Origin of the sequence: Vreelandella halophila, from assembly GCF_009856365.1 — a bacterium.
Taxonomy (GTDB): Bacteria; Pseudomonadota; Gammaproteobacteria; order Pseudomonadales; family Oleiphilaceae; genus Halospina; species Halospina utahensis_B.
Genome location: NZ_WMEX01000007.1, coordinates 169,622 through 215,716 on the forward strand (window position 1 = coordinate 169,622; position 46,095 = coordinate 215,716).

The 46,095-nt window shown below is 62.0% G+C and carries 45 protein-coding genes (1 of these 45 running past the window's edge); 34 read left to right on the forward strand and 11 right to left on the reverse strand.

The features are described from left to right. The 8 genes in view from glyA to GLW01_RS13130 are tightly spaced (at most 41 nt apart) and all read left to right on the forward strand, a layout consistent with a single transcriptional unit that may run on beyond the window. On the forward strand, positions 1-94 hold the final stretch of the coding sequence (gene glyA / locus GLW01_RS13095; RefSeq protein WP_151440350.1) for a serine hydroxymethyltransferase. Its footprint begins 1,163 nt before the window's first position; the window shows 94 of its 1,257 coding nt (coding positions 1,164-1,257); its start codon lies off the left edge, out of view; its stop codon occupies positions 92-94. 41 nt (positions 95-135) lie between these two features. Continuing rightward, complete coding sequence (nrdR, locus tag GLW01_RS13100; RefSeq protein ID WP_095618076.1) at positions 136-654, forward strand: transcriptional regulator NrdR; 519 nt, start codon at positions 136-138, stop codon at positions 652-654. An 11-nt stretch (positions 655-665) separates the two neighbouring features. Beyond that, entirely contained in the window at positions 666-1,808 is a 1,143-nt protein-coding gene (gene ribD / locus GLW01_RS13105) for a bifunctional diaminohydroxyphosphoribosylaminopyrimidine deaminase/5-amino-6-(5-phosphoribosylamino)uracil reductase RibD (RefSeq protein ID WP_340162456.1), read from the forward strand. Positions 1,809-1,830: 22 nt separating this feature from the next. After that, positions 1,831-2,967 (forward strand): bifunctional 3,4-dihydroxy-2-butanone-4-phosphate synthase/GTP cyclohydrolase II, encoded by a 1,137-nt coding sequence (gene ribBA, locus GLW01_RS13110; protein ID WP_151440349.1) that lies wholly within the window; start codon positions 1,831-1,833, stop codon positions 2,965-2,967. A 26-nt stretch (positions 2,968-2,993) separates the two neighbouring features. Next, positions 2,994-3,473 (forward strand): 6,7-dimethyl-8-ribityllumazine synthase, encoded by a 480-nt coding sequence (gene ribH / locus GLW01_RS13115; protein ID WP_151440348.1) that lies wholly within the window; start codon positions 2,994-2,996, stop codon positions 3,471-3,473. Next, positions 3,470-3,943: a transcription antitermination factor NusB gene (gene nusB / locus GLW01_RS13120; RefSeq protein ID WP_160899312.1), complete on the forward strand. Its 474-nt coding sequence runs from the start codon at positions 3,470-3,472 to the stop codon at positions 3,941-3,943. Before ribH ends, nusB begins: the two co-directional genes overlap by 4 nt. A 17-nt stretch (positions 3,944-3,960) precedes the next feature. Then, positions 3,961-4,923 (forward strand): thiamine-phosphate kinase, encoded by a 963-nt coding sequence (gene thiL, locus GLW01_RS13125; protein WP_160899313.1) that lies wholly within the window; start codon positions 3,961-3,963, stop codon positions 4,921-4,923. Further along, positions 4,916-5,398: a phosphatidylglycerophosphatase A family protein gene (locus GLW01_RS13130; RefSeq protein WP_160899314.1), complete on the forward strand. Its 483-nt coding sequence runs from the start codon at positions 4,916-4,918 to the stop codon at positions 5,396-5,398. The genes thiL and GLW01_RS13130 overlap by 8 nt, the downstream gene beginning before the upstream one ends. Before the next feature lie 9 nt (positions 5,399-5,407). On the opposite strand, the gene GLW01_RS13135 is transcribed toward GLW01_RS13130, so the two are convergent. The 3 genes from GLW01_RS13135 to GLW01_RS13145 all read right to left on the reverse strand — a co-directional run bounded on the left by GLW01_RS13135 (position 5,408) and on the right by GLW01_RS13145 (position 8,194). Further along, positions 5,408-5,683 (reverse strand): DUF6316 family protein, encoded by a 276-nt coding sequence (locus tag GLW01_RS13135; RefSeq protein ID WP_340162457.1) that lies wholly within the window; start codon positions 5,681-5,683, stop codon positions 5,408-5,410. A 134-nt stretch (positions 5,684-5,817) separates the two neighbouring features. Beyond that, positions 5,818-7,239 (reverse strand): wax ester/triacylglycerol synthase family O-acyltransferase, encoded by a 1,422-nt coding sequence (locus tag GLW01_RS13140; protein WP_160899315.1) that lies wholly within the window; start codon positions 7,237-7,239, stop codon positions 5,818-5,820. 40 nt (positions 7,240-7,279) lie between these two features. After that, positions 7,280-8,194, reverse strand: a complete 915-nt coding sequence (locus GLW01_RS13145) for a LysR substrate-binding domain-containing protein (RefSeq protein ID WP_160899316.1) — start codon at positions 8,192-8,194, stop codon at positions 7,280-7,282. Positions 8,195-8,310: 116 nt separating this feature from the next. On the opposite strand from GLW01_RS13145, the gene GLW01_RS13150 reads away from it, so the two are divergent. Continuing rightward, on the forward strand, positions 8,311-9,327 hold the full coding sequence (locus GLW01_RS13150) for a glutathione S-transferase family protein (protein ID WP_160899317.1): 1,017 nt from the start codon (positions 8,311-8,313) through the stop codon (positions 9,325-9,327). Here GLW01_RS13150 and ispB read toward each other — a convergent pair. Beyond that, on the reverse strand, positions 9,319-10,287 hold the full coding sequence (ispB, locus tag GLW01_RS13155) for an octaprenyl diphosphate synthase (protein ID WP_160899318.1): 969 nt from the start codon (positions 10,285-10,287) through the stop codon (positions 9,319-9,321). The genes GLW01_RS13150 and ispB overlap by 9 nt on opposite strands. A 97-nt stretch (positions 10,288-10,384) precedes the next feature. Continuing rightward, positions 10,385-11,959 carry a Na+/H+ antiporter NhaC family protein gene (locus GLW01_RS13160; RefSeq protein ID WP_202405720.1) on the reverse strand — a complete coding sequence of 525 codons (1,575 nt, stop codon included), beginning with the start codon at positions 11,957-11,959 and terminating at the stop codon, positions 10,385-10,387. 220 nt (positions 11,960-12,179) lie between these two features. On the opposite strand from GLW01_RS13160, the gene rplU reads away from it, so the two are divergent. The 4 genes from rplU (at position 12,180) to proB (ending at position 15,187) form a co-directional block, all read left to right on the forward strand. After that, complete coding sequence (gene rplU, locus GLW01_RS13165; protein ID WP_077529122.1) at positions 12,180-12,491, forward strand: 50S ribosomal protein L21; 312 nt, start codon at positions 12,180-12,182, stop codon at positions 12,489-12,491. A gap of 9 nt (positions 12,492-12,500) precedes the next feature. After that, positions 12,501-12,761, forward strand: a complete 261-nt coding sequence (gene rpmA / locus GLW01_RS13170) for a 50S ribosomal protein L27 (RefSeq protein ID WP_095618065.1) — start codon at positions 12,501-12,503, stop codon at positions 12,759-12,761. A 108-nt stretch (positions 12,762-12,869) separates the two neighbouring features. Next, entirely contained in the window at positions 12,870-14,048 is a 1,179-nt protein-coding gene (gene obgE, locus GLW01_RS13175) for a GTPase ObgE (protein ID WP_160899320.1), read from the forward strand. Between the two features lie 11 nt (positions 14,049-14,059). Next, entirely contained in the window at positions 14,060-15,187 is a 1,128-nt protein-coding gene (gene proB, locus GLW01_RS13180) for a glutamate 5-kinase (protein ID WP_160899321.1), read from the forward strand. Positions 15,188-15,263: 76 nt separating this feature from the next. Here the strand turns inward: proB and rpsT are convergent, their stop codons facing one another. Continuing rightward, the gene (rpsT, locus tag GLW01_RS13185) at positions 15,264-15,533 is read right to left on the reverse strand and encodes a 30S ribosomal protein S20 (RefSeq protein WP_151440337.1); all 270 of its coding nucleotides are present in this window, start codon (positions 15,531-15,533) and stop codon (positions 15,264-15,266) included. A gap of 154 nt (positions 15,534-15,687) precedes the next feature. Between rpsT and murJ the strand changes: the two genes are divergently transcribed. The 13 genes from murJ (at position 15,688) to GLW01_RS13250 (ending at position 30,028) form a co-directional block, all read left to right on the forward strand. Then, positions 15,688-17,283, forward strand: coding sequence for a murein biosynthesis integral membrane protein MurJ (murJ, locus tag GLW01_RS13190; protein ID WP_151440336.1), 1,596 nt, complete (start codon positions 15,688-15,690; stop codon positions 17,281-17,283). 83 nt (positions 17,284-17,366) lie between these two features. Further along, positions 17,367-18,347, forward strand: coding sequence for a bifunctional riboflavin kinase/FAD synthetase (gene ribF / locus GLW01_RS13195; RefSeq protein WP_151440335.1), 981 nt, complete (start codon positions 17,367-17,369; stop codon positions 18,345-18,347). 27 nt (positions 18,348-18,374) lie between these two features. Then, positions 18,375-21,194, forward strand: coding sequence for an isoleucine--tRNA ligase (gene ileS, locus GLW01_RS13200; RefSeq protein ID WP_160899322.1), 2,820 nt, complete (start codon positions 18,375-18,377; stop codon positions 21,192-21,194). Positions 21,195-21,198: 4 nt separating this feature from the next. Continuing rightward, the gene (gene lspA / locus GLW01_RS13205; protein ID WP_202405721.1) at positions 21,199-21,711 is read left to right on the forward strand and encodes a signal peptidase II; all 513 of its coding nucleotides are present in this window, start codon (positions 21,199-21,201) and stop codon (positions 21,709-21,711) included. After that, positions 21,708-22,136 (forward strand): FKBP-type peptidyl-prolyl cis-trans isomerase, encoded by a 429-nt coding sequence (gene fkpB, locus GLW01_RS13210; protein WP_095618057.1) that lies wholly within the window; start codon positions 21,708-21,710, stop codon positions 22,134-22,136. The genes lspA and fkpB overlap by 4 nt, the downstream gene beginning before the upstream one ends. Positions 22,137-22,154: 18 nt before the next feature. After that, complete coding sequence (gene ispH / locus GLW01_RS13215; protein ID WP_160899324.1) at positions 22,155-23,111, forward strand: 4-hydroxy-3-methylbut-2-enyl diphosphate reductase; 957 nt, start codon at positions 22,155-22,157, stop codon at positions 23,109-23,111. 177 nt (positions 23,112-23,288) lie between these two features. Continuing rightward, positions 23,289-23,753: a GspH/FimT family pseudopilin gene (locus tag GLW01_RS13220; protein ID WP_225741713.1), complete on the forward strand. Its 465-nt coding sequence runs from the start codon at positions 23,289-23,291 to the stop codon at positions 23,751-23,753. Further along, complete coding sequence (pilV, locus tag GLW01_RS13225; protein WP_160899326.1) at positions 23,750-24,154, forward strand: type IV pilus modification protein PilV; 405 nt, start codon at positions 23,750-23,752, stop codon at positions 24,152-24,154. The genes GLW01_RS13220 and pilV overlap by 4 nt, the downstream gene beginning before the upstream one ends. Further along, positions 24,147-25,229: a PilW family protein gene (locus GLW01_RS13230; protein ID WP_160899327.1), complete on the forward strand. Its 1,083-nt coding sequence runs from the start codon at positions 24,147-24,149 to the stop codon at positions 25,227-25,229. The genes pilV and GLW01_RS13230 overlap by 8 nt, the downstream gene beginning before the upstream one ends. A gap of 1 nt (position 25,230) precedes the next feature. Further along, entirely contained in the window at positions 25,231-25,770 is a 540-nt protein-coding gene (locus tag GLW01_RS13235) for a pilus assembly PilX family protein (protein WP_160899328.1), read from the forward strand. Positions 25,771-25,791: 21 nt separating this feature from the next. Continuing rightward, positions 25,792-29,268, forward strand: a complete 3,477-nt coding sequence (locus GLW01_RS13240; protein ID WP_160899692.1) for a pilus assembly protein — start codon at positions 25,792-25,794, stop codon at positions 29,266-29,268. Next, on the forward strand, positions 29,265-29,615 hold the full coding sequence (locus tag GLW01_RS13245; RefSeq protein ID WP_160899330.1) for a hypothetical protein: 351 nt from the start codon (positions 29,265-29,267) through the stop codon (positions 29,613-29,615). The genes GLW01_RS13240 and GLW01_RS13245 overlap by 4 nt, the downstream gene beginning before the upstream one ends. Then, positions 29,615-30,028 (forward strand): type IV pilin protein, encoded by a 414-nt coding sequence (locus GLW01_RS13250; protein ID WP_160899331.1) that lies wholly within the window; start codon positions 29,615-29,617, stop codon positions 30,026-30,028. The genes GLW01_RS13245 and GLW01_RS13250 overlap by 1 nt, the downstream gene beginning before the upstream one ends. A 6-nt stretch (positions 30,029-30,034) precedes the next feature. Here GLW01_RS13250 and GLW01_RS13255 read toward each other — a convergent pair whose 3' ends face one another. The 3 genes from GLW01_RS13255 to GLW01_RS13265 all read right to left on the reverse strand — a co-directional run bounded on the left by GLW01_RS13255 (position 30,035) and on the right by GLW01_RS13265 (position 33,706). Next, positions 30,035-30,592 carry a GspH/FimT family pseudopilin gene (locus GLW01_RS13255; protein WP_160899345.1) on the reverse strand — a complete coding sequence of 186 codons (558 nt, stop codon included), beginning with the start codon at positions 30,590-30,592 and terminating at the stop codon, positions 30,035-30,037. Positions 30,593-30,692: 100 nt separating this feature from the next. Continuing rightward, complete coding sequence (locus GLW01_RS13260) at positions 30,693-32,066, reverse strand: sigma-54-dependent transcriptional regulator (protein WP_160899332.1); 1,374 nt, start codon at positions 32,064-32,066, stop codon at positions 30,693-30,695. Beyond that, on the reverse strand, positions 32,063-33,706 hold the full coding sequence (locus GLW01_RS13265) for a sensor histidine kinase (RefSeq protein ID WP_160899333.1): 1,644 nt from the start codon (positions 33,704-33,706) through the stop codon (positions 32,063-32,065). The genes GLW01_RS13260 and GLW01_RS13265 overlap by 4 nt, the downstream gene beginning before the upstream one ends. 85 nt (positions 33,707-33,791) lie before the next feature. On the opposite strand from GLW01_RS13265, the gene GLW01_RS13270 reads away from it, so the two are divergent. Beyond that, entirely contained in the window at positions 33,792-35,414 is a 1,623-nt protein-coding gene (locus GLW01_RS13270) for an NAD+ synthase (protein ID WP_202405722.1), read from the forward strand. 6 nt (positions 35,415-35,420) lie between these two features. On the opposite strand, the gene GLW01_RS13275 is transcribed toward GLW01_RS13270, so the two are convergent. Next, the gene (locus tag GLW01_RS13275; protein ID WP_151440322.1) at positions 35,421-36,302 is read right to left on the reverse strand and encodes an outer membrane protein assembly factor BamD; all 882 of its coding nucleotides are present in this window, start codon (positions 36,300-36,302) and stop codon (positions 35,421-35,423) included. A 102-nt stretch (positions 36,303-36,404) separates the two neighbouring features. On the opposite strand from GLW01_RS13275, the gene rluD reads away from it, so the two are divergent. The 3 genes from rluD to clpB all read left to right on the forward strand — a co-directional run bounded on the left by rluD (position 36,405) and on the right by clpB (position 40,809). Further along, a complete protein-coding gene (gene rluD, locus GLW01_RS13280) occupies positions 36,405-37,379 on the forward strand; it encodes a 23S rRNA pseudouridine(1911/1915/1917) synthase RluD (RefSeq protein WP_160899335.1) in 975 nt (324 codons plus the stop codon). Next, positions 37,376-38,134 (forward strand): peptidoglycan editing factor PgeF, encoded by a 759-nt coding sequence (gene pgeF / locus GLW01_RS13285; protein WP_160899336.1) that lies wholly within the window; start codon positions 37,376-37,378, stop codon positions 38,132-38,134. Before rluD ends, pgeF begins: the two co-directional genes overlap by 4 nt. Positions 38,135-38,232: 98 nt before the next feature. Further along, positions 38,233-40,809, forward strand: coding sequence for an ATP-dependent chaperone ClpB (gene clpB / locus GLW01_RS13290; protein ID WP_151440319.1), 2,577 nt, complete (start codon positions 38,233-38,235; stop codon positions 40,807-40,809). Between the two features lie 11 nt (positions 40,810-40,820). On the opposite strand, the gene GLW01_RS13295 is transcribed toward clpB, so the two are convergent. Further along, on the reverse strand, positions 40,821-41,276 hold the full coding sequence (locus GLW01_RS13295; RefSeq protein WP_151440318.1) for a DUF4124 domain-containing protein: 456 nt from the start codon (positions 41,274-41,276) through the stop codon (positions 40,821-40,823). A 361-nt stretch (positions 41,277-41,637) separates the two neighbouring features. Between GLW01_RS13295 and GLW01_RS13300 the strand changes: the two genes are divergently transcribed. The 4 genes from GLW01_RS13300 to pssA are packed head-to-tail and all read left to right on the forward strand — an operon-like array spanning position 41,638 to position 45,778. Continuing rightward, positions 41,638-43,359 (forward strand): acetolactate synthase 3 large subunit, encoded by a 1,722-nt coding sequence (locus GLW01_RS13300; protein WP_160899337.1) that lies wholly within the window; start codon positions 41,638-41,640, stop codon positions 43,357-43,359. 4 nt (positions 43,360-43,363) lie between these two features. After that, on the forward strand, positions 43,364-43,855 hold the full coding sequence (gene ilvN, locus GLW01_RS13305) for an acetolactate synthase small subunit (RefSeq protein ID WP_077529096.1): 492 nt from the start codon (positions 43,364-43,366) through the stop codon (positions 43,853-43,855). 42 nt (positions 43,856-43,897) lie between these two features. After that, entirely contained in the window at positions 43,898-44,911 is a 1,014-nt protein-coding gene (ilvC, locus tag GLW01_RS13310; RefSeq protein WP_095618040.1) for a ketol-acid reductoisomerase, read from the forward strand. 45 nt (positions 44,912-44,956) lie between these two features. Then, positions 44,957-45,778: a CDP-diacylglycerol--serine O-phosphatidyltransferase gene (gene pssA, locus GLW01_RS13315; RefSeq protein ID WP_151440315.1), complete on the forward strand. Its 822-nt coding sequence runs from the start codon at positions 44,957-44,959 to the stop codon at positions 45,776-45,778. Positions 45,779-46,095: the final 317 nt, after the last annotated feature.

The window sequence follows — 46,095 nt, forward strand, 5'->3', positions numbered from 1 at the left end:
TATCCTTGATGATCTGGAAAATGAAGAGACCATCGAGCGGGTCCGTAAGCAGGTTCTGGAGCTGTGCCGGCGTTTCCCGGTCTACGCTGACTGACCTCCTGCTGATACCCGCTTGCCGTCCGGGAGTGTAACGGGATGCATTGCCCTTTCTGCGGCGAGGCGGATACCAAAGTGATCGACTCGCGCCTGGTTGCCGATGGCGACCAGGTGCGCCGTCGTCGTGAGTGTCTGTCCTGCCGCGAACGCTTCACCACCTTTGAAGGGGCGGAGCTGATTATGCCCCGGGTGGTCAAACAGGACGGCTCGCGGGTTCCCTTCGATGAGGACAGGATGCGCGAGGGCCTGATGAAGGCCCTCGAAAAGCGTCCTGTGGATATTGAGGCCATTGAGGCCGCCATCAATCGGATCAAGTTCCGGCTGCGTTCCACCGGTGAACGGGAAGTGAAATCCCTGATGATCGGTGAGGAGGTCATGTACGAACTGCGCCAGCTCGATAAGGTGGCTTACGTTCGTTTTGCTTCCGTGTACCGCAGCTTCCAGGACATCAATGAATTCAAGGACGAGATCGAGCGGCTGAGCCACTCCGGTGACGTGGGCGATGAATCCCCCGTGACCGTGGCGGCACGGGCGCTGAAGGAATCCGTGGATAAATAGTCCGGAAACGGGTGCCCGCCTTGACCAACGCTTCCGATACCCGATACATGGCCCTGGCGCTGCAGCTTGCCGAACGCGGTCTGTACAGCGCACACCCCAACCCCAGGGTTGGCTGCGTTGTGGTCAGTGAGGGCGACATTGTGGGCTGTGGCTGGCACCGACGGGCCGGCGAGGCTCACGCGGAGGTGAACGCGCTCGCCGAGGCGGGGGCGCGTGCGCGCGGGGCGAGCGTATATGTGACCCTGGAGCCCTGCAGCCATCATGGGCGCACGCCGCCCTGTGCCCAGGCGCTGGTTGATGCCGGTGTTGCGCGGGTGGTGGTGGCCACCGGGGATCCGAATCCGGCGGTAGCCGGCCAGGGGCTGGCGCTGCTGGAAGCGGCGGGCATCGAAACGCTCAGCGGCGTGCTGGAGGAACCGGCGCGGGCGCTGAACGCGGGTTTTCTGCGGCGCATGGCCGGTGGCGCACCCTGGGTCCGGCTCAAGGTGGCCGCCAGCCTTGATGGGCGTACCGCCATGGCCTCCGGTGAAAGCCAGTGGATCACGGGACCTGACGCCCGCTCGGACGTCCAGCGGCTGCGTGCCCGCTCCGGTGCCATCATCACCGGTTCCGGGACGGTTCTGGACGACGACCCGTCGCTGACGGTGCGCCCTGAAGAGCTGGGGGAGCTCGGAGACAAAACGCTGCCGCCGCAGCAGCCTCTGCGTGTGGTGCTTGACCCGCGTCTGCTTACGGCCCCTGACGCCCGTGTGGTGACGGGAGAGGGGCAATGCCTGGTGGTGAGCACTGCGGCGGCTCTGGAGGAAAGCCGGGCCAGGCCCCTGCGTGACGGTGGTGCCGAAGTGGTTACCGTGGACCCCGATGGCAGTGGCCGACCGGCGCTGGCGGCGGTCCTGGGGCTTCTGGCTGCGCGTGGGATCAATGACGTGCTCATTGAGGCGGGTGCCACGCTGGCGGGCGCGGCCCTGGAAGCGGATGTGATTGACGAATTCTGGCTGTACCAGGCACCAACAATGCTGGGCAGTCGGGCGAAACCCATGGCGGAGCTGGCGCTGGATCGGATGGCGCAACAGCACCGGATGGAGGTATGGGACCGGCGGGTGGTCGGCGCGGATCAGCGACTGATCCTGAAACCCGCGGCGTCCGGCCATTAAGAGACAGCGAACAGGGTGCAGAATGGCGCTGAACAGTATTGAGGAAATCCTTCAGGACATCCGCGAGGGTCGGATGGTCATCCTGATGGACGACGAGGACCGGGAGAATGAAGGCGATGTGATCATGGCCGCCGAGTGCGTCCAGCCCGAGCACGTGACCTTCATGGCCACTGAGGCGCGCGGCCTGATCTGCATGCCCATGGCCCGCGAGCGCTGTGAGCGCCTTAACCTGCCGCTGATGGTACAGCGCAACAGTTCCGGGTTCGGCACCAAGTTCACGGTCTCAATTGAGGCGGCCAAGGGAGTGACTACGGGGATTTCCGCCGCTGACCGGGCCCGCACCGTGCAGGTGGCTGCATCTCGGGGTGCCAGGGCGGAGGATATTGTGAGCCCGGGCCACATCTTCCCGCTGATGGCGCAGCCCGGAGGCGTGCTGTCTCGGGCGGGTCACACCGAGGCGGCCTGCGACCTGGCCAGTATGGCCGGATTCGAGTCGGCCGGTGTGATCTGTGAGGTGATGAACGATGACGGCACCATGGCACGCCGCCCCCAGCTGGAGGAGTTCGCGGAACGCCACGGACTGAAGATCGGCACCATCGCGGACCTGATCCACTACCGCACCATGAACGAACGCACTGTTGAGTGCGTTGATCACTACGAGATGGCGACGGAATACGGGGTATTCCGACTGCACACCTATCGCGATTCCATTCAGGGTGAGACCCATCTGGCACTGACCATGGGTGAGGTGGACCCGGAGAAGCCAACGCTGGTCCGGGTCCACATCACGGACACCCTGCGGGATCTTCTGCACGCCAACTATCCGGGATCGCCACGCTGGCCGCTGCACGAGGCCATGCGCAAGGTGGCCGAGGAAGGCTCAGGGGTGATCGTGCTTCTGAACAACGGCCAGGACAGCTATGCACTGGAGGAGCGCATTCGAGGCTTTTTTGAGGCCCACTCGGATGGCAAGCCATCCACGGACTCCTCAGGCAGTTCCGGTGTCTACCTGACCGTGGGTACCGGTTCCCAGATCCTGCGTGAACTCGGGGTGAGCCGGATGCGGCTGATGAGCGCCCCCATCAAGTTCTCGGGGATTTCCGGATTTGATCTGGAGGTTGTGGAATACCTCCCCTACGATGACGGGAACGGCCAGTAAGGTTGAGACCCGCTACGGAGACAGCAATGACAGACATCAAGACCATTGAGGGTGACTTCACCGACTGCCGCGGGGACTACGCGCTGGTGGTGGGTCGCTTCAACGGGTTCGTGGTTGAGAGCCTGGTGGAGGCGGCTACGGACACCCTGATCCGGCATGGCATCAGCCGGGACAGTATCACCATCTACCGCGTACCGGGCGCATACGAGATTCCGGTGGCGGCCCAGAAAGTGGCCCGGAGCGGGCGCCATGATGCGGTGATCGCACTGGGCGCGGTGATCCGGGGTGGCACACCCCATTTTGACTACGTGGCCGGGGAAAGTTCCTCCGGTGTGGGCAGTGTGAGTCTGGACACAGGGCTGCCGGTCATTTTCGGCGTACTGACCCTGGACACCATCGAGCAGGCCATTGAGCGCGCCGGCACCAAGGCCGGTAACAAGGGCGCCGACGCTGCCATGACGGCACTGGAAATGGTCAGCCTGTTCCGGAGGATTGACGCGCAATGAGTGAAGGCGGTCAGCCAGAGAACAACCAGGGCAAGTCACGCCCGGCGGATCGCCGCAAGGCGCGCTCGCTGGCGCTTCAGGCCCTGTATCAGCGCCACTTCTCCGACAGCCCGATCAGCCAGATCGAGGCGGAGTTCGTGACCGACAACGACATGGAGAAGATCGACGGGGCCTACTTCCGGGAGCTGCTGCAGGGCGTGGATCGTTCCCGCAGTGACCTGGACCGTCAGTTCGAGCCCCTGCTGGACCGTCCGGTCAGTGATCTTGACCCCATTGAGCTGGCCATCCTGCGCATCGGCACCTTCGAGCTGATGAACCGCATTGATGTGCCCTACCGTGTGGTGGTCAACGAAGGTATTGAGTTGGCCAAGCGCTTCGGCGGGACCGACGGCCACAAGTACATCAACGGCATACTGGATCGCCTCAGCCCGCGCCTGCGCCCGGCGGAAACACGCTCGCGGCGGGCCTGATCCCGCCCGGTTCCACCATGGACGAATTCAGCCTGATCGACCGGTTCTGGAAGCCCCTGGGTGACGCGGTCACCCACAGTGAGGTGATTGAGGGCATCGGCAATGACGGCGCGGTTGTACGCTGCCCGCCCGGTCAGGATCAGGTGATGACCATGGATACCCTGGTGGAGGGCGTCCACTTTCCCCGTGATATGCCGCCCCATGCCCTGGGCTGGCGTGCTCTGGCCGTGAACCTCAGCGATCTCGCCGCCATGGGTGCCCAGCCTCTGTGCTTTACGCTCTCGGTGACACTGCCGGAAGCCAGTACTTCCTGGCTGGCCGCATTTGCGGACGGCATGAAGGCGCTGGCGGTGCGCGAGAACATCCAGTTGGTGGGCGGGGATACCACACGTGGCCCATTGAGCATCACGGTGCAGGCCCAGGGGCTTCTGCCGGCCGGGTCAGCCGTGCGCCGTGGTAATGCCCAGCCCGGTGACCGGATCTGCGTCAGCGGCAGTCTGGGAGAGGCCGGTGAGGCGCTCAACTGGTTGGACGAATCGGATACTCCGGATCCGGCGGTGGACACCGCGCTCCAGCGCTACCGGTACCCGGAACCCCGCCTGGCTCTCGGGCAGTGGCTGCGTGAGGCCGGCTCTGCAGCCGTGGACGTGAGTGACGGTCTGCTGGCGGATCTCGGGCATCTTCTGGTTGACCGGGGTGCCCGGCTGGACTGGCAGGCCCTGCCGGTTTCCGATGGACTGGTCTCCCTGCGGGGTCTGGAAGGGGCCCGGCGGTTGGCTGCGTCTGCAGGGGACGACTATGAGCTGCTGTTTGTCTGGCCGGGCGGTGGACCTGCACCGTCAGGGCCGAAGGGCAGTGCGTTGCCACTGACCGTGATCGGGACCGTGACAGAAGGCGCTGGCGTGACGCTCAATGGCCCTGAGGGCAGCATCCAGCTGGAGGAGCAGGGTTACACCCATTTCGGAGGGCACCATGACTGATACTGCGGTTAATCCGCGCGCACTGCTGCGGGATCCCGGTCACTGCCTGGCGTTGGGTCTGGGCTCCGGATGCACCCGGAAGGCGCCCGGAACCTGGGGAACCCTGGCGGGTCTGCTGCTCTACTCGCTGATCGTCTGGATGCCCTGGCCGGTCTACCTGGGCGTTCTGGTGTTGACCTTCGTGGCCGGGATCTGCCTGTGCGAGCGTACGGCGAAAGCGCTGGGCGTGCATGACCATCCAGCCATTGTCTGGGACGAGTTCGTGGGCATCTGGCTGGCGCTGGCACTGCAGCCGACCGCGCTGGTCTGGCTGCTGTTCGCGTTTGTGGCCTTCCGCTTCTTCGACATCATCAAGCCCTGGCCCATCGGCTGGCTGGACCGTCGTGCCCCCGGTGGGCTCGGCATCATGGTCGACGACGTGGTGGCCGGCGCCTATGCCCTGGTGCTGATGGCGCTGCTCCAGTGGGGATTCTGAAGTGCTGCTTCAGTGCCGGGTCTCTGACTGCTGTTCCGGCAGCATCCGCACGACGCTCAGGAACCGGCGCAGTCCTACCTCGGCACGCTCACGGGTCGCGTAGGGGCCGCTGTCAAAACCTTCCCGGGTGGTGAAGTACCAGCGGTTGCCGACGCAGAAAAAACGGCTGCTGCGGAACGGGATGGGGGTGCGCTCTTCACCCGCCCTCGGTTTCGGCTCCATGGTTGCCCCCTTAAATACCATGTGGTTGTCGTTGTTTTCGGCCGCGTCTTTCCGGGTACTCACTGATCACCCCTCGCCGTCAGTATAGACAGATTTAAACCCAATTTGACAATCCGTCACGAATCGCCACCCACAGCGGGATACGGTTACATGATGTTACTGGATTGTGATTGGCAGGACTGCCTTAAGTCTACCGTTTATTTGTCCATTCCGGCCATAACATTGGCTTCAATTGCTTCCACGGCGGTCTCGATCAGCTCGGCGAGCTGTTCACCGTCCGGTACCAGGTCCGGGCAGGTGGTGAGATTGACGTGGACGGCGCCCGCGTAGCTCTGCGCCAGAATGGCCAGGCCGGCACCATGGAACAGGGGCGCCGAGTTGATCTGGTGTACCAGTCGGGCGCCCTTCAGGTAGAGGGGCACCTGGGGACCGGGGACATTGGTGATGGGTAAATTGAAGGCAGGCTGGTAGTGCTGGGCCAGATGGAATTCGCTGTAGAGCCGGGTCGACAGGGCCACCAGGGTGGAGGGCAGGCGTTCCGTCAGCCGGTCCGCCGCGATGGCTTCCCGGTAGTTCTCCGAGGTTCGGGTGTTATCGCGGATACGGGCCACCCGGCGTGCCGGGTCGGGTTCATCCGTGGCCAGGCTCACCAGCATGGCGGACATCTGGTTGCCCGTGGGCTGGCGGAGGCTGCGTGAGCGCACGGATACCGGTGTAAGCGCCACCAGGCTCTCCCGGGTGTCGATGCCGTGGCTGACCATGTAGCGGTTCAGGGCTTCCGCACAGATTCCGAGGACCAGGTCATTGAGACTGATATCCGGCCCGATAGCGGCCTTGAGCGTCTTGAGGCGCGCCAGATCAATGGAGGTGTTGTGCAGGCGGCGGCGTTCCGTCAGGTTGCGGTTGAAGGGCGTGCGCGGTGCGCCCAGAACATCCCTGGCGGCGCGGAGCCGGCCAATGGGGTGCTCCAGGAGGTCGCGCAGGGCCGCTGTCATGGTGGACTGTGTCAGGGTCATGAACTGGAAGGGCTTGCGCAGCAGGTTCAGGGAGGCCCGGGTCAGAAGCTGCTCCGCCCGTGGCGCGGGCTCCGGCTGCCACGCCGGCGGTCGTGTCTTGGTCGGGGTGTCGGGGGTGTATTCCAGGAGCTTGCCCATCACCTCTTCGCCACTGAAGGCATCGACAGCGGCATGATGCACCCGGACCACCAGGGCGAAGCCATCCACCGGGAGCAGGGAATCCCGGCCGAATCCATCGATCCAGGTCACCTGCCACAGGGGGCGCGTCCGTGGCAGAAGGGTGGCCAGGCGTTCCCCGGCCAGGTCCATGAGGGCGTCATAGCCGCCGCCCTGGAGATCCACGGATTCCAGGTGCCGGTTGATGTCGAAATCCGGGTCGTCAATCCAGTACGGGCGGTCCAGGTTGAATGGCAGGGTCATCAGCTTCTGGCGGAAGAACCCCGCCAGGTGCAGGCGGTGGTTCAGGTAATCCCGGAAGTCATCGAAGGTCAGGGCCTTTTCCCGTTCCGAGGCATCAAAGATGTAGACGCCCCCAATGTGCATTGGCGTGGTTTCGGATTCGAGAAAGAGAAAGGACGCGTCCAGTTCGTTCAGCTGATGCATCAGGGAAATCCGCTCTGCTCCGTGATGGGTGATGTCCGTTTCAGGCCGGATCGAGCCAGGGGTCGAAGTAGTCCGGTCGGGAGAGGTGCTCCCAGAACCAGTTGATGGCCTTGCCCTGGTCTCCGCGCCGGCGGGCCATGCAAAGTATCACTGGCGGGCGCTTGGTGGCTACGTTTAGAGCCACGAGTTCCCCGGATGCCAGGGCCGATTCCACCTGCGGGCGAGGCAGCCAGCCTACGCCCATACCGGCTTTCTGGGCCTCGATCTTGTGGGCCATGCTGGAGACCTTAAGAGTGCGCTGGCGGGCAAAGATACCCGCGGAACCGGCCGGCAGCTGGCGCGAACTGTCCGCCGCCACGACTGCCGGCCAGGCGCTCAGGATCTCTTCGGAAAGTGGGCCTGTTTCGACCGCCAGGGGGTGATTGTGAGCGACGGCATAGACGAAGGGCACTTGGCCTATATCCCGGTGCTCAAAATCCCCCGGAGGCTGGATTTCGCTGGTGGCCCCGGCAATAAGGTCCGCCCGACCCGTGTGGAGGGCGTCCCAAGGGCCATTGAAGACTTCGTCGAGCAGGTGAATTTCTACCGGAACGCCGAGTTCGTTGAATGCACTGACTGCTGGGAATAGAGCTGACACAGGAAGTAGGGCATTGACCGCAATCGTCACGCTCGCTTCCCAGCCTTCGGCCACGCGTCGGGTGGTGCGCGCCAATGTATTGGCGGCTTCCAGAAGCTGCCGGCCTTCCTCCAGCAGGTAGTGGCCGGCATTGGTCAGGGTTGCCCGGTGGCCGGAGCGGTCAAACAGCAGCACATCCAGGTCTTCCTCCAGCTTGTGCACCGTGTAGCTGATGGCGGAGGGCACCCGGTGCATCTCCTCGGCGGCAGCGGCAAAGCTGCCCTTGCGGGCGATGGCGTCGAGCACGCGCAGGGCGTCTATGGTGATGGGAAATGCCATGGTCAGAAAAACTGAAAGGGTTGGCCAGATTTGGTTGCTTGTTGTGAGCGCCAGTCTAACGCAATCTGACGTCAGGCGTATTCATTCCCTGAACGTTTCTGAAAGAAGGAGGTCCCATGGGGCTGCTGATCAATGGGCAGTGGCATGACCAGTGGTACGACACCGCTAAGAGCGGCGGTGCCTTTGTGCGCGAGAGCGCCCAGTTCCGCAACTGGGTAACACCGGACGGCAGTGCCGGGCCCACGGGTGACGCCGGCTTTGCGGCCGAGCCCGGGCGCTATCACCTCTATGTGGCGCTGGCATGCCCCTGGGCGCACCGCACGCTGGTTTTCCGCAGGCTCAAGGGGCTGGAGGAGATGATCCCGGTGTCCATCGTGCATCCGGACATGCTGGAAAACGGCTGGGCGTTCCGGCCGGATGATCCCTTCCACCGCGACCATGAGAACGGTGCCCGCTTCATGCATGAGATCTACACCCGGGATACGCCGGATTACACCGGTCGGGTAACGATTCCCTGCCTGTGGGATACGCACCGGAAGCGGATCGTGAGCAACGAATCGGCCGACCTGATCCGGATGTTCAACAGTGCCTTTGACGGCCAGGGCGCGCGGGCGCTGGATTTCCATCCGGAGCCGCTGCGGGATGAGATCGACGCCGTGAACGAGCGGGTCTACAACAGCGTCAACAACGGTGTCTACCGGGCCGGCTTCGCCACTGCCCAGGATAAGTACGAGCAGGCGTTCACGGAGGTCTTTGATGCCCTGGACTGGCTCGACGGGCTCCTGGCCGAGCAGCGCTACCTGGTGGGCAACCGCCTGACGGAGGCGGACTGGCGCCTGTTCACGACCCTGGTGCGTTTTGACGCGGTCTACTACAGCCACTTCAAGTGCAACCGCCAGCAGCTGCGCGACTTCCCCAACCTGCAGGGCTACCTGAAGGATCTGTACCAGATCCCGGGCGTTGCGGATACGGTGAACATTGACCAGATCAAGCGCCATTACTACCGCAGCCAGAGGACCATCAACCCGACCCAGATCGTGCCGGCGGGGCCGCGGCTGGAGCTGGAGCGGCCCCATGGGCGGGGGCATCTGGGTCCAGACTTTCCGGAAGCCTGTGCCAGCGCCTCAGTCTGAGCGCTGAACCGCCAGATCCACCAGGTGGTACAGGGCCTGGCGGTGAGGGGAACCGGGCAGGGTTTCAAGGCATTGCCGGGCCTTTTCCGCTTCCTCGGCCGCGCGCCCGCGGCAGTACTCGATGGCGCCGCTGTTGTGGACAGCCGCAAGCACCGGGCCGAGCTGGTCCGGGCCGCCGCTGCGAATGGCCTGGCGCACGGTTGCCGCATCCTCGGGCGTGCCCTTTGCCATGGCGTGGATCAGGGGCAGGGTGGTCTTGCCCTCGGCAAGGTCGTCACCCACATTCTTGCCCATGGTTTCGGTGCTGCCCTCGTAGTCCAGAACGTCGTCCACGATCTGAAAGGCCATGCCCAGGTGCTGGCCGTAATCCCGCAGCGCGGTTTCAGTGGCTCCGTCCGCCTGCGCCAGAACGGCGGCGGAGTGGGAGGCCGCCTGGAACAGCATGGCGGTCTTGCTGTGAATGACGTTGCGGTAGTCCGTTTCGGAAAGATCCGGGTTGCGGACATTGGTCAGCTGCAGCACCTCGCCTTCGGCGATGACGCCGGTGGCCTCGGACAGCAGGTCCATCACCCGCATGTTCTCCAGGCGCACCATCATCTGGAAAGCACGGGCGTAGAGGAAATCGCCGACCAGGACGCTGGGGGCATTGCCCCAGCGGGCGTTGGCCGTTTCCCGACCCCGGCGCAGTTCGGAGGTGTCGACCACGTCGTCGTGCAGCAGGGTGGCGGTATGCAGGAACTCGATCACTGCCGCCAGGGTCGCCTGGCGCTGCCCGCCGTTACCCAGGGCGCCGGCGCTGAGCAGGACCAGAAGGGGGCGCAGGCGCTTGCCACCACTGTCCACAATGTAGTGGCCGATGTGCTCGACCAGTGGCACACGGGAGTTCAGCTGATCGTGGATCTGCGCGTTGACGCGCTCAAAGTCGTCCCGGACGGGGGCGTAGATCGCATCCAGACTCATAGGCATTCGGGCAGTTGTCGGGCGGCGCCCCAGCGGCTGCCGGGACATGCAGGAGCCGTACATTATGGGGCGCGCCCGGGGCTGTCAACTTGAACGGTCAGCTCCCCGCCCCTGTTACCAGCGCCAGCAGGGTATAGCCCACTACGGCAATGCCGCCGGCGAGGACGGTCAGTGGGATCTGGGTGCGCACATGGTCCATCAGGTCCGCACCCGTGGCCAGTGAGGACAGCACCGTGGTGTCCGATATGGGCGAGCACTGGTCCCCGAAGACAGCGCCTCCGATCACAGCGCTGAAGCAGAGTGTGACGAAGAACGGCTCCGGCGCAATGTGCCAGGCCAGGGGCATGGCGATGGGGATCATGACCGCGTAGGTGCCCCAGGAAGTGCCGGTCGCGAAGGCGATCACCAGGCAGAGGCCGAACAGCAGTGCGGGCATGAGTGCCGCGGGTATGCTGTCGCCAACGGTGGAGACCAGGAAGTCGGCGGTGCCAACGGCGTCGGTGACGTCCTTGAGGGATACGGCCAGCCCCAGGATGATGGCGCCGATGGTGACGCCCTTGCAGCCATCCACGAACCCACCCATGACCTCGTCAAAGGGCATACCCTTGACCAGGGCGATCACAATGGCGGTGATCACGGCGAGGATGAACGCTTCGGCCACCAGAAGAAGCGGATCCTGGTCGCCTCCGGTCCAGCCGAGCAGGAAGTAGGTCACAAAGTAGGGGATGATGGCAACGCCCAGAAGGACCCCGATTGGTGCCAGGAAGTCTAACAGGCCGGTACGGTAGCCTTCCGGAACGCGGTTATCGGTAAGCTCCCTGGAGGTCAGTGGGCTGGCACCGTCGCGGTCGAGCTTGCCGGTATCCCGGGCCCGGCTCATGGCTTCGCGCATCCGCCTGCCGGGTGAAAAGGGCAGCCGGTCCAGTGCGAAGAGCAGTGTGATGAGCAGGGCGGCGATGGCGTAGAAATTGTAGGGCAGGGCCTGGAAGAAGAACTGGATGCCATCCTCGCTGCTGTCGAAGAGTGGGATGGTGCCGGCCAGAAGGCCGCCCACATAGATGGGCCAGACGTTGAATGGGATCAGGGTGGCCGCGGGCGAGGCCGTTGAGTCCGTGATGTAGGACAGCTCTTCGTGGGAGACGCGGTGTTTATCCGCAAGCGGTCGCGCCGTGGTGCCGGTCAGCACGGTTGAGATGGTGCCGCCCTGGTGGAAGATGAGCCCCATGATCCATGTGAACAGGCGGGCACTGACCGGGCCGCGGACCATCCGTTCCCCAGCCCAGCCGGCGAAGCGGGCGGCGCCGCCAGTCCGGGTCCATATGCCGATGAGACCGCCCAGGGCCCACAGGTAGACCAGCAGGATGAGGGCGTAGCTCTCCGTACCGATAGAGGGGATCAGGAAAGCGTCGATGACGTTCACCTGCCCGGCAATGAGTCCGCCGGCGATGATGCCGATGGCAAGGGCGCTGATGACCTCGCGCAGCCAGAAGGCGAGCACAATCGCGAGTGCGGGCGGTACCAGAGACCAGAACCCGAAGTGCTCCGCGTCGCCCGGGTGGGATTGGCCCACCAGGTAGAGGCCAGTGCCGCCCAGTGCAATCCCGGCAAGGGCGGCGATCACGCGTCTGTTCGGCCCTGTAACGGGGCTGGTTTCGTGACGGTTTCCGTTCATGTTCCGGTCTCCCTGATTCTGCATACTGCCTGGCCGGAGCATAACGCACCCGGTTGCTCACCACGAGGGTTGTTGTGCTTGTCTCCGGGGGCGGATTTCTCTATAATCCGCAGCCCTGTAACTCATCCCAATACCTGCCGCTCCCTGCTATAGGGTTGCCAGATTGCTTCCCTTAGAACCAGGTCAAAGAGCAGGGATGGGTCATCGACGGAGAAGGCGCATGTACGCAGTGTTTGTCAGCGGTGGTAAGCAGCACCGCGTTCGCGAAGGCGAAAAGATCAAGCTCGAGAAAATCGAGACCGAGACCGGCGGTACGGTTGAATTCGACCGTGTTCTGCTGGCGGGCGAAGGGGACGATGTGAAGATCGGCACCCCGGACCTGGAAGGCGCGAAAGTGACCGGCGAAGTGGTCAGTCACGGTCGTCACGACAAGATCCAGATCATCAAGTTCCGCCGCCGGAAGCACTCCATGAAGCAGATGGGGCACCGGCAGTGGTACACTGAAGTCAAGATTACCGGTATCAAGGCTTAAGGGGGCAGCATGGCTCACAAAAAGGCAGCAGGCAGTACCAAGAACGGACGCGATTCCGAGTCGAAACGACTGGGTGTGAAGGCGTTCGGTGGCCAGGCGGTCAAGCCCGGCAGCATCATTGTTCGCCAGCGCGGCTCCAGCTTCCATGCCGGCCAGGGCGTGGCCATTGGCAAGGACTTCACCCTGTTTGCCCTGGACGAGGGCGTGGTGCGGTTCGATGTGAAGGGGCCCCGTAACCGTAAGTATGTGAGCGTCGAATCCGCGGGCTGAACCGCGCTTCCGGACGCTGAACGACCCCGTGCCGACGTGCTGTCCGCTGCTGGCTGAGCCAGTGGCGGTCGCCGACCCGGTGCGGGGTTTTTTGATTCGAGGCATTCCATGCAGTTCGTAGACGAAGTCACCATTGTGGTCCAGGCCGGGAAGGGTGGTAATGGCTGCCTGAGCTTCCGCCGTGAGAAGTTCGTGCCCAAGGGTGGGCCGGACGGAGGCGACGGTGGTGACGGCGGTTCTGTTCTCCTGCGGGCACACGGCGACCTCAACACCCTTGCGGATTACCGCTATCAGCGTAAGTTCCGCGCCGGTACCGGCGAGGATGGCCGTGGCAGCAACTGCTCCGGCCGTAAGGGTGAGGACCGGGTTGTGGATGTGCCCGTGGGCACAACCGTGGTCGACTGCGATACGGACGAGATCCTGGGCGACCTGACCGAGGCGGGTCAGAGCCTGCTGGTGGCTCAGGGCGGCTTTCACGGGCTCGGTAATACCCGCTACAAGTCGAGCGTGAACCGGGCGCCTCGCCAGACCACCTCCGGCTCGCCGGGTGAGGCCCGGGAGATCCGCCTGGAGATGAAGGTGCTGGCGGACGTGGGCCTGGTCGGCCTGCCCAATGCGGGCAAGTCCACACTGATCCGCGCCATGTCCGCGGCCAAGCCACGGGTCGCGGACTATCCCTTCACGACCCTGGTGCCCAACCTGGGCGTGGTATCCGTGGCGGCGCACCAGAGTTTTGTGGTGGCGGATATTCCGGGGCTGATCGAGGGCGCCTCCGAGGGCGCTGGCCTGGGGATCCGATTCCTGCGTCACCTGGTGCGCACCCGGCTTCTGCTGCACGTGGTGGACCCGATGCCCTGGGATGACGCGGATCCCGTGGATTCCGTCCATACCATCACCCATGAGCTGGAGCGTTTCAGTCCGGCTCTGGCCGAGCGTGAGCGCTGGCTGGTCATCAACAAGTCGGACTCCCTTCCCGATGCCGAGGAGGAAGTGGAGCGCATGCGCAAGGCGCTGGACTGGCAGGGCCCGGTTTTCCTGGTATCGGCGCTCAGTGGTGACGGAATCCAGGCTCTCTCCCAGGCGATCATGCGCTGGCTTGAGGAGCGCGACGAACTTGAGCGGGATGATCCGGAGTTCGCGCGGGCCGAGGCCGAGCTGCGTGAACGTGTGGATGAGGAAGCCAGGGAGCACATCCAGTCGCTGCGTAGCCCCCGACAGGATGATGACGACGATGATGATGACGACGAGGACGATGATCACGATGTCGAGGTGGTCTACGTGCGCTGAGGCTGCGCGCCATGACTGAGCGCCAGCGTATTGTTGAGGCCCGGCGGCTGGTGGTGAAAATCGGCAGCGCGCTGCTGACCGACGACGGCCGCGGTCTTTCCCAGAGCATTCTGACCCAGTGGGTGGACCAGCTCATGGTCTGGAAGCGCGCTGGCGTGGAAATCGTGCTGGTCTCGTCCGGTTCCGTGGCCGAGGGCATGAGCCGCCTTGGATGGCTGCAGCGGCCCGAGCATGTGCATGAACTGCAGGCGGCCGCGGCAGTGGGGCAGATGGGTCTGGTGCAGGCCTGGGAAGCCCAGTTCCAGCGCTACGGCAGCCATACCGCCCAGATTCTTCTCACCCATGATGACCTTTCCGACCGCAAGCGTTACCTGAACGCGCGGAGTACGCTCAGGACGCTGCTGCCCATGGGCGTTGTGCCCGTTGTGAATGAGAATGACACCGTTGTCACCGATGAGTTCCGTTTTGGTGACAACGACACTCTGGGCGCGCTGGTTGCCAATCTGGTGGAAGCGGATGGCCTGATTCTCCTGACGGATCAGGAGGGGCTCTATGACAGCGATCCACGCCGCAATCCTGGCGCCGCGCTGATTCCGGAGGCGCATGCCAGCGATGAGCGTCTGGACGCTATGGTCGCCGGCGGGGGGCGGGGTGCGCTCGGTAGCGGGGGTATGGCGACCAAGGTTCGCGCGGCCCGCCTGGCGGCCCGCTCCGGCGCCTTCACGCTGATCGCGGGTGGACGCATGGAGGCGGTCCTGACCCGGGCCCGGGCCGGTGAGCCGGTAGGCACCCTTCTGGTTCCGGACCAGGAGCGGCTGGATGCCCGTAAGCAGTGGATGGCGGGGCATCTGCGCACGCGTGGGCGGCTGGTTCTGGACGCAGGGGCTGTGCGGGTGCTCACTGAAGGCGGGCGGAGTCTTCTACCGGTCGGGGTGCGTCGGGTAGAGGGTGCATTCCGGCGTGGCGAAATGGTTTCCTGTGTGGATGAACAGGGCCGGGAGGTCGCGCGTGGGCTGGTCAGCTATGATGCGGCTGAAGCCCGGCAACTGGTGGGATGCCCCAGTGAGCAGATTGCCGAGCGGCTGGGTTACCTTCAGGAGGAGGAGCTGATACACCGGGATAACATGGTTCTGGTGTAAACCGGCTTTTCCGCCCCTGAAACAGACAGACCCCGCCGAGGCGGGGTCTGTCTGCTGGACGGCAACCCGGTGCCGATCAGGCGGACTGAAGCGCCTTGATGCGGGCGTTGAGGCGGCTCTTGTGGCGGGCCACCTTGTTCTTGGCGAAGATGCCCTTGTTTACGCTGCTGTCGAGCACGGGTTCCATTTGACGGAACGCTTCCCGTGCACCTTCCGCGTTGCCCTTGTTCAGCTCGGTCTCGACCTTCTTGATGAAGGTACGGGCGCGTGAGCGCTGACCAGCGTTGTGCTTGCGCTGGATCTCGTTGAGGCGGGCACGCTTTCTTGCTTGCGGAGAGTTGGCCACCGTTTGACTCCTCGAATTCGGGTTACCAATGGGTCTGAAATGACGCGGAATAATGCCGCGCAGATGGCCTGTTGTCAAGGACAGGGCGGTGGTGCTGTCGTCATCCGGCGGGCGGGGTGGTAGTATCCGGCGTTTTTACCCGGGATCAGCAGGCATGACTCAGGAGCCGCAGACAGAGCCAGCATCGCAGAGCGATGAGACGCCGCCGGCCGGTCGCTCCCGTGGCCTGCTGGGGTCCTCCGGCATCTTCGCCGTTTTCACCATGTTTTCCCGGGTCCTGGGGCTGGCCCGGGACATTGTGATCGCGCGCTACTTCGGGGCCGGCCCGGACGCGGACGCTTTCTTTGTGGCGTTCAAGATTCCCAACTTCCTGCGTCGGCTTTTCGGTGAGGGTGCCTTCAACCAGGCGTTTGTGCCGGTGCTCTCCGAATATCGCCAGAAGTATGACACCCGGTCGGTGCACTCACTGGTCAATACCGTGGCCGGGTCATTGGGGTTTGTGCTGCTGGTGCTGTCCGTGCTGGCGGTACTGGGCTCGCCCTGGATCACGGCGGCGTTTGCGCCTGGCTTCATCGGGGACGAAGTGCGCTACCCGCTGGCGGTGGAAATGCTGCGCATCACCTTCCCCTATCTGATGCTGATCTCGCTTACGGCCTTCTGCAGCAGCACACTGAACAGCTACGACATTTTCGGGGTCCAGGCGTTCACGCCCGTGATCCTGAACCTGAGCATGATCGCCAGCGCCATCTGGCTGACCCCCTATATGCAGGAGCCGGTGCTGGCACTGGCCTGGGGGGTGCTGATCGCCGGTGTTCTGCAGCTGCTGTTCCAGCTGCCGTTTCTGGCCCGCCTCAATCTGCTGCCGCGGCCAAGAATCGATTATAGGCATGAAGGCGTTATCCAGATCATGAAGCTCATGGCACCCGCGCTGTTCGGGGTCTCGGTCAGCCAGATCAACCTGCTGCTGGATACCATACTGGCCTCAATGCTAGAGACGGGCAGTGTGTCCTGGCTCTATTACTCGGATCGCCTTTCAGAGTTGCCGCTGGGGATCTTTGGTGTCGCTATCGGCACCGTGATCCTGCCGAATCTCTCCCGCAAACACGCGGACGAGTCCATGGATGCCTTTTCACGCACTCTGGATTGGGCGCTGCGCAGCGTGCTGCTGCTGGGTATCCCGGCAGGCTTGGCGTTGTGCCTGCTGGCGGAGCCGTTGGTCGCAACCCTCTTCCATTACGGCGAAACCACAGCGCGGGATGTGTTCATGTCGGCGCAGAGCCTGCGGGCCTATGCCCTGGCGCTGATTGCCTTCATGCTGGTTAAGGTTCTGGCGCCCGGTTTCTTTTCCCGGCAGGACATGCGGACCCCGGTCCGGATCGCGGTGATCGCCATGACCTCCAATATGGTCTTCAACCTCATCCTGGTCTGGCCGCTGGCACACGCCGGGCTGGCGCTGGCAACGGCACTCTCCGCCTGGATGAACGGCAGCCTGCTGCTGCGGGGGCTGTACCGCGAAGGCGTCTTCCGGCCCCAGCCAGGCTGGGGGCGCTTCGCGCTGCAGCTGCTGGCGGCCAACGCTGTCATGGGTGGGCTGCTGTTCGCCTTCGCGCCGGCGGCTGCGCAGTGGCTGGACTTTGATCTGCTCACGCGCATCGCCTTCACTGCCGCTCTGGTGACCGGTGGGGTCCTGGCCTACTTCGCCGTGCTCCTGATCTGCGGCGTGCGGCTGCGGCATTTCCGTATGCATTGAGGCCTGTTGCAACGGCGGGCATTGGGCCCGGTCCCACCATTGCGGTATAATCCGCGGTCCCCGAAAATCAGGAGGAGCCCCGCATGCGGCTGATCCGAGGGCTGCACAATCTCAAGCGCTGGGCGGAACGCAGTGACAACCCCCTTGCGAATGGGTGTGTCGCCACCATAGGCAACTTTGACGGTATCCATCGTGGTCACCAGGTAATCATTGACCAGGTGCGGGACCGGGCCCATCAGCTGGGCGTTCCCTCGGTGGTAATGGTTTTCGAGCCCCAGCCGCGGGAGTTCTTTGGCGGTGCCGATGCGCCGCCACGGCTGATGCGTTTCCGGGAAAAAGTGGAAATGCTGCTCTCCCATGATGTGGATATTGTGGTCTGCCTGCAGTTCCGCTCCCGGCTGCGCAATCTCTCGGCCATGGACTTCATCGAGCAGGTCCTGATGGAAGGGCTGAACGTGCAGCACCTGGTGGTGGGCGATGATTTCCGCTTCGGCTGTGACCGCAGGGGCGATTTCCGGCTTCTGCAACAGGTTGGTGCCGAGCGGGGTTTTGAAGTGGAGCATACCCAGACCATACGGGTGGGGGGCGAACGTATCAGCTCCACCCGTCTGCGGCAGGCGCTGGGTGAAAACCGGCTGGCGGATGCCCACGAACTGCTGGGGCGGCCCTATTCGCTCTCCGGCAGGGTGGTTTACGGCAAGGCCCTGGGGCGTGAACTCGGGGTGCCCACGGCCAATATCCTGCTCAGCGGGCGCAAACCGCCGCTACGGGGGGTGTATGTGGTGACGGTCGAGATGCCCGGTGGGCATGTTGAGCGGGGGCTTGCGAACATCGGCATGCGCCCGACGGTCAATGGGCAGTACCCGTCGCTGGAGGTGCACCTGCTGGATTTCTCCGCCAACCTCTACGGTCGGCGGTTACGGGTGACCTTCCTTTACCATCTGCGGGACGAGGTCAAGTTCGATTCCGTGGACGAGCTGGAAAAACGGATTCACGAGGACATCAACCAGGGGCGTGACTGGCTGGCGAACAACCGCCCGGTACCGACCAATGTGGAACGCTGACCGAAACGACAGACTCCGGGAACCTTCATGAGCGATTACAAAGACACGCTGAACCTGCCAAAGACGGATTTCCCCATGCGTGGGAACCTCTCCAAGCGCGAGCCGGAAATGCTTGAGCGCTGGAACCGTCTGGACCTCTACGGCACGCTGCGCCAGCGCCGTGCGGGCGCCGAGCGCTTCGTGCTGCACGACGGCCCGCCCTACGCCAACGGCAGCATCCACATTGGTCATGCGGTCAACAAGATCCTCAAGGACATGGTGGTCAAGTCCCGCAACCTCATGGGCTATGATGCCCCTTATGTGCCGGGCTGGGACTGTCACGGGCTGCCCATTGAGCACAAGGTTGAGCAGGACATCGGCAAGGCCGGCGACAAGGTGGACTACAAGACGTTCCGCCAGGCCTGCCGCGATTACGCCGCCGAGCAGCTGGACAACCAGCGTCAGGACTTCATCCGCCTGGGGGTAATGGGGGACTGGTATAACCCCTATCTGACCATGGACCCGAAGGTGGAAGCGGACATCGTCCGTTCCCTGGGCCGTATCATCGACAACGGGCACCTGGAGCGGGGCTTCAAACCCGTCTACTGGAGTGTGGTCGGCCAGTCCGCGCTTGCTGAGGCCGAAGTGGAATACCAGGAGAAGACCTCCATCCAGATTGACGTCCGTTTCCCGGCTGTCGATCCGGGTAGGGTGGCTTCCGCGTTTGGTGAAAACGGACTGGATGCTCCGGTATCACTGGTGATCTGGACCACGACCCCCTGGACCATTCCCGCGAACCAGGCGGTGGCCGTTAACGAGGAACTGGAATACAGCCTGATCCGTGCCGACGCTGGTCGTGGCGCCGAATACCTCGTGGTAGCCGAAGAGCTGCGCGAGACGGTGACCGAGCGCTGGAGCCTGCAGAACGCCGAGGTGGTGGCACGCTGCCGTGGCGCGGCGCTCACCGGGGTGATGCTGCAGCACCCGCTCTATGAACGCCAAGTACCTGTTGTGCTCGGGCATCATGTTTCCACGGATGCGGGTACCGGCCTCGTTCATACCGCACCGGACCACGGCCCCGATGACTTCGAGATCGGGCGCGAGAACGGCATCGGCACACTTAACCTGGTCAAGGCGGACGGCACCTACGCCGAAGCCGCGGGTGAGTTCGCGGGCATCCACATCTACAAGGCGGATACGCCGGTCTGTGAAGCGTTGGCGCGCGAGGGCTGCCTGCTGTTCCAGGAGTCCTTCAAACACAGTTACCCGCACTGCTGGCGGACCAAGACGCCGCTTATCTACCGGGCCACGCCCCAGTGGTTCATCAGCATGGACCGCAACGGGCTCAAGCAAGGCGCTCTGGAGGCCATTCCCGGTGTGCGCTGGATTCCGTCCTGGGGGCAGCAGCGCATCGAGGGCATGATCGAGCAATCCCCGGACTGGTGCATCTCACGCCAGCGTACCTGGGGGGTGCCAATCACGCTGTTCGTCCATAAGGACACCTATGAACTTCATCCGCGCACCCCTGAGCTGATCGAGGCGGCCGCGAAGGCCATCGAGAAGGACGGCATCGACGCCTGGTATGAGCTGGATGCGCGCGAACTGCTTGGCGATGACGTGGACACCTACGAGAAGGTGACGGACACACTGGACGTCTGGTTTGACTCGGGTGTGACCCACGCCTCGGTGCTGGACCGGCGCGAGGACCTAAACCGCTACCCCGCGGACCTGTACCTGGAAGGCTCGGACCAGCACCGCGGCTGGTTCCAGTCCTCGCTGAAGACCGGCATTGCCATCAAGAAGATGGCCCCCTACAAGGAAGTGCTGACGCATGGTTTCACCGTGGACGAGAAGGGCTACAAGATGTCCAAGTCCATGGGCAACGTGATCGCGCCCCAGAAGGTGATGGACGAGCTGGGCGCGGATATTCTGCGGCTCTGGGTCGCGGCGACGGACTACAGCGCCGAGATGTCAGTCTCCCAGGACATCCTCAAGCGCACGGCAGACGCGTACCGGCGTATCCGCAATACCTCGCGCTTCCTGCTGGCCAATCTGGACGGGTTCGACCCGGCCACAAACAGTGTGGCCTTTGATGACATGGTGGCGCTGGACCGCTGGATGGTGGACCGGGCGCGGCGCCTTCAGGAGGAGGTGATCGACGCCTACAACCGCTACAGCTTCCTGCAGGTGTACCAGAAGGTACACAACTTCTGCATCCTGGATCTGGGCGGTTTCTACCTGGACATCATCAAGGACCGCCAATACACCACCCAGCCGGACAGCCTGGAGCGGCGTTCCTGCCAGACAGCGCTCTATCACGTGGCCGAGGCCCTCTCGCGCTGGATCGCGCCCATCCTGACCTTTACGGCGGATGAGATCTGGCAGCATATCCCCGGGGAGCGCGATGAGAGCGTGCACTGGGCCACCTGGCACGAAGGGCTGGAAGCGCTGCCTGCGGACGCGCCGATCAAGCAGGATGAGTGGGATACGCTCATCGAGGTGCGCAGCGCCGTGAACAAGCAGCTTGAAGCGGCCCGGAATGAAGGCACGATCAAGGGCTCGCTCAGCGGCGAGGTCACCCTCTACGCGGACGGCGGGCTTAAGGAACTGCTGGAGCGCCTGGGTGACGAGCTGCGTTTCGTGATGATTACGTCCGAGGCCCGTGTCGCGCCGCTGGCCGAGGTGGGTGATGCCCCGGAGACGGACGTGGAAGGGCTCAAGGTGGCGGTGGTCGCCGCCGGCCATACCAAGTGCGAACGCTGCTGGCACCATCGCCCGGATGTGGGCGAGCACAGCGAGTACCCGGATCTGTGCGGCCGCTGCATCAGCAACATCAGCGGCGATGGCGAAAAACGGCGGTTTGCGTAACGGTATGCTGACACCGTTGGCCCGTAACGGGCTCATCATCGCGGCCTTCATCGTGATCGCGGACCTGACCACCAAGGCCGCCGCCACGGCCATGCTGGATTACGGTGAGGCCAACGTGGTTCTGCCGTTCTTCAATCTGACGCTGCTGCACAACACCGGCGCGGCCTTCAGTTTCCTCTCGGAGGGGGCCGGCTGGCAGCGCTGGCTTTTCGTATCGCTCGCGGTCGTCATCTCGGGGGTGCTGGTGGTGTGGCTGACACGGCTGAAGCGGCACGAGACCTGGCTTGGCATCGCGCTGGCATTCGTGCTTGGCGGCGCTGTCGGCAACCTCTACGATCGCGTGGTGCACGGCTATGTGGTGGATTTTTTCCATTTCCACTGGGCCGGCTACCATTTCCCCGCCTTTAACGTGGCGGACAGTTTCATTACCGTTGGCGCCATTATGCTGCTGCTGGATCTGTTTATAAGCGGCGAGCAGGGCGACAGCGGGTCACAGCAAAAGGGCAACAGGCAATGAGCGTAATCGGACCGGACAGCCAGGTGACCCTGCATTTCGCGTTGCGGCTGGAAGACGGCTCGGACGTGGATTCCACCTTTGAGAAAGAGCCGGCCACGCTGACCGTGGGCGATGGTAACCTGCCGGAGGCGTTCGAGCGCTGCCTGCACGGCCTGAAAGCAGGCGACCGGCAGACCTTCTCAGTACCGCCTGAAGACGCCTTTGGCCAGCCCAACCCGAACAACGTCCAGACCTTCAAGCGCCGCGAGTTCAGCCCCGAGTTGCCGCTGGAAGAGGGCATGGTGCTCTCCTTCGCGGATGCGGCCAAGGCAGAAGTGCCCGGTGTCATCAAGGCGTTTGATGATGATACCGTTGAGGTAGATTTTAACCACCCACTCTCGGGCAAGACACTTGAGTTTGAAGTCTCGATTGTGGATGTCCAGTAAGCACCGGGAATCATGACCATGCAGATCAAGCTCGCCAATCCCCGTGGATTCTGTGCCGGCGTTGACCGCGCCATCGAGATCGTCAATCGGGCGCTCGATGTGTACGGCGCCCCTATCTACGTGCGGCATGAAGTCGTCCACAACAAGTTCGTAGTGGACAACCTGCGCGAGCGTGGCGCCGTATTCGTGGACGAGCTGCACCAGGTGCCCGACGATGCCTGGGTGATCTTCAGCGCCCACGGCGTCTCCCAGGCTGTTCAGCAGGAAGCCCAGGACCGCGGGCTGCAGGTTTTTGATGCCACCTGCCCGCTGGTGACCAAGGTGCATATGGAGGTCATGACCTACAGCCGGGAAGGCCGTGAATGCATCCTCATCGGCCATGCCGGCCACCCCGAGGTGGAAGGCACCATGGGCCAGTATGACCGCAGCAATGGCGGTGACATCTACCTGGTGGAAAGCGAGGCCGATGTCGAGAAGCTGCAGGTGAAGACCCCTGAAAAGCTGGCCTTCGTGACCCAGACAACACTTTCCATGGACGACACCGCACGCGTGATCGATGCCTTGCAGACCCGTTTCCCGGCCATCCAGGGTCCGCGAAAGGACGACATCTGCTACGCCACCCAGAACCGTCAGGACGCGGTGAAAATGCTCGCCGCCGAGTGCGACCTGATGCTGGTGGTGGGCTCGCCCAACAGTTCCAACTCCAACCGCCTGCGCGAGCTGTCTGAACGTATGGATACGCCCGCCTACCTGATTGATGCGGCTGACCAGATTGAAGCCTCATGGCTTGAAAACGTGGGCGCCGTGGGCGTGACGGCCGGGGCCTCCGCGCCTGAGGTCCTGGTTGAAGAGGTCGTGGCGCGCCTGCGCGAGTTCGGTGGTGAGACTCCTGACGAGCTCGAAGGCGAACAGGAGAACGTGGTGTTCAGCATGCCCAAGGCGCTGCGGATTCCCGCCAAGGAAGTGGAGGCCTGACCCGGGCCTCCGTGATCATTCCGGTGTGAAATCTTTCACACCGTTTTACCGCTCATCCCCTCATCCGTTCCGCTCGTCGGCCACCGGCTGACATTTCCGTAACCCACGCTATTCTGAACATTGAGTCATTGAACCGTGTCCATCGATTGGACGAGGCGCGTCATGAGGCGTATTGGAATGGAAAATTCTGTCCGCACAGCAGGGCTAACCCAGAGAGGGTTCACGCTGGTTGAACTGATGATCGTGATCGTGTTGTTGGCTGTGATTGCGGCGGTTGCGGTGCCCGGGTTCCAGACCCTCGTTGAGAACAATCAGGTGACATCAAGCACCAACCGTCTTGTGGGCGCCCTAAATTTTGCGCGGTCGCAGGCGCTGCGCGAAGGGCAGCAGGTAACGCTCCAGCCAACCAGTGGTGATTGGGATCAGGGATTCCAGGTTGTCATGGGTGGTAATACGCTTCGCCAGTTCCAGGGATCTGAAACCCGAATGGCGATCTCCGGTAACGCGGTAACCTTCCGTGGTAATGGTCTGGCAACAAGTAACGAAACGCTACGGCTTTGTGGAGACAGTGGAGGCAATGATCGGCGCATTGATATCAGCCGCGGCGGTCAGGTGACAACCACCGAGGAGGACTGCCCATGAAAACGGGATCTCTGGCAAAAGGACGTTCCGAGAGAGGGCTCTCTTTGGTTGAGGTGCTTGTTGCGGTCGTGATTCTGGCGATCGGACTCCTTGGAATTGCCAGCACCCAGTTGGTGGCGTTGGAGCAGACCAACCTGGCGCATAAACGGACAACCGCGACCATGCTTGTTTCGGAAATGGCGGATCGGGTCAGGGCCAACAATGGCGATATACCAGCCAGTGTGCCGGCGGATCTCCAGCGCCGCATGGATGATGTGCTGGGTACCGATGCGGATATGGATATGGAAATGAATGACGACATGCTGGAAGTAACTCTGGAATGGAAGGAACGGGACCGTTTCGAGGACGACGGCGAGCGGGATGAATCCTTCACCATGCAGGCGAGGATGAACAATGACTGACGGTTACGGTAATCAGCGTGGCCTCTCTGTGGTGGAGCTGATGGTAGCCCTGTTGCTTGCCAGCTTTCTCGCTATGGGGATGGTCTACATCTTTACGAGTAACAGCGATACATTCCGCTTGAACGAAGCGAGCGCCCGGGTTCAGGAATCCGGTCGTATGGCGGTGGACATTCTGGGGCGGGCGGTTCGGAACGCTGGTTACTGGGGGTGTATGACGCCCCCCTCGGACCAGGACTGCCCAGGCGGTGGCGATGGCGATAATCCCTTCTCCTGCATGCTGAATGATGGTGGGTTTAACTGGGATGAGTTCTTCAGCTCGCTCTCTGGCGACAACAATGTCGGCGCCACTAACACCTTTGGCGCGGTGGAAGGATCGGATGTCATTCAGTTCGGTGGTGTTCAAAGCAACGCCCTGTTGACCACAACTGCTCAGACACCGAACAACAGCTCAACGATTTTCACTGGGACAAATCCGACCGGAGTCGTTGAAGAGGGCGAAATCCTGATCATCAATAACTGTGAGTCAGCCGATATTTTCCAGGCGACGGATGTCCAGAATAACGCGGTCGTGGCCAATACCGGGAACAGCACAACCCCGGGCAATGACACAAGCACACAGTCGGATTATGACCCGGGAGCCTCGCTGATGAGGCCATCGAGAAATGCTTACTACATCCGTGCCGATGGCAATGGAAACCGATCCCTGGTGTTCGATCCGATGGATCTACATGACGATGGCACCGGAACCGTCGGTGACTTCTCGGGTGCCGAGGATCTGGTCAGTAATGTGTGGGGGTTTCAGGTCCAGTTCGGGCGGGATACGACTGGGAATGATCAGGTCGATACCTGGAGCGATCCGAATACCCTGGCGGAAGCCGATGAGGCTCTTTCAGTCCGGTACAGTGTGCTGGTGCGCTCATCCAGTGAGGATGTCGTCGAGGAACCACAAAGTTACTGCTATCCCGGATGGCTGGATTGTGAGAGCAATAACAGTTTGAGAACAACGGCCGGGGATAACCATCTGTACCGGGTCTATACCAGCGTCAGCACGCTGCGTAACCGGGTGGGAGGCTGAAATGATAGCGAGACCCGTCATGACCGAGAGAGGCAGTGCCCTGCTTCTGGCCTTGATTCTCCTGCTGGTGCTGTCCTTGCTGGCCATTTCCGGGATGGAGGGGAGCTTAATGCAGGAGCGTATGACCACTGCCCAGCGTGAGGGTGTCATGGCGCTGGAAATTGCGGAATCAGGCGCGCAGGACGCTGAGAAGTGGATTGAGGATAACGTGGTGACCCTGACGGATTTTGATGGCAGTGATGGTCTCTATAACGCCACTGAGGACGGCCAGCACGCGCCGAACATGTATGACCAAGCTGTCTGGAGTGACGACAGTAAGACGCGCACCGCTGATTCCGTGGAGGGTGTAACACCCCGTTATATCGTTGAATACATGGGGGAAGGGTTCACTCCGCCCCAGCTTACCGACGGCAACATCGGTGGCTACCGACACGACAGTGGCGGCGGTAATGTCCAGGCCTTCCGGGTTGTTGTCAGGGCGGAAAGTCCTTCCGGTCGGGGGCAACGCCTCATTGAAATCTTCTATACCCGCAAGCTCTAGGCCAGCGAGAGGTATCGTGCCATGAGATCGTTTCGCGCAGTGACCGCAATTATCGCGAGTCTCACCCTTACGGGCGCCGTATCCGCCGTAGCGGATGATGTAGCTCTGAGTGATACTCCAATGTTTATTGCTTCATCGGCAGACCCGAACCTGATGTTCATTCTGGATGACAGCGGTTCCATGCGCTGGGGGTTCATGCCGGATTCCCTGGTAGATGCTGCTGATATACAGGGTGACGACGATACAGGGAACGAGCAGGAGTGCTCGAATTACGGCAGCCATGCCGGCATGGATACCTGCTTCTACTCGGTTACTGACCGCAAGTTCATGGTTTCCAATGAAACCAACAATATCTATTACGATCCGGGCAGGACCTATGAGCCTCCCCTTAAGAGCGATGGCACCCGCTACCCAGATGTGGACTTCCGGTCAGCGCCTGTTGATGGCTATGCGGCCGATAATGGTAGTAATCCAGAAGAAGTGGATCTCGCGACTGACTATCGAGCCATTATGGATCCCTATTACTACTACCAGTATCACCGCTGCAACGGCGATGAATGGTGCCTTTATGACGGTTTTACCGTTGGATCAACCAGTTCCGGCAGTTCGGGGGAGGGCGCCTTTTATTATGAAATGACGGAGGACAGCTGTGATCAGGCATCAAGGGAGGACAGCTGCTTTAGCGATCGACAGGAGCCACAGACGGTTTCTGAACAGCAGAATTTCGCGAACTGGTTCGCGTACTACCGGACTCGCCGGCTGTCCTCTATTGCTGGTATCACCAAGGCATTCTTCAACCAGCCTGATGACATGCGCATTGGTTACTATGCGCTGAACTCGGACAATAACCGTGGTGTTCGTGGGTTCAGCGGGGATGATCGCGACGCGTTCTTCGATTGGCTCCAGACAAGTGCTGTCGGCGGTTCCACGCCATTGAGGACTGCCCTGGATAACATCGGCCAGTATTATGAAAGAACCGACGATCAGGGGCCCTGGGCTGATGACCCGGGTGCAAGCGATGGGCAGTCAGTGGACGCTTTCGCTGAGTGCCGCCAGAGTTTTTCCATACTCATGACGGATGGGTATTACGGTACTGATAATCCGGATCCGGGCAATCTGGACGGTGAGGCCGGACCAGTGATTGAGGGGCCGAATGGAGAGAGTTATCAGTACACGCCGACAGATCCCTTCCAGGATGATTACGCTGACACGCTTGCGGACGTGGCCATGAACTATTGGGTGCGGGATCTGCAACCCAATGTGGCTAACCGGGTCCCCGTGGAAGAGGATCAACACATGCCCGCCTTCTGGCAGCACATGATTACATACGGCGTTGGTCTGGGTGTCGAAGGCACGATTACTGAAACGGAGGCTGAGTCAGCTCTGGCGAATGGGACCTCGGTGGACTGGCCGGACCCTGACGGAAATGATGAAGCCAAGATCGATGATCTCCTTCATGCAGGCATCAACAGTCGGGGTGGTTTTTTCAGTGCGGATGATCCGGAGACCTTTGATACCGAGCTTTCCGGGATTCTTGCAGATATCGCTGAAATTGTGGGCTCCTCTACAAGTGTGACTTTTGATACAGCGACACTGGAGGAGGATTCTCTGCTCTTCGGTGCGCGTTTTGACTCAGGCCCCTGGACTGGTGATCTGGATGCCCGACCACTGAACACGGATGAGAACCTGGAGAATCCCGAAGTAGGTGACCCCGTCTGGTCCGCTGCGGAGCAGCTGGATGCACGTGACTGGCAGACCCGCCAGATTATGACGATGGCCAATGGCACCGGTATTCCGTTGGCGTGGGACGAAACGGTCCTGACCACGGAGCAGGTTGCGGACTTGCGTTTTGGTACAGGGACCGAAGCTGAGAAGGATGCGCGTGCCGCGGACCGAGTGGCATACCTTCGGGGTGACCAGAGTCAGGAAGGTCAGGAGACCGGTGATTTCCGGCAACGGGAAAGCCTTTTGGGGGATATCGTCAACTCAACGCCGGTGCGTGTGTCCGAACCCGCGTCAGCCTGGCCGGATTCCGAGAAGTTTGGCGAGGAAAACAACCGGTATTCAGATTTCCGCGCCGAGTATGCAGATCGTACACCGATCATTTACGCAGGGGCCAACGACGGTCTTCTGCATGGTTTCAAGGCGACCGAAGATGGCGGCGATGAGGTTTTCGCCTTTATGCCTTCCGCTATTTTCTCGGATCAGGCGGGTGAAGGCCTGCATTACCTGACATCCCAGAGCTACCAGCACAACTATTATGTGGATCTTCCGCCTCTCGTCTCTGATGCCTTCATCAAGGGTCGTGATCAGGATGGTAATCCCACGGCCACGGCGGATTGGCGAACGGTTTTGCTGGGAGGTTCTCGCTTTGGTGAGAAGGCGATTTTCGCTCTGGATGTAACTGATCCGAGTGCTCTCTCGGAGAGCAACGCGGCAAGCACCGTCCTTTGGGAGTTTACTGAGGCCAATGATGATCGCATGGGTTATATCAGTGAGCCTCCGACTATTGCCAAGGCATACTGGGGCAATCAAAAGGGTGAGCGTTGGACGGCCTTCTTTGGTAATGGGTACAACTCGGATACCGATGCCACTGGGTTTTTCATGCTGGACCTGGAAGGCGGGCTTGATGGCCAGTGGACGGAGGGAGACGATTACCGGTTCGTTACCTTCGAGTCGGGAACGGATGCTACCGGCCTCTCAGCTGTCGCCGTTTATGATCAAAGTGGTGATGGCGTTGCGGATCGTGTTTACGGAGGAGATCTGGACGGAGACTTCTGGGTTGCTGAATCCAGCAACCAAGGCTTTGCATCGCCCTATGAACAGAGCAACTCGCCGCTGCCTCTATTTGACGGCACTCAGCCCATTACGTCCGCACCGCTGATCATTCCAAACAACAACATTCATCCTAAGGAAGGCGAGCCGGAACTCTATGTCCTGTTCGGAACCGGTCAATACCTGAACAACGATGATTTGAGCGATACCAGCAATCAGAGCTTCTACGCTGTGCGTGATGTCGGGGCTTCGGGTATCCAGCGAGGGGACCTGGCGGAACGGACCCTTAGCGAAAAGCAGGGAACACCTGCGGGGGCTGAAATTCTGATCTCCGAGGCCACTGGCAATACGGATCCAGAGCGGGGCTGGTATGTTGATCTGTTTACCGCTGGTGAGCGCATAACACTGTCGCCACAGGTCCGCGGCGAGTACATCTTTGTCAACTCTACAATCCCCTCGGATAATCCCTGTGTGGCCGGCGGCTCAACACGCGTCATGGCATTTGGCCTGGGCGGGCTCACTCCGGACCGGGCGGTATTTGCGGAATATGGCGACAAGGTAACGTCCTATCGGAAAGTGGATGGTATTGCCAGTCAGTCCGCATTCCTTGGCGACTACAGGTTTACACCGCTGTCGACCGGTGAGGTGGATGTTGAGGAAACAAACATCCCGGACGATGATGATCGTCTTGGACGTCAGGGTTGGCAGGAATTGATTGAATGATGGGGGGTATCATGGTGCGTTGTCTAGCATTCCTGAACTGGCGTGTAGCCGGCCTGGTCATAGGTATTACCCTTTTGTGCGGCGCCCCGTTGACTGCTGCTGCTCAGGAACCGGAGGACAATCGTGGTGATTGGGTCTCCGGGGAGATCAGGGCCATGGAGTACGACAGTAACAGTATTATCGTCGACGGGCGCCGGTTCCAGTTCCGGGATAAGGTGCAGTTTGACGGGGTGATGCTGAAACGGGACGAAGCCCTTGAACGGCTATCGCCGGGGGAATTCGTGCAGATCCAACACGGTGAGAACTACAGCAATACCATTCGTTCGATTCATACGAGGCAGCGCTGATGATGCAAAGAGCAAAAGGGTTCACGCTGGTAGAGCTGATGATCGTTGTCGCCATCATCGGCATCATCGCCGCCATCGCCTTCCCCACCTACCAGGACCATGTGGAGCGCACGCGACGTACCACGGCCCAGGGGGACCTGATGGAGTTGGCGCAGTGGATGGAGCGCCGTTATAGCGAGAACTTCAGTTACCTGAACGATGATGACAGCGCACCCACGCTTCCCTTCAGTCACTCACCGCGTGAGTATGATTCCGGGGATGCGTTCTATGACATCAGCTTCAGCGGCAGTGTTACCCAGAATTCCTTCACGCTCCAGGCCCAGCCAAAAAACGGGCAGAGTGGTGACGACTGCGGCACGCTGACCCTGGATAATCAGGGCAACCGTGGCGCCGGCGGCAGCGACTGCTGGTAAGCGGGCTCAGGGGCAGCTTACAGCCTGTCCGTTGCTGCCCTGAACGATCCCATCTCCAGAGTGGTCCTGAGCGTAGCGTAAGCGCCCGCCCATATTGATGATGAGCTGTCCGGCATTTTTCTCGTCACCGCTTTCCGGGCACCAGGTCAGATTGCCGAGGGTTCCGCGGACCATGCCGTTCGGGCGGTACTGGAAATAGCCCCGGTTGCCCACTCTTACTGTCCATGAGCCGGATTCCGATGGTTCCTTGATGCGCAGTGATTGCCGGCCGGCCGTAAGCGCGCGCTGGTTTTCAGGATCCGCAAAGACATGCACCGGTTTCTGCCAGTTCCCGGTGCATTCATTGCTGTCATCCAGGGGGCAGATGGTCACGATGGTGCCCTGGCTGACGGCCTGGGTTCGGGCAAGATGGAACAGCCCCACCATGCTCTGCATCTGGGTCCGGCGGGAGGTGTTCTCGAAGAGCTTCTGCAGTCCGGGGATCATGGTGGTGGTCACAATGGCCAGTACTGCAATGACGATGACCAGTTCAAGCAGCGTCACGCCGCGTTCCGTGCGTCTCATCCCTGAGTCCTCTTCTGTCTGATCCGTTCAATCCCTGTTCGGATGAGCGGATTCTAGGCAAAAAGGGCCCTGGAGGGCAACGAACGGATTCGCGGAAGTGCTACTCCATGCCCAGTTTCTTGAGCTTGTAACGCAGGGCCCGGAAGCTGATCCCCAGCCAGCGCGCGGCTGCCGTCTTGTTGCCTTCGGTCTGGGCCAGAGCTTTCTCGATGGTGGTGCGCTCGATGGATTCCAGGTAGGACTCCAGGTCCATGCCGCTCTCCCCAGGCTCCGGAATGCCCGCACTCTCCTCCGGGGCCAACCCTGTTGAGGGGGCACCATTGAGCTGGAGGTCCTCGCCCCGGATCACATCCTCCTCGCTCAGGGTGAAGGCCCGCTCCAGGCAGTTCTCCAGCTCCCGTACGTTGCCCGGGAACGGGTGGGCCTGCAGGGCGGTTACCGCGTCGTCGCTGAGCTGGGCCGGTGGCAGATCGTAGTCCCGTGCCAGGCGTTCCAGGATGTGCCGGGCCAGTATCGGGATATCAGCGGTACGCTCGCGCAGGGAAGGCACCCTAAGTTCAATCACGTTGATTCGATAGAACAGGTCCTGACGGAAGAGGCCGTCCTCCACCAGCGCGGCCAGATTGCGGTGCGTGGCGCTGAGGATACGCACGTCCACGGCAACCTCCTCCTTGGCCCCGACAGGCCGGATGCGCTTCTCCTGGATGGCCCGCAGCAGTTTCACCTGCATGGGCAGCGGCAGGTCCGCGACCTCATCCAGAAACAGGGTGCCCTGATGCGCAGCCTGGAAGAGCCCCTCACGGTTCTCGGTAGCGCCGGTAAAGCTGCCCTTGCGGTGGCCAAAGAACTCGCTCTCCATCAGTTCCTGGGGAATGGCGCCGCAGTTGACGGGCACGAAAGCATGCTCCCGGCGTGGCCCGTGTTCATGGATCAGCCGGGCCACCAGTTCCTTGCCGCTACCGGACTCGCCGCTGATGTAGACCGGGGCCTGGCTGCGCGCGACCTTGCGGGCCTGGCGCCGGAGTGTGTCAATTTCCGGCGACTCGCCGAGCAACAGCTCCTCGTCTCCGGCGCCAGTGGTTCCCCGGTCCTCGCCTGCGTTTTCCGGGGGCAGTCGCAGCGCACTTTCCACCAGCTCCCGCAGGCGCGGCAGTTCCACGGGCTTGGAGACAAAATCGAAGGCGCCGGTCTTGAGCGCCGTTATCGCAGAATCCATGCTGCCATAGGCGGTGATCACCGCTACCGGTATGTCCGGGCACTGGCTCTGTATCCAGTCGACCAGGTCAATGCCGTTGCCATCCGGCAGGCTCATGTCGGTCAGGCACAGGTGGAAGACCTGGTTGGCGAGCAGGTCACGCGCTTCACCCAGGGTGGCGGCGGTGGTGCACTCAACAGCCATCCGGCTGAGTGTAATATCAAGCAGTTCCCGGATGTCCGGCTCGTCGTCGACAATCAGGGCCCTGTAATCGGTCATGGTTCATTCCCTGTCAGGTTGGCGCCCGAGGCACTGAAATCCAGAGCGCGGCGCCCCGGGTGGGCAAAGGTGATGCGGAAACAGCATCCGGTCTCGCCGCTCTCCAGCAGGAAGAGCCGGGCCTGGTTGGCCTCGCACAGTTCCCGTGCCAGATAGAGTCCCAGGCCGGTGCCTTCCTGTTCGGTGGTGTGGAACGGTTCGAACAGCGAGCCCTGCTGCGCCTCATTCAGCCCCGGGCCGTAATCCCGCACATCAATATAGGCCCTCTGACCGTCCTCGGTCACGCCGGTGCGCACCGTGAGCTGGAGGCGGCCGGTTCGCTGACGGCTGTAGCGCAGGCCATTATCAATCAGGTTGGTCAGTGCCTGTTGCAGCTGTGAGGGATCAAAACGGGCTGACCCCGGAACGCCGGAGAGTTTCAGGTCGATCAGTACCGGCTCCTGGACCGTCTCCACATAGTCGTTGACCACCCCGGCCAGCCACTCGCCCAGATCCATCAGACGGACACTGGTCGAGCGTCGGCGTGAGAGCTCCAGCACATTCTCGATGATGGCATTCACGCGTTCGCTGTGGCGCTGGATGATGCCGGCCATCCGGCGGTCGCCATCATCCGCGGTATCGGATTCGCCGAGAAGCTGGGCCGCGTGGCTGATCGCACCCAGGGGGTTGCGGATCTCATGGGCAATGCCGGCGGTGAGTCGCCCCAGGGAGGCCAGTTTCAGCTGTTGGGCCTGCTGGACGATCTTGCCCGTGTCTTCCAGAAAGATCAGGACCAGATGCTCCAGTGGGCTGTCCAGACGCATGAAATTCGCCTGAACGCTGGGCGTGTCGTTGCGGGCCTGGAATGGTGGTGTGCGTTCGCCAGGCTGCTCAAGCCATTGATCAAGGCGCTGCTTGAGCGCCTGGGGCAGGATGGTCAGTCTCGGGGCTGCCGTGCGTTCTCCCAGCAGCAGCTCGCCGGAAGCGGCGTTGGCCATCCGGAGGGCCCCATTGGGCTCCGCGACCAGGATGCCGGTATGCATGCGCTGGATGATCTGGTGGTTGAGCTGTTCCAGCTCCTCAATGCTGCGGGCCCGTTCCGAGGCCAGCTGTTCGCTGGAGGCCAGGCGGCGGGTGATGTTCTGGAGCAGGAAGGCGGCGGCAAAGTAGATAAGCCCCATGACGCCGGCCCGGACGATGTCATCCACACCGGACAGTCCCTGCAGCAGGAGCAGCGCGGCTGTAACCAGCGATGCCAGCGTGGCCAGTGCGGCGTAGAAGATGCCGACCCGGCCGGGAACCAGGATATTGCCCGCTGCCACGCTGATGATACCCAGGTTCACGATGCCGCTGCTGATGCCGCCGCTGAAGAAGGCGAGCAGGTGGATCATCAGTATGTCCGCCAGGATGGAGACTGTGATGTGCCAGGGGCGGAGCGCATAGCCGGCCAGCAGCAGCATGCCCGTGACGATGTTCATCGCCAGGTAGGTGAGGGCCGTGGCCTGGAACAGCCATTCGTTGTGCAGTCTGGTGCCGACCAGATCCGTCTCAAGCAGCAGCAGTGCCACCAGCAGCAGGCTGATGACGATCCGGTAGTAGTTGTAGATGCGGAAAAGACGGGCCCGCTGGTCCTTCCGCGCTGCCTGTGGCGACGCCTCCATGGAGACTCCGTGTGAGTGGAACGTCAAAATGGATTCAGGTGGTTATAATAGCGTCCCAGCGTCCATGGTGACAGGAGACAGGGGAATGACAGCGGGTTTGCGGGTCGTGATGGCCCAGTTCAATGCCACAGTCGGGGATATCCCCGGTAATGCCGAAGGGATGCTTTCAATGGCCCATGACGCGGTTCAGTCGCATGGGGCGGACATTGTGGTTTTCCCGGAGCTGGCGCTGACGGGCTATCCCCCGGAAGACCTGCTGCTGCGGCCGAGTCTGGGGACCAGGGTGGAGCGCGCACTGGAACACATTGCGGGGGCCATGCCGGAGACCATCCTGATCTTTGGCGCTCCCCGGGTTACGGATGAGGGCCTGGTCAATGCGGCCATGGTGCTGGACTCCGGCCAGGTGCTCGGGCAGGCCGCAAAGCAGTACCTGCCCAACCAGGATGTGTTTGACGAGAAGCGGTGGTTCGTTCCGGGAGCGGCCACCAGTGTGTTTGAGCTGCGGGGGCTGCCGGTTGCCATCACCATCTGTGAGGATATCTGGCACGATCAGCCGGCGGTTGCGGCGGCTGATAGCGGAGCCCGTCTGCTCATCAATCTGAATGCCTCCCCCTACCATCTGGAACGCCAGCCGGAGCGGCGGGAGCGGCTGGCCACACTGGCCCGTGCGCACAATCTGGGCATCATCTACGTGAACCTTGTGGGTGGCCAGGATGAACTGGTCTTTGATGGCGGTTCACTGGCTTTTGACGGTTACGGCCGAGAGTGCGCCCGGGCGCCGCGCTTTGATGAGGCGCTGCATCCGGTGCAGCTGGATGGTGATGGAAACCTGGCGGAGACGGAGCTGGCACCGGAACCCGATGAGGATGCTCTGGTCTACCGGGCCCTGTGCGTGGGGCTGCGCGACTACATCGGCAAGAACGGTTTCCCCTCGGTGGTGCTCGGCCTTTCCGGGGGGATTGATTCCGCCCTGACGCTGGTGGTGGCGGTCGATGCACTGGGCGCGGACCGGGTATCCGCGGTGATGATGCCGTTCCGGTACACCTCGGGTATGAGTCTGGAGGATGCCGAGCGCATGGCGGATGGTCTGGGTGTTGAGTACCGGGTGCTGTCCATTGAATCCATCTACGATGCTTTCATGGGGGCACTGGCCGAACCTTTTGGCGACCGCGCCGTGGATACCACCGAGGAGAATCTGCAGGCCCGGATCCGTGGCACCCTGCTGATGAGCCTTTCCAACAAGTTCGGCAGCATTGTTCTGACCACCGGCAACAAGAGCGAGCTTGCCGTGGGCTACTCCACCCTCTACGGCGACATGGCCGGTGGCTTCAGTGTGCTCAAGGACGTGTCCAAGACACTGGTCTACCGGCTTTCACGCTGGCGTAACCGGGCAGAGGAGGCGATTCCGCAGCGGATCATCGAGCGTCCGCCGTCGGCAGAGTTGGCACCGGATCAGAAGGATGAGGACAGCCTGCCGCCCTACGAGGTGCTGGATCGGATCCTTGAGCGCTATGTGGAGCAGGATGTCAGCGCGGAGGGCATCATCGCCGAGGGGTATGACCGGGAGGATGTGCTGCGGGCGGTCCGGCTGGTGGATATCAACGAGTACAAGCGCCGCCAGGCCCCCATTGGCACCCGCATCACGCGGCGTGCTTTCGGGCGGGATCGGCGTTATCCGATCACCAATCGGTGGAAGGCAGGCGACTGAAGCCCGTCACTCCTCGTCTTCCGGGCCGCCCATGAGCCCGAAGGTCAGTACGCTGGTCAGGGAGCGGTCCCGGATACCGAAAGTCTGGCGGGTGAAGCGTCCGTCATCGTTCAGCGCCGGGTTGTCCGGGAAGTTCTGGGCGAGCACGCGTGCGGTGTCCTTGCGTTCCTGATTCAGGCCCAGGCGGGCGTACATCTCGGCCATGATGACCAGTGCCTCTTCCACCGCCGGCGTTCGGTTGTATTCCTCAACCACGGTTCGTGCGCGGTTCAGTGCCGCGATATAGGCTTGCCGCTTGATGTAGTACTGCGCTGCCGCCAGCTCCTGCCCGGCCATCCGGTTACGGATGGCGATCATGCGCTGGCGGGCGTCGGCGGTGTACTGGCTTTCCGGATAGCGGCTGACCAGCTGTGAGAAATCCTCGAAGGCCTGGAGCTGCTGTCCGGGATCGCGGGCGTCTACTTCAATGGGGAAGTAGCGTGCGGCCAGCCCCAGGTCCATGTAATAGGAAGCTATGCCGCGCATGTAGAGCGCGTAGTCCGCGTTCTCGCTCTGGGGGTTCAGCCGCAGGAAACGGTCTGCCGCGCTGCGCGCACCCTGGAGGTCGAGGTTCTGGTAGCGGGCATAGATCAGGTCCAGCTGGGCCTGTTCCGCATACCGTCCGAAGGGGTAGTAGGTCTCCAGTGCCTCCAGGTTCTGTTGGGCGGACTCGAAGTTGCCGGCGTTCATGGAACTGCGGGCCTGTTCGTAGTACTCCTCCTCGGGCAGTGTTTCCTCCCCGGTGCTGGCACAGCCAGCCAGAAGCAGGGCGGTGAGCACGGGAGCGAGAATCCGGCCCGCAGTGCGCTGGATGGAACCTTCGGAATGGGGCAGCGACCGGCGCGTCATGCGATTACCTGTATACTGTGATGTAAAAGGGTGTGAGTTGACGGCCATTGTAACGGCCGGGATCATGATTCGGAACCAGCAGAGGGCAGGACAGCACAATCCATGACAAGCGGCACAGAACGCATCGAGGCAAGCTTCAGTGTACCGCCGGAACTCAGCGACCAGCGGTTGGACCAAGCCGTGGCACGGCTGATGCCGGAGCATTCACGCTCGCGCATCCAGGGGTGGGTGCGCTCCGGCGAGCTCACGGTCAACGGCGAGAAACGCCGGCCGCGGGATCGGGTACTGGTGGACGACCGGGTGGACGTAGCAGCACAAGCGGAGGCTGAGGTCACCTGGGAAGCGGAGGCCATCGATCTGGACATCGTCCATGAGGATGAGCATCTGATCGTGCTGAACAAGCCGGCGGGTCTGGTGGTTCACCCCGCTGCCGGCCACGAGGCGGGGACCCTGGTCAACGCGCTTCTCCATCATGCCCCGGAGCTGGAGCGTATTCCCCGGGCGGGGATCGTGCACCGGCTGGACAAGGACACCAGCGGCATCATGGTGGTGGCCCGTAGCCTGGAGGCGCACACATCCCTGGTGGCGCAGCTGCAGGAGCGGCGTATGGGGCGCGAATACCAGGCCGTCTGTCTCGGGGAACTGACCGGCGGTGGCCGGATTGAGCAGCCCATCGGTCGCCATCCCCAGCAGCGCAAGAAAATGGCCGTGGTGCCCGATGGCCGCCCGGCGGTCACACATTACCGGCTGGTCAGGCGCATGGCCGGGTTCAGTCACATCCGCTGCCAGCTGGAGAGCGGGCGGACCCATCAGATCCGGGTCCACATGGCACACATCCGTCATCCGCTGCTCGGTGACCCGGTCTATGGAAGCCGTATGCGCTATCCCAGAGGGACGGATGAGGAGCTTCGGTCCGTGCTGGACGGGTTCCGCCGCCAGGCCCTGCATGCGGCCCGCCTTGAGCTGGCGCATCCGGCCACCGACGAGTTCTGCGAGTGGGAGGCGCCGCTGCCCGCGGATTTCCGTCAGCTTCTGGATGCCCTGTCTGCTTTTGAGGAAAGGCGGTCCGCTTCATGATCACGGAGTCTGACGAAAGCGTCTTCGTTCCGGACTGGCCCGCACCTGCCGGGGTTCGATCCCTGGTCACCACGCGCCGCGGTGGTTTCAGTAGTGGTCCCTGGCGCAGCTTCAATCTCGGTTTTCATGTGAACGACGACGCGGGGGCCGTGCACGCCAACCGGGCAAAGCTGACCCGAGTCAGCGGGCTGGCTCCAGGGGCTGTTCACTGGCTTGAACAGGTTCATGGCAACCGGGTGGTGCGTGTCCCCGCCATGGAACAGACGCCGGTGGCGGATGCGGCCTGGACGGACCAGCCGGGTCAGGCCTGTGTGGTCATGACAGCGGACTGCCTCCCGGTGCTGTTCTGCGATGATCGAGGATCCCGTGTTGCCGTGGCCCATGCCGGCTGGCGGGGACTGGCGGATGGTGTACTGGAGGCAGCCCTGGGTGTTTTCCCGGAACCGTCGCGGGTTCTGGCGTACCTGGGGCCCGCCATCGGGCCCTCCGCCTTTGAGGTGGGCGATGAGGTCCGTGCCACCTTCATCGCGGAGGACCCGGAAGCCGGTCTCCATTTCCACCCGGCTTCCCCGCTGGGTGAAACCTGGTATGCGGACCTCTACGGCCTTGCCCGGCAGCGGCTTGAGACTGCCGGAGTCAAGCGTGTTTTTGGAGGCTGCGCCTGTACCTACTGGGATGAGGCGGATTTCTTTTCCTACCGTCGTGACGGCACCACAGGCCGCATGGCATCCCTGATCTGGCTTGACAACGCTTGAAGAGCCAGTAAAAGCCCCAATATCTTCCCACAAAGCCAAAATGAGCAACCGTTGGTGAAGGCACCACACGGTTCCTGGAACAGTGGGAGAATGAATCGATGCGAATCGACAAGATGACGAGCCGGCTCCAGAACGCACTGGCGGATGCCCAGTCACTGGCGGTCGGGAACGACAACAACACCATTGAGCCCCTGCACCTGATGCAGGCGCTGCTTGACCAGAAGGACGGCGGCACCCGCGGGCTGCTGCAGCAGCTGAGTGTGGACCCCAACCGCTTCCGCCAGTCCGTGGCCGAGGGCATCGATGGCCTGGCGCGTGTCAAGGACAACCAGGGCGATGTCCAGATGGGCCAGGAGCTTGGCCGTCTGCTCAACATGACGGACAAGCTCGCCCAGCAGCGTGGTGATGGCTATATCTCAAGTGAGCTTTTCCTGCTCGCCGCAACCGAGGACAAGGGCCCCCTGGGCAAGGTCTTCCGGGAATTCGGCGTTACCAAGGACTCGATGGCCCAGGCCATCGACAGCATGCGTGGAGGTGAGACCGTGGACGACCCCTCAGCAGAGGAAAATCGTGAGGCTCTGGACAAGTATACCTCGGATCTCACCGCCCGGGCCCGGGACGGTAAGCTGGATCCGGTGATCGGCCGGGATGATGAGATCCGGCGGACGATCCAGGTACTGCAGCGCCGCCAGAAAAACAACCCGGTTCTGATCGGCGAGCCCGGTGTGGGCAAGACTGCCATCATCGAAGGGCTGGCCCAGCGGATCGTGGACGGCGAGGTGCCCGATGGGCTCAGGGACAAACGGGTTCTGGCCCTGGATCTGGGCGCACTGCTTGCGGGTGCCAAGTATCGCGGCGACTTTGAGGAACGCCTCAAGGCGGTGCTGAACGAGCTCGGCAAGGAAGAAGGGCAAGTGATCCTGTTCATTGACGAGCTCCACACCATGGTTGGTGCGGGCAAGACCGAAGGTTCCATGGATGCGGGCAATATGCTCAAGCCGGCGCTGGCCAGGGGCGAGCTCCACTGCGTGGGGGCGACCACCCTGGACGAGTACCGCGAGAACATCGAGAAGGATGCCGCCCTGGAGCGCCGTTTCCAGAAGGTGATGGTTAACGAGCCCACCGAGGAGGACACCATCGCCATCCTGCGTGGGCTCAAGGAGCGCTATGAAGTCCATCACGGCGTGGAGGTGACCGACGGCGCCATCATTGCCGCGGCCAAGCTTTCCAATCGCTATATCACGGATCGCAAGCTGCCGGACAAGGCCATCGACCTGGTGGACGAGGCGGCCAGTCAGATCCGGATCGAGATGGATTCCAAGCCGGAATCCCTGGACCGGCTCGAGCGGCGCCTGATCCAGCTCAAGATCGAGCGCGAAGCGCTCAAGAAGGAGAAGGATGAGGCCTCGAAGAAACGCCTGGATGAGCTTTCGGAACAGATCGCGGATCTCGAGAAGGAGTACGCGGATCTGGAGGAGGTCTGGAACACCGAGAAGGCCTCTCTCCATGGCGCCCAGAGGGTGAAGGAGCAACTGGAAGAGGCGCGCATCGAGCTGGACAACGCCCGCCGTACCGGGGATCTCCAGCGCATGTCCGAGATCCAGTATGGCCAGATCCCGGAGCTGGAGCGCCAGCTTGACCGGGCGAGCCAGGCGGAGATGATGGAGATGTCGCTGCTGCGCAACCGGGTGACGGACGAGGAGATCGCCGAGGTTGTCGGCAAGTGGACTGGCATCCCGGTTTCCAAGATGCTCGAGGGCGAGAAGGACAAGCTCCTGCGTATGGAGCAGAGCCTGCATGAGCGGGTGATCGGGCAGGATGAGGCCATCAGTGCCGTGGCCAACGCGGTGCGCCGTTCGCGTGCCGGTCTGTCGGATCCGCACCGCCCCAATGGCTCCTTCCTGTTCCTTGGTCCCACCGGGGTGGGTAAGACCGAGCTTTGCAAGGCCCTGGCGAACTTCCTGTTCGATACCGAGGAAGCCATGGTGCGCATCGATATGTCGGAATTCATGGAGAAGCATTCCGTGGCACGGCTCATTGGTGCACCGCCGGGTTACGTCGGCTATGAACAGGGCGGCTATCTGACCGAGGCGGTACGGCGCCGGCCCTACTCAGTGCTGCTGCTGGATGAGGTTGAAAAGGCGCATGGCGATGTCTTCAACATCCTGCTCCAGGTCCTGGATGATGGCCGCCTGACCGATGGCCAGGGGCGTACGGTGGATTTCCGCAACACCGTGATCGTGATGACCTCGAACCTGGGCTCGGACATCATCCAGACCATGGCCGGCGAAGGCCAGTACGAGCAGATGAAGAGCTCAGTGATGGATGTGGTGAGCAGCCACTTCCGGCCCGAGTTCATTAACCGGGTCGACGATGTGGTGGTCTTCCATCCGCTCGACGAGGAGCAGATCGAGGGCATTGCCCAGATCCAGATCGACCAGCTCAATGCGCGTCTGGCTGAGCAGGAGCTGAGTCTGAGCCTCTCCGAGGAGGCGATGAAGAAGATCGCCGGTGTGGGTTATGACCCGGTCTATGGCGCACGGCCGCTCAAGCGGGCCATCCAGCGCTACATCGAGAATCCGCTTTCCCAGCAGCTGCTGGAGGGCGAATTCCAGCCGGGCACCACCATCCAGGCGAATGTGGAAGGCGATGCCTTCCGCTTTACTGCGGACTGAGGCTTGAGGCCTCAGTCGCAGTTCTCGTCACGGATTTTTTCGTAACGTTCGCGTTCCGCTTCCTTTTCCTCCGGGGAAAGGTAGCGGCGCTCCCCATCCTCCATAACCTGGACCCGGGCGTTCTGCTCCAGGGTCTTCAGTGCCTGGCGGGCCGCTTCACAGTTCTGCTCGCGGATCGCCTCTCTTTCCTGCTGCTCTTTCCCGTCCTGCGTTTCGCCATCAGCAGCCGCTTCCTGCGACTGCTCGCTGTCCGTACCGGCGTTCCCGCCTTCCGCGTCGGCCTGCCTTGAGCCGGTATCAATGGTGTTGGTGCTGCCCGTGGAAACCGGTTCAGCGTCGACCCCGGCAGGTGGGTTGGAGCCGAAGCTGGTCTCGCCGGCCTCGTTGGTCCAGCGGTAGATTTCAGCGCTCGCCGGCAGGGCAATACAGAGGGCGGCAAGCAGGAAAAGCGGGCGGAATATGCGCATGGCGGAGCTCCGTGGTGTGGATCAATCTTACTCCCGAATCTAGCCCATTACAGGCTGATCGCAAAATGTGCCGTCACGCAGGGTCTTACGGTTGACACTCCGGCACACCCTGTCAGAATTGACGGTGCCTGTAGGCGGTTGAATTGCATGGCGGCAATCCCGGTAGTGTAATTCCTCGGCATCCACACCACTCAACCCGCTGTACACCTTTACCCTCAGGGTGCAGTTGCCCCGGAGCCAACCTCCTCGCGGGGCGGTGTGGAACAGAGCCCGATTCGGCTTTCACAAGAAGCGTTTCCCCAGGGCACAGGCAGTGGAAGAGACATTGAACATTGATTGCTGTGTAAGAGGGTGATCCAACGTGGAATTACTGTCTGGTGCCGAAATGCTCATCCGGTCCCTCAAGGACCAGGGTGTTGAATACATATACGGATACCCGGGCGGGGCTGCGCTGCACATCTACGATGCGCTGTTCCGTCAGGACGATGTCAAACACATCCTTGTGCGCCATGAGCAGGCCGCCACGCATATGGCGGATGGCTATGCGCGCGCCACCGGTGAACCCGGCGTGGTTCTTGTGACCTCCGGTCCGGGCGCCACCAACACCATTACCGGTATCGCAACCGCCTCCATGGATTCCATTCCCATGGTCGTGCTCTGTGGCCAGGTTGCTTCCCATCTCATTGGTGAGGATGCCTTCCAGGAGACCGACATGATCGGCGTCTCCCGGCCGATCGTGAAGCACAACATGACGGTCCGGCATCCCTCCGAGATTCCCCAGCTCGTCAAAAAGGCGTTCTATCTCGCCAAGAGTGGTCGGCCGGGGCCGGTGGTGATTGATATTCCCAAGGACATGACCGCACCGAACGGGCGCTTTGAGTACGAGTACCCGGAAAAGGTGAGCATGCGCTCTTACAACCCTGCAGTGCGTGGCCATGCCGGTCAGATCCGTCGAGCCGTGGACATGATGATGAATGCCCGCCGTCCGGTTATCTATGCCGGTGGTGGCGTGGTCCTGGGCAAGGCCTCACAGCAGCTGACGGACCTGGCCCATGAGCTCGGGTTCCCGGTAACCAATACCATCATGGGGCTGGGTGGCTTTCCGGCTACCGATGAGCAGTCGCTGGGGTGGCTGGGCATGCATGGCAGCTACGAATCCAATATGGCCATGCATCATTCCGACCTGGTGCTGGCGATCGGGGCCCGGTTTGATGACCGGGTGACCAATGCCACGGACAAGTTCTGTCCCGGTGCCCGCATCGTTCATGTGGACATTGATCCGGCCTCCATCTCCAAGACGGTCCAGGCGGACGTTCCCATTGTGGGCCCGGTCGACTCGGTACTTGAGGAGATGCTCTCGCTGGTGCGTGAAAGCGAGGAGCAGCCCGACCAGGAGGCGCTTGGGGCGTGGTGGAAGCAGATCCGGGAATGGGGCCAGTACCGTTCGCGCTACCATTACGAGCAGAACGGCGACAACATCATGCCCCAGGAGGCGATCGAGGCCCTCTATCGCGTTACCAAAGGGGATGCCTACGTCACCTCGGATGTTGGTCAGCACCAGATGTTCGCTGCCCAGTTCTATCCGTTCGACAAACCCAACCGCTGGATCAACTCCGGCGGGCTGGGGACCATGGGCTTCGGGTTCCCGGCGGCCATGGGCATCAAGCTGCACATGCCCGAACAGGAGGTGGTGTGCGTGACCGGTGAGGGCAGCATCCAGATGAACATCCAGGAGCTGTCCACCTGCAAGCAGTACCACCTGCCGGTGAAGATCATCAATCTGAACAACCAGGCCCTGGGCATGGTCAAGCAGTGGCAGGACATGAACTACGAGTCGCGTTACGCGCACTCGTACATGGAGTCGCTGCCCAACTTTGAGAAGCTGTTCGAGGCCTATGGCCATGTCGCGTTCACGGTAACCCGGCGCGAGGATCTTGAGCCCGTGCTCGAGAAAGCCTTCGCCATGAAGGATCAGCTCGTCTTCGTCGATATCTACGTGGACCCCTACGAGCACGTTTACCCGATGCAGGTGGCCGGCGGCTCGATGAAGGACATGTGGCTCAGCAAGACGGAGAGGGTCTGATACCATGCGGCGAATCATATCGATCCTGATGGAGAATGAGCCCGGCGCCCTCTCGCGCGTGGTCGGGCTGTTTTCCCAGCGCAACTACAATATCGAAAGCCTGGCGGTGGCACCGACGGAAGACCCGACGCTGTCACGGCTGACGCTGACCACCGAGGGCTCGGATAAGGTCATTGAGCAGATCACCAAGCAGCTCAACAAGCTGATCGAGGTGGTCAAGCTGGTCGATCTCACCGAGGGCAGCCATGTGGAGCGCGAGCTGATGCTGATCAAGCTGCGCGCCACAGGGGCCCAGCGGGCCGAGATCAAGCGTACGGTCGACATCTTCCGCGGTCAGATCGTGGACGTGACCAGCACCGTCTACACGGTGCAGCTGACCGGTGATGGCGAGAAACTCGATGCCTTCATCCAGGCGGTTGGCACCATGGGCGTTCTGGAAGTGGTGCGCTCCGGCGTCTCCGGTATCGCCCGCGGTGAGAAAGTGCTGTCGCTCTGAATCGCCAACTCCATTTAAAGACACTCTGAACAGGGGAACGTAATGCAGGTCTACTACGATAAAGACTGTGATCTTTCCATCATCAAGGGCATGAAAGTGGCCATCATCGGCTACGGCTCCCAGGGGCACGCCCACGCCAACAACCTGAAGGAATCCGGCGTCAGCAACGTGGTTGTTGGTCTGCGTCAGGGCTCCTCTTCCTGGAAGAAGGCGGAAGAAGCCGGCCTGAAAGTGCAGACCATCGAGGATGCCGTGAACGGCGCGGATGTGGTCATGGTCCTGACTCCGGACGAGCACCAGAAGGCCCTGTACGAGCAGCAGATCGAGCCAAACATCGGCAAGGGCGCCGCGCTGGCATTCGCTCATGGCTTCAATATCCATTACAACCAGATCGAGCCGCGTGCGGATCTGGACGTCATCATGATCGCGCCCAAGGGCCCCGGCCATACCGTCCGCAGCCAGTATGTTGAAGGCAGTGGCGTCCCCTCGCTGATCGCGGTTAAACAGGACGCCACTGGTAAGGCCAAGGACACTGCGCTTTCCTATGCCTCGGCTAACGGCGGAGGTCGTGCCGGCATCATCGAGACCAGCTTCCAGGAAGAGACTGAAACCGACCTCTTCGGTGAGCAGATGGTACTGTGTGGCGGTACCAGCGCGTTGATCCAGGCTGGCTTCGAGACCCTGGTGGAAGCGGGCTATGCGCCGGAAATGGCGTACTTCGAGTGCCTGCACGAGCTCAAGCTCATTGTGGACCTGCTCTATCAGGGCGGCATTGCGGACATGCGCTACTCCATTTCCAATACCGCTGAGTATGGCGATGTGACCCGTGGCCCGCGCATCATCAATGAGGACACCAAGAAAGAAATGCGCAAGTGCCTGGACGAGATCCAGAGCGGTGAATTTGCGCGTGAATTCATTCTTGAGAACCAGGCAGGTCAGCCCACGCTCAAGGCCAAGCGCCGTATTGCCGAGCAGCACCAGATCACCGAAGTGGGTGATCGGCTGCGTGGCATGATGCCGTGGCTGCAGAAAAGCCGCCTGGTCGGCAACGAGTGAGATTGTGTTGCAGTGCTCGGCAGTATTGAAGGGAGAAGTGGCCTGATGGCGGAACCTGAGCAGGACGTGTCGCCTCCGGCCGAGGCCGGAGAGGAGGAGGTTGAGGGCGCCGAAGTGGTGGAGGAAGAGGTTGTGGGCGGGTCCCGTGTGCGTAAGCGCGGGATCTACCTTCTTCCCAACCTGTTCACCACGGCGTCGCTGTTCTCGGGGTTCTATGCCATTGTGGCGGCCTCTAACAGTGACTTCGCGATGGCCTCCGTCGCCATTTTTGTCTCCATGGTCCTGGATGGCCTGGACGGTCGCGTCGCGCGGCTGACCAATACCCAGAGCCGTTTCGGGGAGGAGTACGACAGCCTGGCGGATATGGTCGCCTTTGGCGTGGCTCCCGGGCTGGTCGCCTTCTTCTGGGTGCTTAACGACCTGGACAAACTGGGCTGGGTTGTGACCTTCATCTATGTGGCGGGGTCGGCGCTCAGGCTGGCCCGCTTCAACACCCAGATCGGGTCCGTGGACAAGCGCTATTTCGTGGGGCTCCCGAGCCCCTCGGCGGCGGCAGTGGTCGCGGGCATGGTCTGGTGCCTTCATGGGCTGGAGCAGTCATGGTGGCTGGAGGTGCTGGCGGTCGTTCTTGTCGCGGGCGCAGGCACGCTCATGGTGAGCAATGTGCTGTACTACTCCGGCAAGGATCTGGATCTCAAGGGCCGGGTGCCTTTTGCGGCCATACTGCTGGTGGTGCTGGCCTTCGCGGTAGTCGCCATTGAGCCGCCTGTCATCCTGTTCCTCGCGTTCCTGGGGTATACCCTGTCGGGCCCGGCGTTCTGGCTTTGGCGTCGACTGCGGCGCAGGAAGAGCGCGAGCCAGGGGTGATTGCGCGCCTGTAGCAGCGGCTGTTGGTGTCGATGTTACGGGTTATTCAAAAAACGTGTTGACGCTCACGGCGCAGGGTGTAGAATACGCATCTCTTTCGGGGCAACGGCCCACAGCGGCGGCGCTTTCGGGCGCAGATGAGTTGTTCCGGGGATTGACAAAGTTCTGAAATGCTTTAGAATTTTGTTTTTCCAATCAGGGGCTTAACGCCTTCTGAGGTTCTTTAACAATGGGGTCAGGTTATTTGTGTGGGCGCTGGCTGTGGTGGTCGGTGCGATCATCAAAGTCAGTGCTCGTTGATTCGAGTGCGGTCTTTG

Bases quoted from the DNA above. Each gene is read 5' to 3' on its own strand.
- GLW01_RS13145 (WP_160899316.1), bottom strand. From the start codon at position 8,194: ATGGCATTTCCCATCACCATAGACGCCCTGCGCGTGCTCGACGCCATC.
- GLW01_RS13130 (WP_160899314.1), top strand. From the start codon at position 4,916: ATGACTGATACTGCGGTTAATCCGCGCGCACTGCTGCGGGATCCCGGT.
- rpmA (WP_095618065.1), top strand. From the start codon at position 12,501: ATGGCTCACAAAAAGGCAGCAGGCAGTACCAAGAACGGACGCGATTCC.
- GLW01_RS13160 (WP_202405720.1), bottom strand. From the start codon at position 11,959: ATGAACGGAAACCGTCACGAAACCAGCCCCGTTACAGGGCCGAACAGA.
- GLW01_RS13150 (WP_160899317.1), top strand. From the start codon at position 8,311: ATGGGGCTGCTGATCAATGGGCAGTGGCATGACCAGTGGTACGACACC.
- GLW01_RS13275 (WP_151440322.1), bottom strand. From the start codon at position 36,302: ATGACGCGCCGGTCGCTGCCCCATTCCGAAGGTTCCATCCAGCGCACT.
- ilvC (WP_095618040.1), top strand. From the start codon at position 43,898: ATGCAGGTCTACTACGATAAAGACTGTGATCTTTCCATCATCAAGGGC.
- thiL (WP_160899313.1), top strand. From the start codon at position 3,961: ATGGACGAATTCAGCCTGATCGACCGGTTCTGGAAGCCCCTGGGTGAC.
- obgE (WP_160899320.1), top strand. From the start codon at position 12,870: ATGCAGTTCGTAGACGAAGTCACCATTGTGGTCCAGGCCGGGAAGGGT.
- pilV (WP_160899326.1), top strand. From the start codon at position 23,750: ATGAAAACGGGATCTCTGGCAAAAGGACGTTCCGAGAGAGGGCTCTCT.
- GLW01_RS13260 (WP_160899332.1), bottom strand. From the start codon at position 32,066: ATGACCGATTACAGGGCCCTGATTGTCGACGACGAGCCGGACATCCGG.
- proB (WP_160899321.1), top strand. From the start codon at position 14,060: ATGACTGAGCGCCAGCGTATTGTTGAGGCCCGGCGGCTGGTGGTGAAA.
- GLW01_RS13140 (WP_160899315.1), bottom strand. From the start codon at position 7,239: ATGCATCAGCTGAACGAACTGGACGCGTCCTTTCTCTTTCTCGAATCC.
- rluD (WP_160899335.1), top strand. From the start codon at position 36,405: ATGACAAGCGGCACAGAACGCATCGAGGCAAGCTTCAGTGTACCGCCG.
- ispB (WP_160899318.1), bottom strand. From the start codon at position 10,287: ATGAGTCTGGATGCGATCTACGCCCCCGTCCGGGACGACTTTGAGCGC.
- clpB (WP_151440319.1), top strand. From the start codon at position 38,233: ATGCGAATCGACAAGATGACGAGCCGGCTCCAGAACGCACTGGCGGAT.
- fkpB (WP_095618057.1), top strand. From the start codon at position 21,708: ATGAGCGTAATCGGACCGGACAGCCAGGTGACCCTGCATTTCGCGTTG.
- ilvN (WP_077529096.1), top strand. From the start codon at position 43,364: ATGCGGCGAATCATATCGATCCTGATGGAGAATGAGCCCGGCGCCCTC.
- ispH (WP_160899324.1), top strand. From the start codon at position 22,155: ATGCAGATCAAGCTCGCCAATCCCCGTGGATTCTGTGCCGGCGTTGAC.
- GLW01_RS13230 (WP_160899327.1), top strand. From the start codon at position 24,147: ATGACTGACGGTTACGGTAATCAGCGTGGCCTCTCTGTGGTGGAGCTG.
- GLW01_RS13240 (WP_160899692.1), top strand. From the start codon at position 25,792: ATGAGATCGTTTCGCGCAGTGACCGCAATTATCGCGAGTCTCACCCTT.
- rplU (WP_077529122.1), top strand. From the start codon at position 12,180: ATGTACGCAGTGTTTGTCAGCGGTGGTAAGCAGCACCGCGTTCGCGAA.
- GLW01_RS13235 (WP_160899328.1), top strand. From the start codon at position 25,231: ATGATAGCGAGACCCGTCATGACCGAGAGAGGCAGTGCCCTGCTTCTG.
- GLW01_RS13295 (WP_151440318.1), bottom strand. From the start codon at position 41,276: ATGCGCATATTCCGCCCGCTTTTCCTGCTTGCCGCCCTCTGTATTGCC.
- pgeF (WP_160899336.1), top strand. From the start codon at position 37,376: ATGATCACGGAGTCTGACGAAAGCGTCTTCGTTCCGGACTGGCCCGCA.
- ileS (WP_160899322.1), top strand. From the start codon at position 18,375: ATGAGCGATTACAAAGACACGCTGAACCTGCCAAAGACGGATTTCCCC.
- ribF (WP_151440335.1), top strand. From the start codon at position 17,367: ATGCGGCTGATCCGAGGGCTGCACAATCTCAAGCGCTGGGCGGAACGC.
- ribBA (WP_151440349.1), top strand. From the start codon at position 1,831: ATGGCGCTGAACAGTATTGAGGAAATCCTTCAGGACATCCGCGAGGGT.
- lspA (WP_202405721.1), top strand. From the start codon at position 21,199: ATGCTGACACCGTTGGCCCGTAACGGGCTCATCATCGCGGCCTTCATC.
- GLW01_RS13265 (WP_160899333.1), bottom strand. From the start codon at position 33,706: ATGGAGGCGTCGCCACAGGCAGCGCGGAAGGACCAGCGGGCCCGTCTT.
- pssA (WP_151440315.1), top strand. From the start codon at position 44,957: ATGGCGGAACCTGAGCAGGACGTGTCGCCTCCGGCCGAGGCCGGAGAG.
- nusB (WP_160899312.1), top strand. From the start codon at position 3,470: ATGAGTGAAGGCGGTCAGCCAGAGAACAACCAGGGCAAGTCACGCCCG.
- GLW01_RS13220 (WP_225741713.1), top strand. From the start codon at position 23,289: ATGGAAAATTCTGTCCGCACAGCAGGGCTAACCCAGAGAGGGTTCACG.
- murJ (WP_151440336.1), top strand. From the start codon at position 15,688: ATGACTCAGGAGCCGCAGACAGAGCCAGCATCGCAGAGCGATGAGACG.
- GLW01_RS13255 (WP_160899345.1), bottom strand. From the start codon at position 30,592: ATGAGACGCACGGAACGCGGCGTGACGCTGCTTGAACTGGTCATCGTC.
- ribH (WP_151440348.1), top strand. From the start codon at position 2,994: ATGACAGACATCAAGACCATTGAGGGTGACTTCACCGACTGCCGCGGG.
- GLW01_RS13270 (WP_202405722.1), top strand. From the start codon at position 33,792: ATGACAGCGGGTTTGCGGGTCGTGATGGCCCAGTTCAATGCCACAGTC.
- GLW01_RS13250 (WP_160899331.1), top strand. From the start codon at position 29,615: ATGATGCAAAGAGCAAAAGGGTTCACGCTGGTAGAGCTGATGATCGTT.
- nrdR (WP_095618076.1), top strand. From the start codon at position 136: ATGCATTGCCCTTTCTGCGGCGAGGCGGATACCAAAGTGATCGACTCG.
- GLW01_RS13245 (WP_160899330.1), top strand. From the start codon at position 29,265: ATGATGGGGGGTATCATGGTGCGTTGTCTAGCATTCCTGAACTGGCGT.